This window comes from Paenibacillus sp. TAB_01, assembly GCF_043945595.1.
Classification (GTDB): Bacteria; Bacillota; Bacilli; order Paenibacillales; family NBRC-103111; genus Paenibacillus_S.
The window spans coordinates 6,589,500-6,647,170 of the sequence record NZ_JBIFNP010000001.1; the positions used below are offsets into that span (position 1 = coordinate 6,589,500).

45 protein-coding genes and 6 pseudogenes (2 of these 51 cut by a window edge) are annotated in these 57,671 nt (G+C 55.4%); 16 read left to right on the top strand and 35 right to left on the bottom strand.

The genetic code is table 11. The features are described from left to right. The 6 genes and pseudogenes from ACHHV8_RS32165 to thiM all read right to left on the bottom strand — a co-directional run. Nucleotides 1–478, bottom strand: partial view of a mandelate racemase/muconate lactonizing enzyme family protein gene (locus tag ACHHV8_RS32165; protein ID WP_395163256.1) — the 5' portion only. 692 nt of this gene lie to the left of the window's left edge; 478 of the gene's 1,170 nt are visible here — the first part of the coding sequence; the start codon lies at nucleotides 476–478; the stop codon falls past the left edge of the window. A gap of 61 nt (nucleotides 479–539) precedes the next feature. Then, entirely contained in the window at nucleotides 540–1,340 is an 801-nt protein-coding gene (locus ACHHV8_RS32170) for a dihydrodipicolinate synthase family protein (RefSeq protein WP_395163257.1), read from the bottom strand. 231 nt (nucleotides 1,341–1,571) lie between these two features. Next, nucleotides 1,572–3,030 (bottom strand): annotated as a pseudogene (gene gucD / locus ACHHV8_RS32175) (alpha-ketoglutaric semialdehyde dehydrogenase GucD). A gap of 334 nt (nucleotides 3,031–3,364) precedes the next feature. Further along, nucleotides 3,365–4,027, bottom strand: coding sequence for a GntR family transcriptional regulator (locus ACHHV8_RS32180; RefSeq protein ID WP_395163258.1), 663 nt, complete (start codon nucleotides 4,025–4,027; stop codon nucleotides 3,365–3,367). 291 nt (nucleotides 4,028–4,318) lie between these two features. Next, nucleotides 4,319–4,978, bottom strand: coding sequence for a hypothetical protein (locus ACHHV8_RS32185; protein WP_395163259.1), 660 nt, complete (start codon nucleotides 4,976–4,978; stop codon nucleotides 4,319–4,321). Nucleotides 4,979–5,503: 525 nt separating this feature from the next. Further along, nucleotides 5,504–6,325, bottom strand: coding sequence for a hydroxyethylthiazole kinase (gene thiM / locus ACHHV8_RS32190; protein WP_395163260.1), 822 nt, complete (start codon nucleotides 6,323–6,325; stop codon nucleotides 5,504–5,506). A gap of 201 nt (nucleotides 6,326–6,526) precedes the next feature. Between thiM and ACHHV8_RS32195 the strand changes: the two are divergent. After that, nucleotides 6,527–7,017, top strand: a pseudogene (locus ACHHV8_RS32195) (hypothetical protein). 123 nt (nucleotides 7,018–7,140) lie between these two features. On the opposite strand, the gene cls reads toward ACHHV8_RS32195, so the two are convergent. Together cls and uxaC are read right to left on the bottom strand one after the other, a co-directional pair. Further along, nucleotides 7,141–8,589, bottom strand: coding sequence for a cardiolipin synthase (gene cls / locus ACHHV8_RS32200; RefSeq protein ID WP_395163686.1), 1,449 nt, complete (start codon nucleotides 8,587–8,589; stop codon nucleotides 7,141–7,143). 261 nt (nucleotides 8,590–8,850) lie between these two features. Next, nucleotides 8,851–10,257 carry a glucuronate isomerase gene (gene uxaC / locus ACHHV8_RS32205; RefSeq protein WP_395163261.1) on the bottom strand — a complete coding sequence of 469 codons (1,407 nt, stop codon included), beginning with the start codon at nucleotides 10,255–10,257 and terminating at the stop codon, nucleotides 8,851–8,853. Between the two features lie 663 nt (nucleotides 10,258–10,920). Here uxaC and nirB point away from each other — a divergent pair. The 4 genes from nirB (at nucleotide 10,921) to ACHHV8_RS32225 (ending at nucleotide 15,840) form a co-directional block, all read left to right on the top strand. Beyond that, nucleotides 10,921–13,356: a nitrite reductase large subunit NirB gene (nirB, locus tag ACHHV8_RS32210; protein WP_395163262.1), complete on the top strand. Its 2,436-nt coding sequence runs from the start codon at nucleotides 10,921–10,923 to the stop codon at nucleotides 13,354–13,356. A gap of 59 nt (nucleotides 13,357–13,415) precedes the next feature. After that, the gene (gene nirD, locus ACHHV8_RS32215) at nucleotides 13,416–13,748 is read left to right on the top strand and encodes a nitrite reductase small subunit NirD (RefSeq protein WP_395163263.1); all 333 of its coding nucleotides are present in this window, start codon (nucleotides 13,416–13,418) and stop codon (nucleotides 13,746–13,748) included. Nucleotides 13,749–13,837: 89 nt separating this feature from the next. Beyond that, nucleotides 13,838–14,692 carry a formate/nitrite transporter family protein gene (locus tag ACHHV8_RS32220; protein WP_395163264.1) on the top strand — a complete coding sequence of 285 codons (855 nt, stop codon included), beginning with the start codon at nucleotides 13,838–13,840 and terminating at the stop codon, nucleotides 14,690–14,692. Between the two features lie 338 nt (nucleotides 14,693–15,030). Next, on the top strand, nucleotides 15,031–15,840 hold the full coding sequence (locus ACHHV8_RS32225) for a methyltransferase domain-containing protein (RefSeq protein ID WP_395163265.1): 810 nt from the start codon (nucleotides 15,031–15,033) through the stop codon (nucleotides 15,838–15,840). 106 nt (nucleotides 15,841–15,946) lie between these two features. Here ACHHV8_RS32225 and ACHHV8_RS32230 read toward each other — a convergent pair whose 3' ends face one another. From ACHHV8_RS32230 to ACHHV8_RS32285, 12 genes and pseudogenes are all read right to left on the bottom strand, one after another. Next, nucleotides 15,947–16,819, bottom strand: coding sequence for a YitT family protein (locus tag ACHHV8_RS32230; RefSeq protein ID WP_395163266.1), 873 nt, complete (start codon nucleotides 16,817–16,819; stop codon nucleotides 15,947–15,949). A gap of 16 nt (nucleotides 16,820–16,835) precedes the next feature. After that, nucleotides 16,836–18,650, bottom strand: a complete 1,815-nt coding sequence (locus tag ACHHV8_RS32235; RefSeq protein WP_395163267.1) for an ABC transporter ATP-binding protein — start codon at nucleotides 18,648–18,650, stop codon at nucleotides 16,836–16,838. A gap of 56 nt (nucleotides 18,651–18,706) precedes the next feature. Next, a complete protein-coding gene (locus tag ACHHV8_RS32240; RefSeq protein ID WP_395163268.1) occupies nucleotides 18,707–20,491 on the bottom strand; it encodes an ABC transporter ATP-binding protein in 1,785 nt (594 codons plus the stop codon). After that, on the bottom strand, nucleotides 20,488–20,985 hold the full coding sequence (locus ACHHV8_RS32245; RefSeq protein WP_395163269.1) for a MarR family winged helix-turn-helix transcriptional regulator: 498 nt from the start codon (nucleotides 20,983–20,985) through the stop codon (nucleotides 20,488–20,490). The genes ACHHV8_RS32240 and ACHHV8_RS32245 overlap by 4 nt, the downstream gene beginning before the upstream one ends. A gap of 672 nt (nucleotides 20,986–21,657) precedes the next feature. Further along, nucleotides 21,658–23,364 (bottom strand): adenine deaminase C-terminal domain-containing protein, encoded by a 1,707-nt coding sequence (locus tag ACHHV8_RS32250; protein WP_395163270.1) that lies wholly within the window; start codon nucleotides 23,362–23,364, stop codon nucleotides 21,658–21,660. A gap of 111 nt (nucleotides 23,365–23,475) precedes the next feature. Further along, nucleotides 23,476–24,538 (bottom strand): annotated as a pseudogene (locus tag ACHHV8_RS32255) (ABC transporter ATP-binding protein). A gap of 21 nt (nucleotides 24,539–24,559) precedes the next feature. Beyond that, nucleotides 24,560–25,348 (bottom strand): ABC transporter permease, encoded by a 789-nt coding sequence (locus tag ACHHV8_RS32260; protein WP_395163271.1) that lies wholly within the window; start codon nucleotides 25,346–25,348, stop codon nucleotides 24,560–24,562. A gap of 6 nt (nucleotides 25,349–25,354) precedes the next feature. Further along, the gene (locus ACHHV8_RS32265) at nucleotides 25,355–26,176 is read right to left on the bottom strand and encodes an ABC transporter permease (protein WP_395163272.1); all 822 of its coding nucleotides are present in this window, start codon (nucleotides 26,174–26,176) and stop codon (nucleotides 25,355–25,357) included. Between the two features lie 34 nt (nucleotides 26,177–26,210). Further along, nucleotides 26,211–27,145: pseudogene (locus ACHHV8_RS32270) on the bottom strand (nucleoside hydrolase). 117 nt (nucleotides 27,146–27,262) lie between these two features. Then, the gene (locus tag ACHHV8_RS32275) at nucleotides 27,263–28,351 is read right to left on the bottom strand and encodes an ABC transporter substrate-binding protein (RefSeq protein ID WP_395163273.1); all 1,089 of its coding nucleotides are present in this window, start codon (nucleotides 28,349–28,351) and stop codon (nucleotides 27,263–27,265) included. Between the two features lie 316 nt (nucleotides 28,352–28,667). Continuing rightward, on the bottom strand, nucleotides 28,668–29,024 hold the full coding sequence (locus ACHHV8_RS32280) for a DUF2294 domain-containing protein (protein ID WP_395163274.1): 357 nt from the start codon (nucleotides 29,022–29,024) through the stop codon (nucleotides 28,668–28,670). A gap of 191 nt (nucleotides 29,025–29,215) precedes the next feature. Beyond that, a complete protein-coding gene (locus ACHHV8_RS32285) occupies nucleotides 29,216–30,154 on the bottom strand; it encodes a bile acid:sodium symporter family protein (RefSeq protein ID WP_395163275.1) in 939 nt (312 codons plus the stop codon). 167 nt (nucleotides 30,155–30,321) lie between these two features. Between ACHHV8_RS32285 and sleB the strand changes: the two genes are divergently transcribed. Next, the gene (gene sleB, locus ACHHV8_RS32290; RefSeq protein WP_395163276.1) at nucleotides 30,322–30,966 is read left to right on the top strand and encodes a spore cortex-lytic enzyme; all 645 of its coding nucleotides are present in this window, start codon (nucleotides 30,322–30,324) and stop codon (nucleotides 30,964–30,966) included. A gap of 135 nt (nucleotides 30,967–31,101) precedes the next feature. Here the strand turns inward: sleB and add are convergent, their stop codons facing one another. From add to ACHHV8_RS32310, 4 genes are all read right to left on the bottom strand, one after another. Next, nucleotides 31,102–32,151, bottom strand: a complete 1,050-nt coding sequence (add, locus tag ACHHV8_RS32295) for an adenosine deaminase (RefSeq protein ID WP_395163277.1) — start codon at nucleotides 32,149–32,151, stop codon at nucleotides 31,102–31,104. A gap of 380 nt (nucleotides 32,152–32,531) precedes the next feature. Beyond that, complete coding sequence (locus ACHHV8_RS32300; RefSeq protein ID WP_395163278.1) at nucleotides 32,532–33,944, bottom strand: YfcC family protein; 1,413 nt, start codon at nucleotides 33,942–33,944, stop codon at nucleotides 32,532–32,534. After that, nucleotides 33,937–35,145 (bottom strand): M20 family metallopeptidase, encoded by a 1,209-nt coding sequence (locus ACHHV8_RS32305; protein ID WP_395163279.1) that lies wholly within the window; start codon nucleotides 35,143–35,145, stop codon nucleotides 33,937–33,939. Before ACHHV8_RS32305 ends, ACHHV8_RS32300 begins: the two co-directional genes overlap by 8 nt. A gap of 567 nt (nucleotides 35,146–35,712) precedes the next feature. Continuing rightward, on the bottom strand, nucleotides 35,713–36,600 hold the full coding sequence (locus ACHHV8_RS32310) for a LysR family transcriptional regulator (RefSeq protein WP_395163280.1): 888 nt from the start codon (nucleotides 36,598–36,600) through the stop codon (nucleotides 35,713–35,715). Nucleotides 36,601–36,992: 392 nt separating this feature from the next. Here ACHHV8_RS32310 and ACHHV8_RS32315 point away from each other — a divergent pair, with 392 nt between their 5' ends. After that, nucleotides 36,993–37,601: a DedA family protein gene (locus ACHHV8_RS32315; protein ID WP_395163281.1), complete on the top strand. Its 609-nt coding sequence runs from the start codon at nucleotides 36,993–36,995 to the stop codon at nucleotides 37,599–37,601. Between the two features lie 23 nt (nucleotides 37,602–37,624). Here the strand turns inward: ACHHV8_RS32315 and ACHHV8_RS32320 are convergent, their stop codons facing one another. Next, nucleotides 37,625–39,019, bottom strand: a complete 1,395-nt coding sequence (locus ACHHV8_RS32320; protein WP_395163282.1) for an MATE family efflux transporter — start codon at nucleotides 39,017–39,019, stop codon at nucleotides 37,625–37,627. A gap of 150 nt (nucleotides 39,020–39,169) precedes the next feature. Between ACHHV8_RS32320 and ACHHV8_RS32325 the strand changes: the two genes are divergently transcribed. After that, nucleotides 39,170–40,057: a serine/threonine protein kinase gene (locus tag ACHHV8_RS32325; protein WP_395163283.1), complete on the top strand. Its 888-nt coding sequence runs from the start codon at nucleotides 39,170–39,172 to the stop codon at nucleotides 40,055–40,057. Nucleotides 40,058–40,069: 12 nt separating this feature from the next. Here the strand turns inward: ACHHV8_RS32325 and ACHHV8_RS32330 are convergent, their stop codons facing one another. Then, nucleotides 40,070–40,261, bottom strand: a complete 192-nt coding sequence (locus tag ACHHV8_RS32330) for a hypothetical protein (protein WP_395163284.1) — start codon at nucleotides 40,259–40,261, stop codon at nucleotides 40,070–40,072. 310 nt (nucleotides 40,262–40,571) lie between these two features. On the opposite strand from ACHHV8_RS32330, the gene ACHHV8_RS32335 reads away from it, so the two are divergent. From ACHHV8_RS32335 to ACHHV8_RS32345, 3 genes are all read left to right on the top strand, one after another. Beyond that, a complete protein-coding gene (locus ACHHV8_RS32335) occupies nucleotides 40,572–41,291 on the top strand; it encodes a 3-ketoacyl-ACP reductase (protein ID WP_395163285.1) in 720 nt (239 codons plus the stop codon). A 278-nt stretch (nucleotides 41,292–41,569) separates the two neighbouring features. Continuing rightward, the gene (locus tag ACHHV8_RS32340) at nucleotides 41,570–42,172 is read left to right on the top strand and encodes a TetR/AcrR family transcriptional regulator (RefSeq protein WP_395163286.1); all 603 of its coding nucleotides are present in this window, start codon (nucleotides 41,570–41,572) and stop codon (nucleotides 42,170–42,172) included. 74 nt (nucleotides 42,173–42,246) lie between these two features. Beyond that, on the top strand, nucleotides 42,247–42,990 hold the full coding sequence (locus tag ACHHV8_RS32345) for an SDR family oxidoreductase (protein ID WP_395163287.1): 744 nt from the start codon (nucleotides 42,247–42,249) through the stop codon (nucleotides 42,988–42,990). A 338-nt stretch (nucleotides 42,991–43,328) separates the two neighbouring features. On the opposite strand, the gene ACHHV8_RS32350 is transcribed toward ACHHV8_RS32345, so the two are convergent. Beyond that, a complete protein-coding gene (locus ACHHV8_RS32350; protein ID WP_395163288.1) occupies nucleotides 43,329–45,641 on the bottom strand; it encodes an ATP-dependent DNA helicase in 2,313 nt (770 codons plus the stop codon). A gap of 335 nt (nucleotides 45,642–45,976) precedes the next feature. On the opposite strand from ACHHV8_RS32350, the gene chrA reads away from it, so the two are divergent. From chrA to ACHHV8_RS32375, 5 genes are all read left to right on the top strand, one after another. Further along, nucleotides 45,977–47,164: a chromate efflux transporter gene (chrA, locus tag ACHHV8_RS32355; RefSeq protein WP_395163289.1), complete on the top strand. Its 1,188-nt coding sequence runs from the start codon at nucleotides 45,977–45,979 to the stop codon at nucleotides 47,162–47,164. A 434-nt stretch (nucleotides 47,165–47,598) separates the two neighbouring features. Then, on the top strand, nucleotides 47,599–48,300 hold the full coding sequence (locus tag ACHHV8_RS32360; RefSeq protein WP_395163290.1) for a response regulator transcription factor: 702 nt from the start codon (nucleotides 47,599–47,601) through the stop codon (nucleotides 48,298–48,300). Beyond that, nucleotides 48,297–49,292 (top strand): sensor histidine kinase, encoded by a 996-nt coding sequence (locus ACHHV8_RS32365; protein ID WP_395163291.1) that lies wholly within the window; start codon nucleotides 48,297–48,299, stop codon nucleotides 49,290–49,292. Before ACHHV8_RS32360 ends, ACHHV8_RS32365 begins: the two co-directional genes overlap by 4 nt. A 137-nt stretch (nucleotides 49,293–49,429) precedes the next feature. Continuing rightward, a complete protein-coding gene (locus ACHHV8_RS32370) occupies nucleotides 49,430–50,200 on the top strand; it encodes an ABC transporter ATP-binding protein (RefSeq protein ID WP_395163292.1) in 771 nt (256 codons plus the stop codon). Then, the gene (locus tag ACHHV8_RS32375) at nucleotides 50,175–52,127 is read left to right on the top strand and encodes an FtsX-like permease family protein (RefSeq protein ID WP_395163293.1); all 1,953 of its coding nucleotides are present in this window, start codon (nucleotides 50,175–50,177) and stop codon (nucleotides 52,125–52,127) included. Before ACHHV8_RS32370 ends, ACHHV8_RS32375 begins: the two co-directional genes overlap by 26 nt. Nucleotides 52,128–52,316: 189 nt before the next feature. Here ACHHV8_RS32375 and ACHHV8_RS32380 read toward each other — a convergent pair whose 3' ends face one another. The 8 genes and pseudogenes from ACHHV8_RS32380 to ACHHV8_RS32415 form a co-directional block, all read right to left on the bottom strand. Beyond that, complete coding sequence (locus tag ACHHV8_RS32380; RefSeq protein ID WP_395163711.1) at nucleotides 52,317–52,598, bottom strand: hypothetical protein; 282 nt, start codon at nucleotides 52,596–52,598, stop codon at nucleotides 52,317–52,319. A gap of 153 nt (nucleotides 52,599–52,751) precedes the next feature. Then, nucleotides 52,752–52,916, bottom strand: a pseudogene (locus tag ACHHV8_RS32385) (hypothetical protein); the annotation flags it as partial. Nucleotides 52,917–52,932: 16 nt separating this feature from the next. After that, nucleotides 52,933–53,982, bottom strand: a pseudogene (locus ACHHV8_RS32390) (AAA family ATPase); the annotation flags it as partial. Beyond that, the gene (locus ACHHV8_RS32395) at nucleotides 53,882–54,322 is read right to left on the bottom strand and encodes a hypothetical protein (protein WP_395163294.1); all 441 of its coding nucleotides are present in this window, start codon (nucleotides 54,320–54,322) and stop codon (nucleotides 53,882–53,884) included. The pseudogene ACHHV8_RS32390 and the gene ACHHV8_RS32395, both read right to left, overlap by 101 nt. A 102-nt stretch (nucleotides 54,323–54,424) precedes the next feature. Further along, nucleotides 54,425–54,622, bottom strand: a complete 198-nt coding sequence (locus ACHHV8_RS32400) for a hypothetical protein (protein WP_395163295.1) — start codon at nucleotides 54,620–54,622, stop codon at nucleotides 54,425–54,427. A 101-nt stretch (nucleotides 54,623–54,723) separates the two neighbouring features. Then, nucleotides 54,724–56,364 (bottom strand): hypothetical protein, encoded by a 1,641-nt coding sequence (locus ACHHV8_RS32405; protein ID WP_395163296.1) that lies wholly within the window; start codon nucleotides 56,362–56,364, stop codon nucleotides 54,724–54,726. After that, complete coding sequence (locus ACHHV8_RS32410; RefSeq protein WP_395163297.1) at nucleotides 56,354–56,845, bottom strand: hypothetical protein; 492 nt, start codon at nucleotides 56,843–56,845, stop codon at nucleotides 56,354–56,356. The genes ACHHV8_RS32405 and ACHHV8_RS32410 overlap by 11 nt, the downstream gene beginning before the upstream one ends. 194 nt (nucleotides 56,846–57,039) lie before the next feature. Then, nucleotides 57,040–57,671, bottom strand: the 3' portion of a protein-coding gene (locus tag ACHHV8_RS32415; protein WP_395163298.1) for an NAD(P)/FAD-dependent oxidoreductase. Its footprint extends 547 nt past the window's final position; 632 of the gene's 1,179 nt are visible here — the last part of the coding sequence; its start codon lies off the right edge, out of view — the gene reads right to left on this strand; it ends in the stop codon at nucleotides 57,040–57,042.

Genomic DNA, 57,671 nt, shown 5'->3' on the forward strand with positions numbered 1-57,671 from the left:
CGTCAAAGCCTTGGCGGTACCGCTGACGGACAATCTCCACATTCTCCTCCACTTCTTCCATGAAGCGGTGCCGGAATATCGGATAGCATACCTTGATTTTCTCCTGCAGACGGCCTCCGATCAGGTCGGCTACGGAAATGTTCAGCGACTTGGCGCACAGATCGTGCAAAGCGGCATCGATGCCGTTGCGGATAAAGTTGCCTTTTTCATAGTAGAACATGGATTCGGGAAAGTTGCTGAGCAGCTCTTTATTAATCAGAGACAGATCGTACGGATTTTTGCCGATCAGGATGTTTTTCAATACAGCTGTCAAATCGGCTACATCCAAAGAGTAATGCGGTAAATGGGAGAAATCGGACATTTCCCCGATTCCGGTTACGCCCTCATCTGTCATGATTTCAACGATAACGTGCTTACTGACAAAGCCTGTATGCCGCGGAATACCGACAACCGTCAACTGCAAATTCGATATTTTCATCCTCGATCTCTCCTCCATCAAGCTCATATTCGGTTCAAGCTTACCCCTGCCGCCCTTCAGCTCAGGACTGCGCTCCCCACGACCGCAAAATACGTCCCACCAGCTCCCGCTCCTCTTCCGTCAGCAGAGCGATAGGCGGTCTGACCGCATTCGTTGCGATCAAGCCAAGCTGAAACATCGCTTCCTTCACGACACTAACATTGTTGCCGTTATTATACTTGGCGCGCAGCTCCTCAAACGGTACCACTTCGCCCCAAATCGCCATCGCCCGCGGATAATCCCCCGCCTGCAGCGCTCTCAGCAGCTCAAACGGACGCTGCGTTTCCACATTAACCATCCCCGAGGTAAAGCCCTCGGCTCCGGCAGCGAAGAAATAGGGCGCCCACAGCTCCGCCGTGCCGCAAATCCAGACCAGATCGTCCTCCACCGACTGAACAGCCCTGCTAAAGGACGGCAGATGGTTCACCGCATACTTCACGCCGACCACGTTCGGCAGCTTGGCCGTCTCGCGGATGACCTCCAGCGTCACCTGCTCGCTGCGGATATATAACAGCACCGGCAGCGAGGTCGCTTCGGCGATTTGCCGATAATACGAAATCAGCCCGTCCGGCAGCAGATACGGATGGATCGGCTGATGCACCATGATACCGTCCGCTCCGCAGGACTCCGCATGACGCGCCAGGTCGCAGGCCGTTTGCGCATCATATCCGACGCCCGCAATAACGAGGCTGCGTTTGGCAGCCACACCGGTGACAAAGGTCGTCACCTGCTTCGCCTCTTCCACCGTCAGCGCATAAAATTCACCTGTATTGCCGCAGGGGTAAACCGCTTGAATGCCGCGGTCCGAACAAAAAATTGACATTGGCCTCCAGAGAAGGCCAATCGATGCCAAGCCGATCGTCAAAGGGGGTTACGTTAATCGCGTTAATCCCTTTGAGCTTCGCTTTGATCTGTTCGAACATGCCGCAGCCGCCTTTCATAACTATGCTGAGTTGCTTAATCTTTGTTTCCGTTTTGCAAAAATGAATATCAGATGATGAGTGCAAGCCTGCTATAGGAGACAGGATCACCGGCCCGCGGTGTCCTCCTGATCTTAAGGCTTTACAAATACCGTTTTAATCGATGTGAAAAATTCAATCGCAGCCTGGCCCTGCTCGCGGGAGTGGGAGCTCGACTGCTTCATCCCGCCGAACGGCGCCTGCAGCTCCACGCCTGCGCTCTCCGCATTGATGCGCACCAGCCCGGCCTCCATTTCGTTTATAAAGGCGAGCGTACTGCCGATGCTCTTCGTAAAAATGGATGCGCTGAGGCCGAATTCCGTATCGTTAGCCATGGCCAGAGCCTCCTCCAAGGTATCGACCTTCATCAGCGCAAGCACCGGTCCAAAGATCTCTTCTCTGGCTATCGTCATCTCAGGCCGGACGTTCTCGAATACCGTCGGCTCTACATAGAAGCCTCCATCCAATCCTTGCGGCCTGCCGCCGCCGTGCAGCAGCACTGCGCCCTCCTTCAATCCTTGGCCGATGTAGGAAAGCACCGTCTCCAGCTGGCCCTCGCTGGCGCACGGCCCCATCCATGTGCCGGCCTCCATGCCGTCGCCCACCTTCAGCGACGAAAGCCGCTCCAGCAGCCGCTGCTTGAACGCGTCATAAATACCGCTCTGCACAATGACGCGGCTGGTCGCCGTGCACTTTTGCCCGGTCGAGCGGAGACCGCCGCTGATTGTCGCTTCAACCGCCTGCTCCAGATCGGCGTCGTCCGCTACGATGACCGGATTTTTGCCGCCCATCTCCAGCTGATACTTCGCTCCGCGGGCGATCGCTCCCTGGGCAACCCGTTTGCCGACCGTGTTCGAGCCGGTAAAAGTAATCGCCTGGATCTGGGGATGGTCAATGATGCCTTGGCCGATCACGCTGCCCGGCCCTGTTACCATATTGACGACGCCCGCCGGAAACCCGGCATCATGGAAGCAGGCGATTACCTTCGCCGCCGTCACCGCCGCTTCGCCGGCCGGCTTCAGGATGACCGCATTCCCGTAAATGAGCGCCGGCGCCATTTTCCAGACCGGAATGGCCACCGGGAAATTCCACGGGGTAATGACTCCGACCACGCCGAGCGGAACGCGCGTCGTGAACATCAGCGCTTCGCTATCGGTCGACGGGATCACGTCGCCGGTCTTGCGCATGCCCTCGCCTGCATAATAGCGCAGAATCGCAACGCCGCGCGCCGTCTCGCCTTTCGCTTCCGGGAAGGTTTTGCCCATCTCCCGGGTCATCGTCTCGGCAATGTCGTCCAGCCGCTGCTCCAGCAGCTCGGCGGCCTTGTACAAGTACTCCCCGCGGGCCTGGACCGGACAGCTTCCGCCAAGCCTTCTGCGCCTGTGCAGCCGCAGCCGCCGCTGCGTCCAGCTCCTGACGGCCGGAGCGCTGCACCCAGCCGACAACCTCGGACGGATGAGCCGGGTTGATGCTGGCATCCGGCTCGGATGAAGAGGCTGCCGTCCATTCGCCGTTAATATAGTTGTAGATCGTTTCCCCTGGCTGAAAGCCCATTCCAATTCACATCCTTATCCCTTATCATTTGCCAAAAAATTTGTCGCCGCCGATAGTAATATTTAATATCTGATATATCAGATATTGGCATAAATTGCCCAAGACGTCAACCCAAAATATGGGCTGCGCCATGTTGCATAATTACAACCGTTGTTACCATGTTGTCCTTTCCAACCCACTCCTTACCAAATCTGGTGAATCAGGCTTCATATGTATCCGCTTGCAATACATCCGTTTAAACACCAGTATAGATTTACAAAAATGCAGCCTCTTTAAAAAACTATACAATATGACATATCAAAATATAGAAAAAAGAAGAAGGCACCCTGCCTTCTTACAGCTTGCTTTGAGTAACGTAGGATGCCGTTCTGCGGATATGGCTGCGCATCGCTTCCTCAGCGCCATCCGGATCTTTTGACGTAATTTTATCGCAAATCAGCTTGTGCTCTTGATAAGCCCGCTCGAATTCCTGATGGTTGGACAGCGCCTGCTTTCTCACCGCACGGTCAAAGGCTCTTACCGCTCCGATCTGCTGCACGATATAATCATTGCTCGCAATCTCAAGGATCATCTGGTGAAACGCTTCGTTCAGCTGATAGATCACTTCCCCGTTATTGTCCAGGGTCGCCTCACGAATCTTCTCCATATGCGCCTGCAGCGTCTCGCATTCCCGATCCGTAATCTTGATCGCCGCCAATCTCGCCGCGACCCCCTCCAAGGCGAGCCGTGCCCAGCTGATCTCCTCGATGGAGCTCATAATCCGGTTCGATACGTACGTACCGACGCGCGGCTTGGTGATGACCAGTCCTTCTTGATCAAGCCGCCTCAAAGCTTCCTTCACAGGCGTTGTGCTTACGCCGAAATTTTCCGCGATATCCCGTTCTTTCAGGTGAGCTCCCTGCTCAATCTGCCCGGTCAAGATCGCTTCTTTCAGCGTGTCGTACACCATATCGCGGATGGAGAGCACTTGTGAGCTGATATCAACGCGCAATTCCATATTTGTTCGCCTCCCGCTCCTAGCCCGAGCTGCTGCCGGACTGCATCCGATTGATCTGATATATCAGATATCTCATGTTGATCATAACAATGCTCCGACATTCTGTCAATGCGGGAGGATGAGTTTCCGATTGTCTGCTTTGAGGCGTCTCCTATCCAGTCTGACAAGCTCCCCTGCCTCTACCCTACGGCGGGCTTATCGGCAGCTGGGTCTCGGCGCTTTTCGCTATCTTCCTTTCAGAAGCACTTTACGAGACCGAGGACGGCACAAGCGAGGGAGCCGTTTCCCCCCTTATTCCACCACCATTTTCAGCGCCGACACTTGAACGGGATACGACTGGAGCACCATGCCGGTCGTCCATACCTCAACCTCGTGCCCGACAAGCGAAACATCCAGTCCTCCCGTCTGCTGCTGGCCGCCTGTTACCAGAATTCCGTCAGAAGCCAGCTGAACCCATGCGGCGTCAGGGCTGCCGCCGTCTGTCTTATGCTGTACGTTTACGACTAGGACCCGCCCCTGCTCCTTATCGAAGGCGGTGATTCTCCCCGTAATTCCGGGTTCCCGGGTGCAGCAGGACTGTACCGTAATACGGACGGGAAACGGCCTCCCCGCCCAAGCAAACAACGCCGCTTTCAGCCTTTCCATCTCCTCCTCTGCAAGCTTCTCCTCCACTTCCCCGGAACGCCTCACTGCGAGCAGGATGTGCCCCTGCCCGATGCCTGCCGTTACTACCTTGATCCGGTAACGCTCCTCCAACTCGGCGGCATGTCTCATAATGCTCTCCTTGATCTCGTACAGCGCCTCCTGCTCCATCGAATCCTTCGGTCCGGTTGCGGCCGCATACATTAACGCTCCCCTTGCCTGAAGATCAGGCGCTTCCGTGCCCGCAGGGTGGCAGCCTGACAGCATCAAGAAAACAGCTGCCGCCACCCTCAACAACCAATTCTTCATTCCAGTAATCCCCCGTCCAGTATTTACCTATCAGACGTAAACGGCCCTATAATGTTGCAGGCAGGTGTACTGGAGAGCGTGACGGTTTCGAAAAACGCCGTGACGGCCTTCCGGGAGCTTCAAAGCGGAAGCTGCTTGGCGGAGATGCAGACGTCGATCCCGCATATGTCAGCTTGTCGAGCAGCCATCAAATCAGAACAGCCGTTCAACGTTCTGAAGCCTGAAGACTCGTTCATTTCCTTTCCCTTTATGCAAAAAAAAGAGCCTGACCGCATTACACGGCGCAAGCCCCTTCCTGTAGTTCCACGCTGCTTATAAATTGCAAGTCGCAGCCTATAACGCTGCCCGTCCTAGGCTGATGAAGTCTATCCGCCTCGGTCGGCATGGCTCCGCTCATTTATCTGCGATCTCGGCTGCAGCCAATTTAAGTTTCGACCGAAGCTCTTGCCTATACGTCAAATGACAGCCGCTCAGGCCACCTTTCTCGGTCATAGCCTGGCCCCGGCGCACGGCAGCGGGTTAGATTCAGACCCGCCGTACCCGGGCGGCGCGCTCGATCTCTTCCCCGCTCAGCTCCGCGAGCTCGTCGAGAAAGCGCACGGCGAAGCTGCCGGGCGCCGGATGCTCGCCTGCGGCCCGCTCGGCGGCCACGCTGTAGCCGGCAAGCGCGGCAACCGCGCCCTCCAGCAGCGGGCGCGAAGCTCCGGCTGCCGCCGCGGCGAATGCGCCGATGACGCTGGTGAGCAGGCAGCCAGTACCGGTCACCCGTGTCAAAATCGGGTGGCCGCCTGACACCACATACGTCGAGGCGCCGTCGGTCGCCACGTCCTCTTCGCCGGTGACGACGACGATGCAGCCCAGCTGCTGCGCTGCGCGCTGCGCCAGTGCAACGGCATCGCCGCCGTCGCTTCCCGCGTCCACGCCCTTGATGGTCCGGCTCTCGCCGACCACATTGGCGATTTCGGCGGCGTTGCCCCGCAGCACGGAGACCTTCACCTCGCGCAGCAGCCGCCGCGACGTTTCAGTCCGGTAGGCGGTCGCCCCGGCGCCGACCGGATCGAAAATCACCGGAACGCCATGCTCGTTCGCCGATTTGCCGGCAATGATCATCGCCTCGACTTCCTCGGCGGACAGCGTCCCGATGTTCAGCACCAGCGCTCCGGCGATGGCGGCCATATCCGCCACTTCTTCCTTGGCATAAGCCATGACCGGCGAAGCGCCTAGAGCCAGCAGCCCGTTCGCAGTGAAATTGGTGACCACTACATTCGTAATATTATGTACCAGCGGCTTTACCGCTTTGACCTGCCGCCACAATGCGGCGATATCTTTATTCTCCACTGTATTCATCCACCCTTCATCATCCCATATAAGATCTATGTGCTTATCATAAACCAACCGGGGAAGCTTGCCAAACGCCGTCCCGCCGGATGCTCCCCTTCCTCGCGTCCTTCGCCCGGAACGGCCTGCCGGATTCATTGGTCTTCGTACGATCCTGTGCTATAATCAACGAAACATCTCTCTATTTATGTATCCCGGAGGAAAACACATATGCTCACATTTGAACAAAAGCTGGCGGTTATCGAATCGTTCCCGGAGCTGCAGCGCAAGGACGTCTCCTTGGGCCGGGTGAACTTTCAATATGAGGAAAGCGGCTTTGACCGCAAAAACGTCGTCTACCATCTGCACAAAAACGGCAACGGCTTCGTCTATGCCGGGCACCTGAAGGGTTATTCGACCGACGAGAAGGGACTCGTCAATATCCGCGACTTGACCGAGGAGGAGCTGCGCAGCCTGCTTGCGGCCTCCATCCGCTCACTCGCGCCCGATGCGGCGCCGGGCGTGAAGCCTTCTTCGCCAGCGTCCGAGCCGGACGGCGAGGAGCTGTGGACCAGTTCCAGGATCATCATACGCTGCGGCTTTTTTACGAAGATGAGCTGTGGTATGTCTACGATAGACAAAACCTGGAGTCGGCCTTCGAAACCTACGAGGAAGCCGAAGAGTACCTTCGGGAGGAAGGGTTTACCCGCAGCGGCGCTTAAAGCGGCCGCTGCTTTTTTTATAAGGCTCTCAAGCCTGCAGGCTCATCTTCCGGCAGTTGCAGCAGAGCCAGCAGCGCCTCGCAGCAGTCAGTACAGCTGCAGTCCCGCGGCAGACTGCGTCAGTTACAGTAAAGGCGACAGCAGCCTCGCCACCGACTCTTTTACCTGACTAAAATAAGATCTCCGTCTGTAAGAGTCGACCGTCAGTTCAAGAGAATGGCGAAGATCGGCCGCAAACAGCTCCTCGAGCTTCCCCGCCGTCTTCGTATCGTAAATAAACGCGTTAATTTCAAAGTTCAGCTTAAAGCTGCGGATATCGATATTGGCCGTGCCTACCGAGGCGACCTTGCCGTCAATCACCAGCGTCTTGGCGTGGAGGAAGCCCTTCTCGTACAAAAAGCAGCGCACCCCGTTATCCAGCAGCTCGCCCAGGTAGGAACGCGATGCCCAGAAGACGAAGAAATGGTCCGGACGGTCCGGAATCATGACTTTGACGTCAATACCGGACAATGCGGCCATTTTTAGCGCATTCAGCAGACTTTCGTCGGGTACAAAGTACGGCGACTGAATATAGACGCTGCGCTTGGCGGAATGGATCATTTTGATATAGGCGTTCTTGATCTGCTGCCGGTTCGAATGCGGACCGCTGGACACGATCTGCATCCCGACGCCCTGCGGGTATACGTCCTCGGAGAAATATTTGGCCTCATAGCTGATCGAAGGTGCGGAGGTCCGGTTCCAGTCCATCATAAAGTGGGCCTGCAGCACTTTGACCGCGCTGCCCTCCAGTCTCAAATGAGTATCCCGCCAGAGGCCCAGCTTCGGATCGAGCCCCAAATATTCGTCTCCTACGTTGAAGCCTCCGATATAACCCCGCTTCCCGTCGATCACGCATACTTTGCGGTGGTTGCGGTAATTGAGCCTCAGATTCAAATAACGAATCCGCGACGGAAAGAAGGCCCCCGCCTCTCCGCCTGCATCCAGCAGCGGCTGAAGCAGTTTTTTTTGCAGACCGTAGCTCCCGACATCGTCGTACAGCAGCCTGACCTCCACGCCCTCCCTCGCCTTTTGCGTCAGCAGCCGGATTAGTTCCTGGCCGAGCGCATCCGCTCGTATAATGTAATATTGCAAATGAATGTACAGCTTCGCTTCACGAATGTCTGCAAACAGAGACGTGAACTTGCTTCGGCCGTCCGTAAATATTTCAACCTGATTATCCTGCGTCAGAACGGAATAGCGGCTGCTCATCAGATTCATGTGCATCATGTCATGGTAAGCTTCCATCGCCGGATCGACATAGTGCATGACCCCAAGCTCGATCTGCTCGGTCTGCTGGCGCGACACCGCGTTGAATTCCTCCCTCGTCTCATCCTTCATCGCCTTCATCCGGCGGCCGTTGAGCGTTTTGCCAACGAGCAGGTAGATGATAAAACCAACACCCGGGAGAAAGAGCAGAACCATCAGCCAGGCCCAAGTCGCCACGACATTGCGGCGCTCCAAGAAAATGATCGCTACGGCAAAAAGATAGTTGAGCAGCGTCAGCATATTATAAACATCTTGAAATTCGAACAGCGCACTCACCTCCTGCAAGCCTTCCGGCAATCCGTTCCTTAAGCATAACTTCTTCTGGAATGTTTATCCACCTCGGCTTTAGAATTTCCTTACCCGAATAGACGTATGCATGAAGCCGGATGGCGTTCAGTCCTCGACAAAAATAAAACACCCCTAAAACAAGACCGCCATAGACCTTCATGGGTCCGGTGGCTGCCCGTTTTAAGAGGTGTAAAAAAGCTCGCGGGAGAGGCTCTCCCGCCAAGCCGGATCAAGCTGTGATTAGAAGCCGAAATATTCCTGCGCGTTGTTGTAGGAAATATTTTGAACCATACTGCCCAGCAGCTCCATATCGTCCGGCGCTTCGCCGTTCTCAACCCATTCGCCGATCAGGTTGCACAAAATTCTTCTGAAATACTCGTGGCGCGTATAGGACAAGAAGCTTCTGGAGTCCGTCAGCATGCCGACAAAACGGCTCAGCAGACCGAGGTTAGCCAGCGCTCTCATTTGCTCCAGCATGCCGTCTTTCGTATCGAGGAACCACCAAGCGGAGCCGAGCTGGACTTTGCCTGGAACGCCGCCGCCTTGGAAGCTGCCGATAATCGTGCCGATTACATAATGGTCCTTCGGATTCAGCGAGTACAGAATCGTCTTAGGCAGCTTGTCTTCTCCGTCCAGCGCATCCATGATGCGTACGAGCGGTCCTGCGATCGCATTGTCATTGATCGAGTCGAAGCCCGTATCCGGACCGAGCGTGCGGAACATGCGCACATTGTTATTGCGGTGTGCGTTAATATGGAACTGCATCGCCCAGCCGTGCTCAGCATACTGCTTGCCGAGGAACACGAGCGTGTACGTTTTATATTTCTTCTCTTCTTCAAGCGTTACGCTGCCGCCTTGCAAAGCTTTGGCGAAAATAGCTGCCGCTTCTTCCTTCGTCGTTTCGGCATAGGCCACATAATCCAACGCATGGTCGGACACACGGCCGCCTACGGAGTTGAAGAATTTCACGCGGGATTCCAGCGCGGCCAGGAACTGATCGTAGTTTTCGATCGTTTGGTTCGCGGCTTGAGCCAGCTTTTGTACCCATTGCGCGAAGCCTTCGCGGTTAATTTCAAGACCCTTGTCCGGACGGAAGGAAGGCAGCACCTGTACGTCGAAATCCGGAAGCTCTTTAATCTTCACATGATATTCCAGCGAGTCGGCAGGATCGTCGGTTGTGCAAATGACGCGTACGTTCGATTTTTTGATCAGATCGCGCGCGCCGAAGCCTTCGCCGTTCAGCTGGGCATTGACTTTCTCCCAGATAGCGGGAGCGCTTTCTTCATTCAGCAGGTCGGAAATGCCGAAGAAACGCTGCAGCTCCAGGTGAGACCAATGATACAGCGGATTGCCGATCGTTTGCGGCACGGTTTTGGCCCAGGCCAGGAAGCGGTCGTAGTCGCTCGTATTCTCGCCGCCGGTTACGAATCTTTCTTCCACGCCGTTTGCGCGCATCGCTTTCCATTTATAGTGATCCCCGTAGAGCCAAGCTTCGGTAATATTTTTGAACGCTTTGTTCTCGTATATTTCTTGCGGGCTCAAATGGCAGTGATAGTCGATGATTGGCATTTCTTTTGCATAATTGTGGTATAGATTGATAGCGGTTGCGTTAGATAACAGGAAATTTTCATCCAGAAACTTTTTCATACTTCGCCCATTCCACCTTTATCCCTGTATTCATTGTTCACGTGAACAATGGTCGTAATACAGTCTATCGTACTCTACTTGCCGCGAAAATACAAATAGCATTTTGCCTTCCACCTGACCGATTTTGCCCTGTTTGTCAAACTCCCCTCGCTTTGACCAACCGACATGCCAAACCCGATGCGCACGAAGGTATAGGTACCCAATCTTCTATCTGCAAACGCTTGCAGATAGAAGATCCCCATTATTTTATGAAAAAGACCGATTTCCGAATAACGCAGGCTGCAAATCCTGTCCAACATTCGTGAATTCCTCAGATCCCTATATGTTATATATACTCACATTTTAAAATGCAACCTCGGAATGAAGTTAATTTCCTATTTGTTGTAAAAAATGCACCGAAACTTACGGCATCCCCAGAAATCACGAACAATATTTTATTAAAATCAATTAATATTCGTATATATAAAAACCCACATTTATTTTTTGCTTATTTTTTTCGAAAAAACGGTTGAATTATTCGTCACCGTACGTTATTGTATCGATATAAAGTATGTAAGGTTATATAACATAAAAGAAAATAAACACCTCGTTTCACTTAACTTTTTTTGATAAAAGCTCAAATTATTGTAACACAACCTGACATTATGGTGAGGAGTGGTATAGATGAAAAAGAAATTAGTTCTTATCGGTAACGGCATGGCAGGGGTCAACGCAATTGAACAGCTGCTGAAACTGGCGCCTAATCAATACGAAATTACCATTTTCGGCAGCGAGCCTCACCCGAACTATAACCGTATCCTGCTGTCCTCCGTCCTTGCCGGCGATGCCGACGTGAAGGATATCGTCATTAACGACTGGAGCTGGTACGAGGATAACGGCATTACATTATATGCCGGCGAGACGGTAACTAAGATCGATACCGCCCGCAAAATCGTATCGACCGCAAGCGGCCTGAAAGCAAGCTATGATGCGCTGATTCTGGCTACCGGCTCTCTTCCGTTCATGCTCCCGCTGCCGGGCGCGGACAAAGAAGGCGTCATCGCCTTCCGCGACATCAAGGATTGCGAGATGATGATCGAGGCCGCGCGAAACTATAAGAAGGCCGTCGTAATCGGCGGCGGGCTGCTCGGGCTCGAAGCGGCACGCGGATTATTGAATCTGAACATGGAAGTATCCGTCGTCCATATTAATAAGTATTTAATGGAACGCCAGCTGGACGAAACCGCAGCCTTGATGCTTCAGAAGGAGCTGGAAGCCCAAGGCATGAAATTCCTGCTGGATAAAAATACGGAGCTGCTGTTCGGCAGAAAACGCGTAACCGGTGTCCGCTTCAAGGACGGCAGCGAGACGGATGCCGATCTGGTCGTCATGGCGGTCGGTATCCGCCCGAACGTGCAGCTGGCGAAGGACACCGGCATTGAAGTGAACCGCGGTATCGTCGTCAACGATTACATGGAAACGAATATTCCTGACGTGTACGCTCTCGGCGAATGCGCAGAACATCGCGGTGTCGCCTACGGGCTGGTCGCCCCGCTCTATGAACAGGGCAGCGAGCTGGCCAAACGGCTGGCCGGCACAGCTTCCGAAGGCTATCACGGCTCGGTCGTCTCGACCAAGCTGAAAATTTCCGGCGTCAACGTCTTCTCCGCCGGACAGTTCCGCGACGAGCCCGGCACCCGTTCCGTGCGGATGCAGGACGATTTTGACGGCGTCTACAAGAAAGCCGTCATTCGCGACGGCAAGCTGATCGGGGCCGTCCTGTTCGGAGATACAAGCGACGGCTCTCGGCTGTTCTCCATGATCCGCAGCGGCGAAGACGTCTCCGGACGAGAGAAGCAGGTGCTGCTTGGCGAAGCGGCCGGCGGGGCTAAAGCCTCCGGGCTCGATTTCGTAGCCGCGATGGCGGACAGCGAAATCGTGTGCGGGTGCAACGGAGTATCCAAAGGCGCCATCGTGCAGGCTATTCAAGAGAAGGGCTGCGCAAGCGTCAACGATATTAAAGCCTGCACCAAAGCTTCCGGCTCGTGCGGCGGCTGCAAACCGCTGGTGGCGGATCTGCTTACCTATACGCTCGGAGCGGACGGCGTCGTGACGGCGAAGGAAGGCATCTGCGGCTGTACCGAACTGAGCCGCGACGAGATTGTCGAAGCGATTCGCGGCATGCACCTCACCACTTCGAAGGAAGTGATGAATGTCCTCTCCTGGAAGACAGAGGAAGGCTGCTCCAAATGCCGTCCGGCTCTGAATTACTACTTGGGCATGGCGTGGCCGGAGGAGCATGCGGAGGAAAGAGAGTCCCGCTTCGTTAACGAACGCAACCATGCGAATATTCAGAAGGACGGCACTTATTCGGTCGTTCCGCGGATTTACGGAGGCGTCACTTCTCCCGCGCAGCTGAAACGGATCGCCGAGGTCGCGGAAAAGTACGACGTGCCGATGGTCAAATTCACCGGAGGACAGCGGCTCGACCTGCTCGGCGTGAAGAAAGAGGATCTGCCGAGCATGTGGTCCGATCTCGATATGCCGTCAGGCTACGCTTACGGCAAAGCGCTCCGCACGGTCAAAACGTGCGTCGGCTCCACCTTCTGCCGCTTCGGCACGCAGGATTCCATCCAAATGGGAATCGATTTGGAGAAGCGGTTTGAACGGCTGAATACGCCGGCCAAAGTAAAGCTGGCCGTCTCCGGATGTCCGCGGAACTGTGCGGAATCGACGATCAAGGACTTCGGCATCGTAGCGATCGACGGCGGCTGGGAGCTGCATATCGGCGGCAACGGCGGCGTCAAGGTGCGGGCTACCGATCTGCTGTGCAAGGTCAAGACCGCCGAGGAAGTGATGGAATGGGCCGGCGCCTTCCTGCAGTATTACCGCGAGGAAGCGAAGTGGAACGAGCGGACGAGCGAATGGGTGCAGCGTGTAGGCGCAGACAGCATTAGAGCCGCGCTGGAGAAGCAGGAGGACCGGATTGCGCTGAACGAGCGAATCGATAAAACCCTCGGTCTGATGACAGATCCATGGAAGGAAATTATCGAGAACGATTCCCTCCGCGCGAGCTTCGAGGAGCTTCGGCCATCGGCCGCCGAAACCATCGGCGGCTAAGCGAAACCGCTGCGATATGAATCAGCATTCCCAACTTGGAGAACGGAAGGAGCATTCCTATGAAATCATATATCATTGGCCACCAATCCGATTTTACCGAAAGAAGATCGCGGGTCGTTCACATCGAAGGGATGGAAATTGCCGTCTTTCAGCTGACCGGCGGCGAATTTCAAGCTATTGAAAACCTGTGCCCGCACAAGAAGGGCAAGCTGTCGGAAGGCATCGTCTGCGACCACCACGTCTATTGCCCGCTGCACGACTGGAAAATCGACCTTCACGACGGTCTCGTGCAAGCGCCCGACGAGGGCTGTGTCCAGCACTTCGATGTCCGCGCAGACGAACACGGCAATGTCGTGCTGCTCATGCCTCAAGCCGGCAGCATCGCTTCCTAGCCGATGCGGAGGGCCGCTTCGGCCCTCTCTGAAATAAACCCTGGCGAACCTGCAAGGACGACGGGCAAAACTGAAAGGAGATAACAGACATGGATTATATGAAACCGGAGCAAGTGGTCGAGCAGATGGTGCAGGCCGGTGAAAATAAAGCGAATCTGTCGGTGAAGGACATGCTGATCCGCGGATTTCTCGGAGGCGCGATTCTCGCTTTCGCCACGACATTGGCCTTCACAGCCACCTCGCAAACGAATATCGGGCTGGCAGGCGCCCTTGTCTTCCCTGTCGGCTTCGTCATAATTATCCTCCTTGGACTCGAGCTCGTGACCGGAAGCTTTGCGCTTATTCCGCTGGCGGTGCTCCGCAGACGCACGACTGTCAGCCGGATGCTCCGCCAGTTCGCCTGGGTGATCCTGGGGCATTTAATCGGCTCCATTGCTTATGCCGCGTTGTTTTATGCCGCGGTCACCAACTTCGGGCACGCCAGCAACGCGATCGTTCAGACGATCATCAAGACGGCCGAGACCAAAACGAACGGCTACGCCGCTCTCGGCACCGACGGCCTGCTCGCCGTCTTCATCAAAGCCATCCTGTGTAACTGGATGGTCACCCTGGGCGCGGTCATGGCGATGACCTCCCAGTCCACTGCAGGCAAAATCATCGCCATGTGGCTGCCGATCCTGACTTTCTTCGCGCAGGGCTTCGAGCATGCCGTCGTGAACATGTTCGTCATCCCGGCAGGCATGCTCTATGGCGCCAACGTATCCTTCAGCGGCTGGTGGCTGTGGAACCAAATTCCCGTACTGCTCGGCAACTTTGTGGGAGGGGTCCTGTTCACGGGCATGATGCTGTACTTCACTCACAGCAAAAGCAAGAGCAGCGCGAAGGAAACGGCCGTTCAACCGGAGCAGATCGCTTTTGACGGCAAGGTGCTGAAGCACAACTAACCTGCGCAGCAGTGAAAAGAACGCCGCCCAAGGCCGCTTTTGACCCGGCATTTCCCGTCTCGAGTTGAAATATTCCTGCATAAAAGACGCTTCCATTCCGACTACAGTGCGGTTTTGGAAGCGTCTTTGCGTCCGATTGGCAGGAGACTCAATTGCAGCGGTTCTTCCCGCTTCCTAGACTGGCGTCTGCCCACCTTATAACAATTACCTATAAGTATAATTTTATTTATATATTGGAGCTATAGGAAAGAGCGGCGTATGATAGACATACAGCCGCTTGCGGCTTCAATGAAGCTGAACTGCTGGCAGACTCATTCATTCAAGGAGGTACTCCCCTTATGGACCCACTTACGGCGCAGCATAGAGCCGAATTATCCGGAAAGCTCACCGGCGTATTGGACGCGCGGACCTTGCATGCCTCGCACCGAAGGCTGACCGCCATACTGGCCGAAGGCATGCACGTGCTGGATATCGGCTGCGGAACGGGAGCGATTACGCGGGGGATCGCGGAGGCGGTCGGCCCGCAGGGCCGCGTTGTCGGGATAGACAACAACCCCAAGCTGATCGAGCGGGCCCGGGCGGCCCACGGAGATGTGCCCGGATTAAGCTTCGAATGCGGAGATGTGTACCGGCTCGCCTATGAGAAGCAGTTCGACGTGGTCACCTGTGCCCGGGTGCTCGTCTGGCTTGACCGGCCCGCGCAGGCATTGGAGCAGATGAAGACTTGCGCCAAAATAGGAGGCCGCGTGCTGGTCGCAGACTACAACCACGAGAAAATCGTCTGGGCGCCGGAGCCGCCCCCAACCATGCGTTCCTTCTATTCCGCTTACCTCCAGTGGCGTGAGGACGCCGGAATGGACAACCAAATCGCAGACCAGCTGCCCGAACTGTTCGCTCAAGCCGGCCTGGAAGACATCATCGTAACTCCCCAGCACGAAACTATGCAGCGCGGCGAGCCCGATTTCGCCTCCCGGATCTCCCTGTGGGCCGACACCGCTTCCAGCAGAGGCCCTCAGATGGAACGGGACGGCTGCATCACCGCGCAGGCATACACTGCAGCCGAGCAGGATTACCGGGCCTGGTGCCGCGAAGAAGCCCAGTCGATGAGCATGTATATGCTGGCTGTGGAAGGCTTGCGCAACGCGTAGCCAAGCAGTCGAACAGCCAAGGCGGCGTATTCTTCATAAAGCAAAGAAAAGCCGTTCCCTTGAGCGGGCCGCATGCCCGGGAACGGCTTGTTTTTTGTCCTGTCCGCTAGTGAATGTTGGCCTTATCGAAATTGCCGCCCATCACATCGGACACATGCTCGATGGCGATAAATGCCCTGCGGTCGATTTCCTGAACGATACTGCGCAGCTTCGCCACCTCCAGACGGGTAACGACACAGTAGATCATCTGAATATCCTCTTTCATATAACCGCCCTTGGCGTAAATAAACGTCGTATTCCGCCCCAGACGGTCCATAATCGCTCCCGATATTTCCTCGTAATCGTTGGAAATGATCGTGACCGATTTGGACTCGTTTAAACCCTCGACGACGATATCAATCAGCTTAAACGCAATGTAATACGTAAAGATGGAGTACATCGCGGAATCCCAGCCGAACACGAACCCGGCCACGATGAAGATAAACACGTTGATGAACATAATAATTTGACCGACGGAGATTTTCGATTTCTTAGAAATGAGAATGGCGACAATTTCCGTTCCGTCCAGCGAGCCGCCGAACCGCATGACCAGCCCGACGCCCGCTCCCAGAATGACGCCTCCGAACAACACCGCCAGCAGCTTCTCGCTGGTAAATGCTTCGGCGTGGTGCAGCCACGAGGTCGTTACGGACATAACGGCAATGCCATACAGCGTAGAGTAAGCGAATGTTTTGCCGATCTGCTTATAGCCCAGCAGCAGGAAAGGCACGTTGAGAATGAAAATGAACAGGCCCAGAGGCAGCCCCGTAATCTCCGAAACGATAATCGAGATACCGGCTATGCCACCGTCAATCACTTGATTGGGTACCAGAAACACTTCCAGCGCCAGCCCCATCATAAATGCTCCAATGGTTATGAAAACCAGCCTCTGCAAAAAATGTACCGCCGTCATCCTTTTATGCGCCTTTTCCGCTCCCATAGCTCCTCCTCATTAATTAACCGACGTCTTTGTGAGTAGTCTTCCCCATGAATTGACTATTATATAAGTCGGCATAGAAGCCGCCCTGCTCCAGCAGCTCTTCATGGGTCCCTTTCTCGATAACCGCGCCTTTATTCATGACTAGAATAAGGTCGGCATCCCGGATCGTCGAAAGCCTGTGCGCGATGACAAAGCTCGTTCTTCCTTTCATCAGCTCGTTCATTGCCTTCTGAATATACACCTCCGTCCGGGTGTCGACGCTGCTCGTCGCTTCATCCAGAATAAGGATCGACGGATCGGCAAGGATTGCGCGGGCAATGGTCAGCAGCTGCTTTTGCCCTTGAGATATATTCGACGCTTCTTCATTCAGAACCGTATCGTAGCCCTCCGGCAGGGTGCGGATAAAATGATCCGCATGCGCCGCTTGCGCCGCGCGGACGACATCCTCCTCGGTCGCCCCGGCGCGTCCGTAGGCGATGTTGTCCCGGATCGTCCCGTTGAAGAGCCAGGTGTCCTGCAGCACCATGCCGAACATGCTGCGCAGCCCCCCGCGGCTCATCTCTGTAATATCCGTGCCGTCTATCGTAATTTTACCGCCATTCAGCTCGTAGAAGCGCATCAGCAGATTAATCAGCGTCGTCTTGCCCGCGCCTGTCGGCCCTACGATGGCTATCGTTTGCCCTGATGAGACGTTAATATTCATATCCTCGATCAGCGGGGCATCCTCTTTGTAGCCGAACCGAACGTGCTCGAACCGCACTTCTCCCCGCGGCTTCGCAATCGCCTGCGGGCGGGGCGCTTCCGGCACCTCTTCCTGCTCGTCAAGCAGCTCGAAAACCCGCTCGGCCGAGGCAATGGTCGATTGAATGATGTTGGCGATATTAGCCAGCTGCGTAATCGGCATGGAGAACTGCCTTGTATATTGGATGAACGCTTGAATATCCCCGATCTCGATCGACCGTTTGGTAACCAGAATACCGCCGACTACACTGACAAGCACATACCCTATATTGCTTACAAAGCTCATCATCGGCATAATGATTCCCGAAATAAATTGCGCTTTCCAGCCGGATTCGTACAGCCGGTCATTGATCTCATCGAACGTTTCGACCGATTTGGCTTCGCGGCCGAACGCCTTAACGATCCGATGCCCCGTGTACATTTCCTCCACATGGCCGTTCAGCTCGCCAAGCGACTTCTGCTGGCCCATGAAATGCTTCTGCGACCGGGAGGCAACCCCCTTGGTCACGATCAGGCTGAGCGGAAGCGTCAGTACCACGATCAAGGTCAAGATCGGGCTGATCGTCAGCATCATGATAATGACGCCCACGACCGTCACCAGAGAAGTAATCAGCTGGGTCAAGCTTTGCTGCAGCGTGCTGCTGATGTTGTCGACATCATTGACCACCCGGCTCAAAATTTCCCCGTTCGTCTTGGAATCGAAGAACTTGAGCGGCAGCCGCGACAGCTTACCGTTCAATTCATTGCGCAGGTCCGACACCGTCTTCTGGGCAATGCCCGCCATAATATACTGCTGGATATAGCTGAAGATAGAGCTCACAATGTAGAGCACAATCAGCAGCAGCAGAATATTCCCGATATAACCGAAATCCACCTCGGCGCCCGGAACGTTGTGAGCCTTCATCATGATGCCCTCGAACAGCTTCGTGGTCGCCTTCCCCAATATTTTGGGACTGACCGTACTGAACACCGCGCTTAATATGGCCGCCGCCAGCACGGTCAGCAGCGCCATGCGGTGCGGCTTCAAATAACCTGCCAGCCGGCGCAGCGTGCCCTTGAAGTTTTTGGCCTTCTGCACGGGCATGCCCATCCGCGGGCCGCCGCCCGGACCGCCTCCGAAGCCGCCGGGTTACTTTTTCTGTTCGCTCATGGGGTTTCCTCCTTCCCGGAATCTCCCGCCGCAGCCGTCTCTGCGGCTTCCTGCAGCGCGCTCTCGGACAGCTGCGAGGCGACGATCTCACGATAGACGCCGCAGCCGCTCATCAGCTCCCGGTGCGTTCCGATGCCTGCGATTTCTCCATCCTCCAGTACAATAATCCGGTCGGCGTCCATCACGGTCGTGACCCGCTGCGCTACGATCAGCACAGTAGCATCGCCGGTTTCTCCCTTCAACGCCGCTCGCAGCAGCGCGTCGGTTTTAAAATCCAGCGCGGAGAAGCTGTCGTCGAATACATAGATCTCCGGCCTCCGGACCAAGGCACGCGCGATCGACAGCCGCTGCTTCTGCCCGCCGGATACGTTCGTGCCCCCTTGGGCAATGACAGAATTGAATCCTTCCGGCATCCCTGCGATAAAATCGCTTGCCTGAGCAATGCTTGCGGCATGCTGAATTTCTTCGTCAGTGGCCTCCTCTTTGCCGTACCGGATATTGTCCGCGATCGTTCCGGAGAACAATACAGCCTTCTGCGGCACAAAACCGATCTTGGCGCGGAGAACGGCCTGCGGCATCTCCCGCACATCGACACCGTCCACCAGAATGCGGCCTTCGCCCACATCATAAAAGCGGGGAATCAGACTGATCAGCGTCGATTTGCCCGAGCCGGTTCCGCCGATGATTGCAGTCGTCTCACCCGGCTCCGCATGGAAAGAGATACCGGACAGCGCCGGTTTTTCTGCGCCGGGGTAGTTGAAGCCGACATTTTGAAACTCGACATAGCCTTTTTTCAAACGAGCCTGTTCGGCGTGAGCCGCATCCCCGTCCTTCATATCCGGCCTCATGTCCAGCACTTCGTTAATCCGTCCTGCAGAAACCGATGCGCGAGGAATCATCACGAACATCATCGAAACCATAATTAACGAGAACATGATCTGCATCGCATACTGGAGAAAAGCCATCAGGTCCCCGACCTGCATATGCCCCTCGCTGATCCGGATCCCGCCGAACCAGACGATCGCAATCGAACAAAAATTCATAATCAGCATCATCACCGGCATCATTGCCGCCATAATCCGGTTTACCTTGGTAGCCGTGTCCGTCAAATCGCGGTTGGCTGCCCGAAAGCGGACTTCCTCATGTTCAATCCGGTTAAAGGAGCGGATGACGCGGATGCCGGTCAAGCCTTCACGCAGCACCAAATTCAAATGATCCAGCTTTTTCTGCAGCGCTTTGAACAGCGGCATCCCCCGGCTCGCAATAAGGAAAATGGCCCCTGCCAGCACCGGAACGACCACAACGATGACAAGCGACAGCTTGGCGTCCTTCGATACCGCCATGATGATCCCACCGATACACATCATGGGCGCGCTGATCATCATGCGCATCATCATGGTCAGCACCTGCTGCACTTGCGTAATATCGTTGGTCGTGCGCGTGATAAGCGACGCCGTGCCGATTTTGTCAAACTCCTGAAGCGAGAAGTTTTCTACGTGCGTAAACACTTTGCCCCGCAAAATTTTGCCGAAGCCCGCCGCCACCTTGGACGAGTAATAGCTTGCCGCTATGGAGCACAGCCCGCCTAACGCAGCGACCAGCAGCATAAAGCCGCCGATTTTGAAGATATAAGGGGTGTCCCCTTGTACGATCCCATGATCGACGATATCGGACATTAAAGTCGGGAGGTACAGATCAGAGAGAGACTGAAGAAAAATCAAGACCAACACGAAAGTAACCGGCAGCCGGTACGGCTTCAGAAATGCGAACAGCTTCTTCACAGTTTCTCCCCCTCTTCTCTCGTATTCTTCTCCGCAGCCGCAGCCGCCGACCTCTCGCTGAAGTATGCACAGGATTTGTTGAGCAGGCCGGCCAGCTGCCGGCTTTCCTCTTCGCCCAAATGAGCAACCAGTCCGTTAAACAGCGCGGAGATCGTCACCGCTCTTTTGCCGGCCGCTTCTTCCCCTTTCGCCGTAAGCCTGACCCTGACTGCCCTCCGATCGGATGGGTCCATCGTTCGCTCCACCAGTCCCTGCTCCTCTAAGCTGTTGATCAGCTGAGTGACGGTCGGCGAGGTAACCTGAAGCAAGCCGCTGATCTCCGACACCTTCATTCCCATGCTGCCGGGCTGCGTATGCTTCCTTATACAGAATAAGGTCATAATTTCGCTGGATTTGCCGCCTTCCATTGCCCTGTGCTGCTGCCAGGAAGCGCGGCCGAAATGCCTGAAAGCCAGCATAAGCTCCTGAGCGACGGGGTCCATATTCATCTCCATTCGAGTCACCTCAACTTTAGATAGGTATACTAATATATAGGTATACTAATAATTTAATGATGAAATTATACGACGTAAAGTATCTATATGTCAATTCTGCAGGTTATTCAAAAAAAAAGGAGATACATCTCCTCCCGCAAGCATCAGCCAGCCTGCAACCGTTATCAGTTTCAGCTTGTCCTATTTTTTCAAAAGGCGGGCCGATTTATGCGATATAAGTCAGATCCGGATCCATACTCCCGGTATACCTTGGCACTAAACACCATTACCGGTTTCCATTTTATAGAACACTTATGACCACAAATGCTCTAACCTCATATATCCCGTTATTAACCCTCAAATTAACAGGTAAACCGAATGGAGTGTTTATATCGGCTTTATCTTTGGTACTGTGGGCAAGCACTCCGCCGCCGAGCGGCGGTCGGTCAAACCTGCCAGGCCCTCTCTCTGTCCTCTGCACAAACAAACCTTATAAGCAGATTGCTCTGCGGCGGCACAGGCTCCACTTAAACCAAAAAAAGGCTGCCCGTCGGCCGGAACCTCAGGTTCCAGCTGCAGGGCAGCCCTTGCGTTTATTTCATTTCATTATCCGATATGCTTGAAAGCTTGTACTGCTCCATCCCATCTTCCCGCAAGAGAGAGAAGCGGTCAGGCCATGGCATGGCTACGGCATTAAACCAGCAATGTCACGACCTTGCCTTCATTTACGTTAATCAGCCCATGATCGGTAATCTTCAGCGCCGGGCTGACCGGCAGCGAATGCGTGCTGATCGACATGATCGGGTTGTAATGCTTGTAGCCGAGCGAGAACATCGCTTTGCACAGCTGGTCGACCGCCGCAGCCGTCTCCGTGAGCGGCGCCTCGGTCAGAATACCGCCGACCGGCAGATGAAGGAAGGCCAGTACTTGACCGTCCTCCACGACGCAGAAGCCGCCTTGATGCCGGATCACTTCATTGGCCGCGAGCTGCATATCCACGGCATTGTGCCCCACAACGAGCAGGTTGTGGTTGTCGTGCGAGTAGGTCGTCGCCACCGCGCCGCGGCGGATCGTATCGCCGCCAATCAGCCCGTGTGCGCGGCCGCCGCCCTTGCCGTACCGCTCGAACGTGGCGATCAGGCCATAGCCGCTGTCCTGCCAGTTCAGCAGGCCGTCCTTGACTTCCACCTCGGCATGATGCTCCTCCGTGAAGGTCGAGCCGTCCTTTACCAGCATCACGCGGCACGCATGGTGCCCGTCCGCCGCGTCTACGGCGACCGCGAAATCCGCCTCGCCGAGCGGAGACAGCTTCACGCTCTCGTAGTAATGCGCCGGGAAGGCTCCGGCGGACGTTGTCGGCGCGTACGGCTCGCCGGCGTCGTACACCTTGCGGCCGTTTTTGTACACCTGCTCAATCGCAAGCTCCTCCAGCCGGGAAATCAGCACGAAGTCGGCGATTTTCCCCGGAGCCACCGCTCCGCGGTCGTACATCCGCATCCGGCGGGCTGGCGTATACGTAGCCGCATAAATCGCCTGCTCCGGCGTCATGCCCATCCCAATCGCCTTACGGACGATATGGTTGAGATGCCCCCGGCGCTCGAAGGAATCCGCCATCACGTCGTCGGTCACAAAGCAGAAATGCTCCGATACGTCATTCTCGATCAAATAATTCATGACCTCGGCGGTCATCGATTTCTCCTGAATCTCGATGAACATGCCCGCGGCGATCCGCGCTTCCATCCCTTCAATCGATTGATGGGTATGGTCGGAATTAACGCCGCTGTAGATGATACGGTGCAAATCCAGATCCAGCAGCTTAGGCACATGCCCCTCGATAATAAGATGCGGATAATACTCCTGAATATGCCGCAAAATTTGATTCGTCTTGCAGCCCGGTTCCGTAATCACGTCCACGTAGTTCATAATTTCGCCGAGGCATTGAATCCGTTCCGTACGCAGCAGCTCGTCCAAATCGGCGATTTCGATCGAGCCTCCGGTCGTTTCCATCGAGGTGGCTGGAACCGAGCTTGGAATGGCATAGAACATATCAGCCACGCAGTCCCGGCTCGCCTGAATCATCTGCTTCACGCCGTCCAAGCCGAATACATTCGCCATTTCGTGCGGTTCCGGCACAATCGTCGTCACACCGTTCTGTATGAGCCCGTGCGAGAACGTCGCCGGGGTAACCATCGTGCTCTCAATATGAAGGTGAATATCGACGAGGCCGGGTATCAAATAGTTCCCTTGTCCGTCCAATACGTCCGCCGCTTCGAAGCTCTCGCTCCCGCGGGGCCCGATATACAGAAACCTGCCGTCCAGCACGGCGGCATTGCCCTCGATAAATCGTTTAAAGTAACTGTTATAAATCCGAACATTGTTAATCAATAAGTCTACACGCATGATGTCTGCACCTCCCAAGTACGCTGGCGCCAAGGCAGCCTGCGTTATGCAGGCGGACCCGCCTTCGATCAAGGCATGTCCGTCCCGCCGTCTGCCGCCCGGCGCTTCACTCTATTCCACCAGCACAAGCTTCTCCGCAGGAAACAGCAGGCGAACCTCTGCCCCGCCGGCATATGGCATTTCCATTTCTTTGTTGACGGTGAAATGCCCCAGCCCGGTTTCCACAACGTACTGGTAGCTTCTGCCGAGGAACGTGCTGACTTTGACGCGGCCTGTCAGCTGATTCGGCCCCGCCTCCAGCTCCTCCGGCGTGCCGATAACAAGATCGTCCGGCCGCAGTGCGCCTTTCATTCCGCGCTGCTCCGCTTTGCCCAAGTGCTTCGCGGCAAAGAAAGTGGAGCCGCCTGCTTTCAATTCGATGCGATCCGCGCTTTCCTGTCTCTGCTCGAACGTAATGAAGTTGTTGAAGCCGATAAACCGCGCAACAAACTCCGTCTTCGGATATTTGAAAATTGCCGACGGACGGTCCGAATTGCTCGATTATCCCCTTGTTCATAATCGCCACCTGATCGGAGATCGAAAAGCATTCCTCCTGATCGTGCGAAACATAGACGGTCGTAATGCCCAGCTCCTGCTGGATGCGGCGGATTTCCGTTCGCATATTGACGCGCAGATTCGCGTCCAGATTGCTGAGCGGCTCATCGAACAGCAGCAAATCCGGCTCGATGACCAGCGCCCGGGCAATCGCCACACGCTGCCGCTGTCCGCCGGACAGCTCTTTCGGGTACCTTTTCTCGAAGCCGCTGAGGCTTACGGTTTCCAGTATTTTACCAACGCGCTGAGCGATTTCCTTATCGTTTACCTTGCGCAGCCGCAGGCCGAACGCCACATTGTCGTATACCGACAAATGCGGAAACAGCGCGTAGCTTTGGAAGACGAAGCCGAAGTTGCGCTTGTTCACCGGCACGCGGGTGTAGTCCTTGCCGTTCAGCGCGAAGCGGCCGTCCTTGGCTTCGAGGAAGCCTGCGATCAGGCGCAGCGTCGTCGTTTTGCCGCAGCCGCTAGGTCCGAGCAGCGAGATCAGGTGCCCTTTTTCCACATTCAGGTTGAAGTCTTTCAATATATAATTCTGGTCATAAGCAACCGAAATATTTTCCAATGTGAGCAGTGCCATGTCGACAGCCCTCCGTTCTCATTATCGTTTCGTAAAGTAAGACAAGCCCATCAGCCGTTCAATAATGAACATGAAGATACCCGTGAAGATCATCAGCAGCACCGAAATGCCGGCAATCGTCGGATCAAAATGATTTTCGACATACGTCAGCATTTGAATCGGCAGCGTGCTTACCCCCGGACCGGTCATGAAGACGGAGATGTCCACATTGTTAAAGGATTCGAGGAAGGCGATCAGCACCGCAGCGATAATGCCCGATTTGATGTTCGGCAGCACAACCTTGAAGAACGTTTCCAGCTGACCCGCACCCAGGCTGAGCGCCGCTTCCTCAACGGCAAAATCAAAGTTTGCCAGACTTGAGGCAATGACGCGTATAATGAACGGCAGCATGATGACCGTATGCCCGATCAGCAGCGCCGCATAAATCGGCAGGTGGTATGCCACGATAAGATACCGGAGCATCGTAAAGCCCAGCACGATACCGGGAATTAACACCGGCGAAATAAAAATCGCATTCAGCGCATCCTTGCCCTTGAATTGAAACCGGCTGAGCGCATAGGCCGCCGGCACGCCGATCAAGAGAGCCAGCAGGTTGCCGATCAGCGAGACGACGATGGAGGTTTTGAAGGTCGTCAGGAACATCGTGACATCCAATATATTGTGATACCATTTGAGCGAAAAGCCTGTCGGCGGAAACTTCAATACGCTGCTCGGCTCAAACGACGCCACGGCAATAATGAGCAGCGGTCCGAGCAGGAACAGATAGACCAGAAGCGTAAACAGGCTCAGGACCCGGTGTTTCTCCCGCATGATGTTCTACCCTCCCGGATTCAACTTGGCGGCCAGCTTGTTCATCAGCGCAATAACGACGAAGGTGATCACAATCATGATCGTCGCAATAACCGAAGCCAGATACCAGTCATTCAATGTAATGGCGTTCTGATACAAGAACGTGGAGATAACGCGCTGCTTCCCGCCCAGCAAAGCCGGCGTCGTATAGGCCGTCAAGCTGCCGACGAACACGAGAATGCTCCCGATAATCAGACCCGGCACGCTGAGCGGCACGATAATTTTGCAGAACGCGCTGAATTTGCTTGCTCCGAGGCTTTCCGCCGCTTTGATCAAGTCCGGATCGATATTCTCCATCACCCCGACCAGTGTAATGATAATCAGCGGCAGGAACAGATGGATCAGACCGATCATCATTGCCGTCGGCGTATATAAAATGTCCATCGGCTCATGAATCAGACCGATTGCAAGCAGAGTGTTGTTCAACAGCCCTTTTTTGCCGAGGATAATCATCCAGCTGAACGAACGCACTACCGAGCTGGTCAGCAGCGGAAAAATCGCCAGTGCCAGCAGAATCCCTTTGCGCCGCGGGCCCTGCCTCGAAATGTAATAAGCCGCAGGGAAGCCGATCGCGATACACAAAACGGTCGTGACCACGCTCACCCGCAGTGTCGTCAGCAGGATGAGCAGGAAGTAAGGATCCTTGAAGAAATGCATATACCCGTCAAAGGTCAGCCGCCCCTCCTGAAAGAAGGTAGACCCTATCGTCAACAGGATCGGAATAATCATGAACGCAGCCAGGAACAGCAGGCCCGGCAGCAGCAGTAAGGCGATATACTTCTTTTTCATGTAAACGGTTCTCCTGTTCCTTTATCAAAATGACTTATGCGCGAAGCTTCTCGACAAACAGCCGGAGAAACGCTTCCGCATCCACATCCATGCACACATGGACATTCGGCTCGCGCGACAGCCGGTTCTGGAAATCGCAGACCGTCTGGCCGTCGCACAGGTCGCTTCTCGTCTCCACGTCGACATAGTAATGTCGCGTAGTGACCAGCTCCTTGCGCAGCGCTACGCCCACCGCCAACGGATCGTGCAGCGCGCAGGCCCGCACGCCGTTGCGCTCCATATAGCGCTTCATGTAGTCCTGCGTGCTCTCGGCCACATAGCGGCCAATCGGCGTATCGCCCAGCGCCCGAATATGCTCGTCGGCCATCAAGGCTCTGCGCGTCACATCGAGCCCTACCATCGTCAGCTGAGGGAAGCCGGCATGAAACACGAGTTTGGCAGCCTCCGGGTCCACGTAGATGTTATACTCGGCGACAGGCGTCACATTGCCGAAGCCCGAGGCCACGCCTCCCATCAGGATCACTTCCTTGACCTCGTTCACCAGCTCGGGATAGGCCGTTACAGCTATCGCCAGGTTGGTCAGCGGCCCCGTCATGACCAGCGTAATCTCTCCCGGCGCGCGCCGAACCTGATCAATGATGAAGTCGACGGCATGTCCCTCGGTCTGCTCCCCCCGACCGCCATATCCTTCAACGCACCGCCCAGACCGTCCTGTCCATGCACCCGGTGCTCGAAGAACGACGTGCGCATCAGCGGCTTCACCGCCCCTGGAACAACGGGAATCTGTCCCTCCACGCCGAGCAGCTGCAGTATTTTACAGGTATTGACCGTCGCCTGCTTCATCGAAACATTGCCATTGACCGTCGTAATGCCGCAGATGTCCATTTCCCCGCTTTTGACGGCGAGCAGAATGCCTAATGCATCATCCACCCCCGTATCCACATCCAGAATAACCTTCTTTGTCGTCACCGCGAGCTTCTCCCCTTTCCGCTAATACGCTTTCTTCTCCGCTCAAAAAGAAAACAAGGGCACATGCCTGCAGAGCGTGCGATATACCCTTGTCCGGTTTCATTCATCCTTCGAATCTTACTGTGCGACTTCTTTATTCCAACGGTCGATCCAGGCTTTCAAGTTCTGGTTGACGAATTTCATATCAAGCTTACGAAGCTTACCGACGACATCTTTGCCGTAAGTAATGCCCTGCGTGTCATCTCCGGACAATTGCAGCGTTGTATTAACCGGCGAATCCACTTTCGCCTTGGCCGATTTCTCCTGTACCTCTTTGCTCAGGTGCCAGTTGATGAAATCTTCCGCCAGCTGCTTGTTTTTGCTGCCTTTCACGATGTTGACCGTGTTCATGATCGCATAGCCGCCTTCCGTCGGGGAAACGAATTTCGCATCCGGCACTGCAGCTTTGACATCCTTCATGTACATTTCCATAATCGGTCCGGCGGCGATTTCGCCTTGGGCGAACATATTTACGAATTCGGAGGTTTGACCGTAATATTTCACAACGCTTTTATTCAGCTCTTTCATCTTGCCGAACGCTTTATCCGCATCAAAGGAAGTGCTGCCCGCCGCCAAAGAGGCCATATCCAGCATCATCGGTCCGCTCGTGGAGGTAATGTTCGGAATCGTCAGCTTCTTGGCAAGCTCCGGACTCCACAGGTCGCTCCAGGACTTGATGTCCTTTCCTGCCGCTTTCGGGCTGTAGGCAATCCCCAGCTGGCCGATCGTGTAGGCCGGACCGTAGTCTTCGCCGAGCGGCGCCTTGGCTACATCATAAATATCTTTCAGGTTCGGAATGCGGCTGCGGTCGATTTTTTCGAAGATGCCCGCTTCAATGCCCTGTTGTGCATAATAATCCGACAGGTAGATCAGATCGACGCTCGAGCTGCCTTGACGCACTTTGTTCAGACGCTCGGCGTTATTGCCGATTTCCAGTACGATCTTGACGTTATGCTCCTTCTCGAAAGGTGCGTACACTTCTTTCTTGAAGAAGTCGTCGGAGAAGCCCCACGTGGAAATAACAAGCTGCGTCGGCTCTCCCTTCGCAGGAGCTGGAGCTGCCGCATTCGAATCTCCCTGCTCCTTTGCCGGAGCCGCTCCACAGCCGCTTAATGCCATTCCTACCAGAGACAGGGACAGCAGGCCGCCCATCATCTTTTTCTTCATCTTCATCTTCCTCCTAATTGAATGATAAGTATGATTGTGATGCATTGTGATGCATGAACCCCTTTTGCGAAAATGATTACCCATAGGTTACCCATGTCCCGTTTGAAGCTATTCCGGCACAGCCTCCGCCGCCTCAAGCCGATCCGCCGAAACCCCATTCTGAAAGCCGACCCCGCAAAAAAAGAAAAGTGCCCCTTGGTAGAATGAAATCTTCTAACAAGAGCACTTTTCATTGTAAACAATGATCAGCGACATCCGTTGTACATCTGTGGTTTTCTCTTAAGATAGATCAAAAGAGAAACGCCGGCTACGCTATTCAAGTTGATTTGGTCGTATCTTTCAGAATGACGTTCGTGATCGCCCACTGCGTGGCAGGATCGTAGTCTCTGAGCACCGCTTCGATCGACAGCCCGAATTCCTGTTCGAGTCTCTCACGCATCCGCTTCTTGTAAATGGAGGACATATAGAAGTCCACCTCATGCTTCAAGGTTGGGGCTTCCCCCTCCAGAGCGGTAGAACGCGGAGACCGGCGGTGCCGGGCAAGAAACGTCACGATGTTCTGGTCAATCGATGCCTTCAGCAGTGTCGTACCGAACCCGAACAGCTCCTTGGAGACCTCATTGTACAGATGACACAGCTTCTTCTTGTACTCATTCGAGTCTACGAGGGACACGGGATCACCTTCTAGCACAAAATTGACCCATATTGGCTGCTAAACTATTTTAATAATACATAAGATTTCAGATGAAATCAAGAGAATCGTTCGGTTTTATTCTCTGATATCCTGGCGTTTTCGGCCAAAATATGTAAATTATTTTTATAATCCGAATAACTTTATTGCATTAGAGCTTGGAAGCCCGGGCATCAGCGCTTCAGGCTGTCCTCCCGCTTGGAGAACCAGGTAGCCAGCACCGAGCCGGAAATGTTGTGCCATACGCTGAAAATAGCACTCGGCACCGCGGCAATCGGATTGAAATGCGCGGCAGCCAGCGCAGCGCCCAGACCGGAGTTCTGCATGCCTGTCTCCAGAGTAACCGCTTTACGCTTGGCCAAATTCATGCCGAACAGCTTGGCAAAGCCGTAGCCCAATACGTAGCCAAGGCAATTATGCAGAATCACGACGGCAAAAATAATCGGGCCGGTTTCAAGGATTTTGCCCTTGTTCACCCCAACCACGATAGCTACGATCATAACGATGGCAATCGTCGAGACCAGAGGCAGTGCCTTCACGCTGGCTTCAGCCGGCTTTCTGAACAGCGCCTTCACAATTACGCCGAGCAGAATCGGAACGATAACTACCTGAATGATATCCATGAATAACGATTTCGTATTGATGTCCATCCAATGGCCGGCCAGAAGAGAAATGATCGCCGGCGTAGCCAGCGGCGCAATTAATGTAGAAACCGATGCGATCGATACGCCCAGCGCCACATCGCCCTTCGCGAGGAAGGTCATGACGTTGGAAGCCGTTCCGCTTGGGCAGCAGCCTACCAGAATAACGCCTACGGCAATATCCGGCGGAAGCTTCAAAACAACAGCCAGCGCATAAGCCAGCAGCGGCATAATCAGGTAATGGCCGACCACCCCGATGGCCACATCGCCCGGGCGCCGGAAGACTTCACGAAAATCCGCCGAGGACAGCGTCAACCCCATGCCGAACATAACGATCCCGAGCAGCAGCGAGATATCGCCCTTAAGCCCGACAAAGGCCTGCGGGAACGCAAAGCCGAGGACAGCGAACAAAATCACCCAAATGGAAAAGGTGCCTCCGACAAACTTACTGATTTTCTCTACAGTATTCATGGTGTCTTCTCTCCTATATATGTAGTATCTCGAAAATAATAAACATCATTCTACCACAATCTAAAGCCGCGGTCAGCCTGGATTTTCGGCCTGCTTCCAATATGTGCGTGTTGAACCCTCAGTTCACCTCCCCCTATAATGTTAATCCGAAGGGAGTGGTTCATATCATGAAACATTGGAAAGTGCTTGTTATCGCACTCGTACTGTGCATTATGAATATAGCCGGACCTAACGAAAGCGCCAAAGCGGCCGCATTGCTCAAGCCGGGAAGCTCCGGGGGAGACGTCTGGGATTTACAATTCCGGCTGAAAGTGATGGGTTACTACACCCAGCCGCTGGACGGAAAGTTCGGAATCAATACTGCTCAGGCAGTCAGTCAATTTCAAAAAAATTACGGCATCAAAGCCGATGGCTATGCCGGTGACGATACATGGGCGCTGCTCAAAAAATACTCGCTGAACCGCAGCGAGCTCGATATGTTAGCCAAAATCATCTACAGCGAGGCCCGCGGCGAGCCTTATGAGGGACAAGTTGCCGTTGGGGCGGTCGTCATGAACCGCATTCAGTCCGGGCAGTTCCCGAATACGATTGAGGGCGTCATTTTTCAGAAGGGAGCCTTCACCGCCGTCGACGACGGACAATATTGGCTCACGCCGGACAGCACGGCCTATAAGGCCGCGGAGGATGCCGTCAGAGGCTGGGACCCTACAAGCAACTCGCTATATTACTTTAATCCGGATACGGCGACCAGCTCATGGATCTGGTCGAGACCGCAGACCGTACAGATCGGACGTCATATTTTTGCAAAATAAGAACTCTTACCCCGCTTCATTTGAAGCGGGGTTTTTCTTTGTATTCGAGCAGTAGCCGCGGGACGAAAAAAGCAGCCGCCCTCGTTTTATCAAGGGGACTGCTCCGTTGATCGAGCCTGTAGATTCAACCTCTCTTCAACCGCAAGCTATACCCAGCTCTTGAAGCTCCCGCTCCACATCACGCTTCAGGATGCTTTTCTCGCTGTCCTCAAGAAAGGCCGCCTCCACCCCGTTCATCACGAGCTTCGCCAGCTCGCTCATAGTAAAATTGAATTTTTCGGCCAATATTTCGTATTCCTTCGTAATATTCGTACCCGATACGATCGGATTATCGGTATTGATTGTAATGAGGAGCCCCCGATCGAAATAGTCCCGGATCGGATACACATGCCAATCCGCTACTGCCTTGGTCTGGATGTTGCTGACAGGGCACATCTCCAGCGGCACCCGGCGCTCCCTTACCAGCTCCAGCACGGCCGCATCCTCCCTCAGCCGGACGCCGTGGCCGATCCGCGACGCCCCGAGCCGGGTCACGGCCTCGTAAACATTGCCGGCGCCCCCCGCTTCGCCCGCGTGAATCGTGACCGGGATGCCCAATTCCCGGCAGAGGGAGAACACATCGCGGAACCGGTCCGGCGGGAAGGAGGCTTCGTCTCCGGCCAAGTCCACCGCCGCGAGTCCGCGGCCCGCATACAGAGCCGCCGCTTGCACGACGTCCGCATTCTCCTCGTAGCCGTGATGCCGCATGCAGATGGCTATGGCACGGGATTTGACGCCATAATCCCGTTCTCCCCGCTGCAGTCCGGCGAGGACATAGCGGATCGTTTCCTCGGCGGTTAAACCTCCGCTGCGGTGAAGCTGAGGCGCAAACCGAACCTCTACATAGCGGCAGTTATGTTCAGCCGCTTGTTCGGCGATCTCGCAGGCTACCCGCTCCAGCGCCTCTCCCGTTTGCAGAAACGGAAGCACGAAATCAAATTTACTCAAATACTCCTTCAGACTGCCGCAGCTCTCGTCCACCTGCATAAAGGGGAGGAGTGTCTTCCTGCATCCCGCAGGCAGCTCGGCACCCTGCCTCCGCGCCAGCTCCAGCAGCGTCTCGGGCTTGACGCTTCCGTCCAGATGCACATGCAGATCCACCTTGGGCAGTTGATAAAGCAGCTCCTTCATCCCGCGCTTCTCCATCTCGATCACTCCTCCTTCAAATGTTGGACCGGCTTATAACGGCGGCAAAAATAGTTTTTATTACTTTAACTCCGCGAAATGTTTATGTCAACATATTTAACACAAATATCTTGATTCCATTTTATGGGTAATGTTATATAACGTGAACACAAAAAAAGCTCTCCATCGAACGAGAGACCGCTGAAAAGTTATCGCTACGAGTACGGAACGTTCTGACGATCACTGTTGTCCCTGGATTCCTTTGATTCTCTTCCGCTTGCAGCGGTTGAAGTCCAGGGACAAAGGCGAACGCTTTCGCTTCTACAGAACGATTCCGTACTCTCCGTTAGTTTTTCAGCGGCCTCTTCCGAAATAGAGAGGCGGCTATAGCCGAGCCATATTTAGCTGTATTTTATCATATCCGCAACAATAATGAATACGGCGCCGATCACAAGCCACATAGCCATCAGCGGCCAGAAAAACCGGACCCATTTCTGATAGGTGATTCCCGATACGGCCAGACTTCCCATCAATGCCGAGGAGGTCGGCAGAATCATGTTGGTGAAGCCGTCGCCCATCTGGAAGGCGAACACGGCCGTCTGCCGGGTCACGCCCAGCAGGTCGGACAGCGGAACCATAATCGGCATCGTCGTTACTGCCATTCCCGTACCGGAGGTGATGAACACATTCATCAGATTTTGGAAGACGTACATACCAAGCACCTGGATGGAGCGCGGCAGCTCGCCGACGACAATGGACAAGCTGTTGACGATCGTGTCAATGACATTGCCGTGATCGAGCACGACCATAATCGCTCTCGCGATACCGATAATAAATGCGCCGTACGTAATCGCGCTGGCGCCCTTTACGAACTCACGGGCGATCTGGCTTGGACCGAAGCCGCTGCAGAAGCCGGACACCACACCCATCGTGAGGAACAGCGCAGCCAGCTCCTCCATCCACCAGCCCTTCTTCGACACGCCCCAGATCAGGAAGCCGAAGCCGAGAATAACGGTAATAATCGTCAAATAGTGCTTAAGCTGCATCGTTGGCAGGTTTGAGAAATCTACCTTGTGCTGGCCGTCGGCCTGCTGCTCCAAGTCATAGACCAAGCCCTGCTGCGGATTGCTTTTCACCTTGCCGGCATAGCGCATTAAATAAATACTGGTCACAGTAATCAGACAGACCAGCAAAATAATGCGCAGCCAGATGCCGGAGAAGATCGGAACCTGCGCAATCGCCTGCGCCAAGCCGACGTTAAACGGATTGAGCAGACCCGCCGTAAATCCGCAGGAGGCTCCAAGCGAAATCATCGCCGTCCCCGTCAGCGCGTCGTATCCGAGCGCCCGGGCTATCGCAATACCGATAGGCACGAACACCATAACCTCGGTCGACATCCCCATCGTGAAGCCCCCGACCGAGAAGAGCGTCAGGAAGACCGGTATGACCCACTTTCCTCGAGAAGCGAACGTCCGGGCCACCCTGCCGGTGACCGCCTCAATGGTTCCCGTAGAAGAAATAATTTGAAATGCGCCACCGATAATAAAAATGAAGAAGACGACGTCCGCCGAATCCACCAGCCCGTGAACGACCGACTTCGGAATGTCGACCAGGCTGATCGGACTGGCATCGACTTGATGATACGATCCGGTGACAAGCAGCGATTTCCCCGTCGCTTTATCCTTCACCCGGTCGAATTTCCCGGCAGGAATCGCATAGGTCAATGCCGCCGCGACAAAAACCAGAATCATCAAGATGACAAACGTATGCGGCATTTTGAACCATTTGCGTGAGCTTGCCTGCGTGCTATCCATGAATTGCTCCCCCGTTTCTTTCCTGCTTCCACTGTTCAAATTCTTGACGTACCTGCGTGAACGCCTCCGCGTCCGTACATAGATCATAAGCGGTCATCGCCATCGCCTTGGCGGCCTGATTCAGCTCGATCATCCCTTCCTCCGCCCCGGCCAGCCTGCAAAACTCAGGTGTATGCGTCGTGGCGTCGCCCAGCCGGATATAAGGATGAATCGTCGCCGTCACCTGACCGACGTTACCGATATCCGAGGAGCCGATGCCTCCCTTGGCCGGCGGCTCGACAACCTCGATGCCCAGCTGCTCAAGGTTATCCCGGAACATGCCGGCAAGCGCCCTATTGTTATTCCGCTCGGCATAGATCAAGCCTTCGGTAATATCCACCGCAGCCTCCACGCCTTCGGCTGCATGGCGCACCGCACGGTAAACCTTCTCCCGTACCGTCTTCAGCTCTTCTACGTTAGCCGCCCGCAGAATAAAGACCGCCTCGCAGAGCTCCGGTACCACATTCGGGGCATCTCCGCCCTTCGTGATGATGCCGTGCACGCGCACGTCCTCCTTCATAAACTGCCGGAGCGAATTGATCGCGACAAAAGCATTAATCATCGCATCGAGTGCGCTGATGCCTTTCTCCGGCGCAGAAGACGCATGCGCCTGCCGCCCGTGGAACGTGAACGTCGCGTCCACACAGGCAAGCGCTCCGCGCAGCACCATCGTCTTGTTCTGCGGATGCACCATCATCACCGCATCGATGGCATCGAAGACGCCCTCGTTGCACATGATGATTTTGCCGCCGCCCTCTTCCTCAGCCGGTGTGCCCAGCACGATAATTTTGCCCGGCAGCTCCGGACAGGCTTCCTTCAAAGCCAAGGCCGCGCCTACGGCCGCCGTGCCGATCAGGTTGTGCCCGCATGCATGGCCGATCGCCGGGAGCGCGTCATATTCCGCAAGCAGCGCGACCGTCGGTTCGCTCCCGCTCCCTTCCCACGTAGCCCGGAAGGATGTCGGCAGTCCGGCTATGCCTTTCTCCACCTGAAAGCCCGCCTCTTCCAGCGGCTCCGTTAACCATCCTTGGGCCTGATGCTCGTGAAAGCTCAGCTCCGGGTTCGCATGAATCCGCTGCGCGATGGCCCGCAGCTGCCCGTCCAGCGCATCGACCGTCTGCCGAATCGCTTCTTTTTGTTGCTTTGCCTGTTCCTTAGCCATACCGCTTCCGCCTCTCGCCTTTGTATGCATCATCACCTGCTCGTCCAAGCGCAGCAGCGAATATTTATGCATCTTTATTGAATTATTGTAAAACCGGCCTTGAAATAAGTAAAATTAATAGTTTTTAGCATTCAACCTAAAATTTTTTTATGGAAATACAGAAATCAGCTTTGTTTTCCCGTATTTTAACAGCTAACATACTACGGAATGGAGGATAGACCCTATCCAGTTCTTCCACGCTTGGTGTTCCCTTTCTTGCCCATTCCCATTTCCCCACCAGGGGCCGGGGTATATTTATGCACTCTTCGCCGCATAAAGCGGTGGCTGGATGCGGAAACTCTTTCACAAGCCTCCAGCAAAAAAAGGCGCCCCTCTCTCCCCAAAGGAGATGCGCGCCTTTCCGTTTCTAACTTTATTTTACAATCGGCTCTTAGGCATGGATACGCCTCAATGCGCAGCTTTAACTGCGTGCCTCTGCGCTCCTTCAATTTTTCAACGTACCCGATGAATCCCAGATATCATCTGCGAATGCTGTGTGGCGGTCAACCGGACCCGCTCCCCAGGCGCCTACGCATGCTGTTCTTTCATAAAGCCGACAAATCGGTCAGCTACAGCCAGATGCAGCAGCGACTCCTTATACAGCATCCACGTATTGCGCTTCATCAGCTCTCCGTTCGACTGTATCAGCTCCAGTGAATATAATCCGTCGCTCGGCGTGACGAAAATGCCGGGAATGATGGAGTACCCAAGACCGTGCTTGACCATTTCCTTGCACGTCTCGTAGCTGTCCACCTGCATTGTAATGTTGGGCGGCCTGTTGTACCTCTCCCGCCACCAGGCATAGATCGCATCGCCGAAAGGCACCGCAACCGATCCGGGCGAATGGGTGATTGGCTGCTTATAGTGAATCTGCGGGAGGTCGGGAAGCTTATCGAGTTCAATCGGTTCCCGCGAGATGATGCAGATCGGCTCGTCGTGCAGCAGAAATTTGGAGTAGAGCCACGGGTACTCCCCCCGGATGACTCCGACATGGATCTCCTCCTGCGTCAGCAGCTCGACGATCTCCGAGCTTAATGCGCAGGTAACGATGGGCTGCACCTCCGGATACAGCACGCTGAATTTTTTCAGCAGGGGCGGCAGCTTGTACAGCCCGAAATAGCTGGATACGCCGATGCGGAGATTTCCCTTCACCTCATTGCGCATGTTAGCAATATATTCTTTCATCTTATGCAGCTCATCAAGTGTCTTTTTCGCGTAAGCGGCCAAATATTCGCCCTCCGGGGTAAATTTGGTCCCTTTGGCGTTTTTGATTATGATCGGTACGCCGAACTCCCGCTCCATCTGCTGAAGCCGATAGGTTAAAGCCGGCTGTGTAATAAACAGACGCTCTGCGGCCTTCGTCAGACTTTGCTCTTCGGCGAGATATCGAAGCATCAAGCAATCTTTCTCGTTCATAACGGATTCCCCGCTTTCTGTTTCTACTATAGGCTTCCTCCTCCCGGGATTCAAGCCTATTTCGATCGCTATCTTTTATTTGACCAAAGGTTAATAAAAGTGTGCTTCCCACTCTTCCCTCCGCCTCTCTGCCATCCCCGACCTGAGTCCAGCCTCCACCCCATCCCCGGACAGTTGAATCGGACTTCCTTAATCTGTATGCTATAAGGAAAGCTCCCGTTCGGAGCCTGTGGTGCCGAAATCAGTAAACAACCCCACAAAGTGGGGCTCATGTTTCGAAGCGGACGAAGGTACTTTGCGGGGACCCCGAGAACATATCAATAAATTCTATCATGTAAAAAACGGACCGCTCCTTCAGAGCGGCCATCTTCCCATAGAGGAGCGAATAAATCATGAGCTACGATGCACTGCTCGACATGATCGGGCAGTATGGATATGCCGCGCTGTTTTTCCTGCTGTGGCTGGGCATTGTCGGCATGCCGGTGCCTGACGAGGTCATTGTCATGACCGGGGGCGCGGCTACGTCAAGCGGCCTGCTGCACTGGCTGCCCGCCTTCCTGCTGACCTATCTCGGCGTTATTTCCGGGCTCTCGCTCGGCTATGGACTCGGCCGGTTCATCGGCACGCCGATCTTGAATAAGCTGCGAAAGAAAAAGAACATGGACAAATATTTGCGTACCTCGGAACGGCTGATCGACAAATACGGCAGCTTCGCGCTGGTCATCAGCTATTTTTTTCCCGTGGTCAGGCATGTCGTCCCGTACATCGTCGGCTTCAATCAGATGACTTTCCGGCGCTACGCCCTGATTTCGTATACAACCGGTCTTATCTGGACGCTGCTCTTCTTTACCGTCGGGCAGTTTGCCGGAGGCCATGTGGACGAAGCGATGACTATGGTGCACCATTACGGACTCCGGCTGTTATGGGTCCCCTGCGTCGCATTGGCCGCATTCGCGGCAGCCAAATTTGCGCTGAAGCTAAAAAGGAGAGGCTCCGCTTGAGCCTCTCCTTCCTTTTTATACGGTCATACGGAGACCGACTGTTCTTTGAACTCGTGCTGGATAAGCCCGTGCTTCTCCCATGCCCGGCTCTTCCACCGGAAATACATGATGACCGCGCGCATCCATTCGTCGGCAGCAATGGCCAACCAGATGCCGGCCAGCCCCAGATCAAGCTTGAATACGAACAAATAGCCCAAAGACAAGCTCATCGCTACCATCGTAAACATGCCCACCCACAGCGGATACTTCGCATCCCCCGCCGCCCGCAGCGAATTGATGAGCACGATATTGATCGTCCTGCCGGTCTCCAGCACAATGCTGAGCAGCAGCACATTGGCGCCGAGACGGACGATTTCCGGATCGGCCGTAAACATCCCCATCAGCGGCTTGCGGAGCACAATGACCGCAGCGACCATCAAGAGCGTAGCTGCGCTTGCCCAGCGCGCGCTCTTCCAGACGCGGAAGTAAGCTTCATCCTTCCGGTTCCCGCCGACCAGGCGGCCGACAATGATCGCGGTTCCCATGCCTATGGCGATCGCGAACAAATAAATAAACATCGATATATTCGATGCATACTGCTTCGCCGCCAGCGCTTCCGCTCCCAGAAACGTAGTATAATAGACGAAAACGGTCTGACACGTCTGATACATCACCTGCTCGAAGGCGGAAGGAATGCCGATCTTCAAAATTTTGCCGATATATTCCTTCGACAGCGAGAAGTAATAGCGAAGCTCCACCCGAACCGCCATAATGCGGTAAAGCAGCCACACAAAAACAAGCAGAGCCAGCCCGCGGCTCAGCACCGTTGAAATAGCCGCCCCCTGCACACCCAGCTCAGGAGCGCCGAAATGACCGAAAATCAAAGTGTAATTTCCGGCAATATGGATTACATTCATTCCGAGCGACACGAACATCGCTTCCTTCGTAAAGCCATGAACCCGAATAATCGCGGAGAGCGAGTTGATAATCGCCTGCAGGAAGATGCCGCCCCCTACAATGTAGAGATAGTTGCGGGCGAACTCCAATATTTGGCCGGTCAGGTTCAGCGTCTCCAGCAGCGTGCTGCATAAAGTTACGAATGCCGCGCTGATCAGCAGGCCGACAAGCAGATTCATCGTCACCGCAAGCGCGGATATTTTGGCCGCTTCAATCAGCTTGCGCGAACCGATGTATTGCGCTACGACAATCGAGGCGCCGTTGCCGATGACCTCAAGGATCAATATGGCAATATGAAGATACTGATTGGCTGCTCCGACCCCTGCGACGGCGTTATCGGATATAGCGCTTAACATAAATGTGTCTGCAATGCCCATAAGCATAAACAGGAAGATTTCAAGAAAAATCGGCCAGGTCAGAAAAAACAGGTTCATTTTCTCCGGCTTGGCTCCAAGCTCCTGGTTTCCGTGGACGGAAGTCATGATGTCACCTTCTTCAAATGGTTAACCGTGCTTTAAACTAAGGCGTATCGTAGCACAGTTCCCATTCAATTGCACGAACAAATTACCAGTTTGCAAAAGTTTCAAAAATGACGGCGCTTTCGTGCGTCCGCGGACAGGAGGTGTAACGATATGAAGACGAAGCTACCAGCCAGGAAACCCTGGAATCAGCGTCTCGGCAAGACATTTCATGAGGGGCTGCGCCTCTGGCAGGACCTGCTGCAGTTTCGTCCGGACGCCGTCATTGCCAAGCGTTACCGTATTGTACGCAAGCTGGGAACAGGCAGCTACGGCAGCGCCTATTTGTGCCGCGATATCCGTTCGGGGCGCCGCTGTGTCTTAAAGCGCGTCTGCCCGCTCCGCGGCGGGAGGGCGCGGGCGGAGTTCATTTACGGCCAAGAAACCGCTATACTGCGCCGTCTGGCGCATCCGGGCCTGCCGGGCCTGTATGAGCAGTTTCGTTATGGAGAGCACTTATGCTTTACCATGGAATATATGGAGGGAGTCAGCCTGGACCGGCTGCTGTTCGAGCAGGAGCGCGTTTTTACGGAGAAGGAGGCGCTGCAGCTTGTGCTGAAGCTGTTGTCCATCGTAGGCTACATGCATTCCGTCGGCATTGTCCATCGGGATATCAGTATTGCCAACGTTCTGCTTCATGGAAAATCGGTGCAGCTTATCGATGTGGGACTTTCGCGGGAGCTTGCGGGCAGCCAGCCGGAGGATTACGATCCGTATGAGGTCGATGCAGACGACCCTTCAGAGAAGAGACATCGCCGCAGAATTCATGTTACGAGCGACTTTTACGCAATCGGCCATCTGCTCCTGTTCCTGCTCTACAGCGCGTACCCGGAGGAGGAGCAGATAAAGGAGAAAGGCCGCGAGCCAGGCTGGGAGCAGGAGCTGACGCTTCAGCCTGGCACAAAAAAGCTGCTCCGCCGCTTGCTTCTGACGGAACAGCCTTATCGAAATGCAGGCGAGCTGCGCCGGGCTATCCAGCGCCTGCTGCCCGATCTCGATTAGAAGGATAACGGCTCAGCTGCTGTACGAGCTGGAGGAGCCTTTCTTTTTATAATGATGGCGGCCGTATTGATCGTGCCGCGGCCCCGGCGGCCTGTGTCCGTGTCCGTATTTCCCGTAATCGTCGCTGCTGCGGTAAGGGCGGTAGCTGGAACCGCCGCGATGTTTGTCGAGGCCCAGCAGCTTGCTTAACAATCTCTTTAACATTGGGCTTCCCTCCCGGAAAAGTTTTCCCGTCAAGCCTGCGGCATCCTTCTGCAAGCTTGCCGGTTCAAAGACGGTCTTCCCTTAACCTTCCATTCGGATTGCTTTACTGCCAAACCGCCTGTCATGTTCTACGTACGGAATTTCGCTGCGTTTCAATCTCCGTCCAATCTCCGACGCTGCCCCGTTCCCGCTGCCATTTGTATTCATCTGGCGCTTTTCCTATAATCAGAACTGTGAGTGCATTATTCCGATCTGCATAACGCGCAGAAACAGCTATTAAAACCGGTATACGGAGAAGGAGTCCCGAACTATGTCACTTCAAAACAAAACCGCCATCCTGACCGGCGCCGGCAAAGGCATCGGCAAAGCCGCCGCCATCGCGCTGGCCAAGGAAGGCGTTCATCTCGGATTGATCGCAAGAAACAGCGCGGATCTGGAGTCGCTCCACCAGCAGCTGCAGTCCGAACACGGCGTCCGTGTATTCTTCGCTGCGGCGGATGTCGCCGATAAAGCCCAGGTGGATGCGGCAGTCTCGGCATTGACCGAGCAGCTCGGCTCCGTCGATATTTTAATCAATAACGCCGGCACCGCAACGTTCGGCACCGTGGTTGACATGGACCCTGCCGAGTGGGAGCGGATCATTCAGGTCAACCTGATGGGAACGTATTATGTGAGCCGCGCCGTGCTGCCGACCATGCTGAAGCAGAATGAAGGAAGCATTATCAATATCGCTTCGACCGCCGGTGAGCGCGGCTTTGCTACCGGCTCGGCCTACTGCGCTTCCAAATTCGCCGTTCTCGGCTTCACCGAAGCACTCCTGCAGGAAGTCCGCAAATCGAACATCCGGGTGACGGCCCTGACGCCGAGCACGGTGAATACCGAGCTTGCGGCGAATGCCGGACTGAGCATCGGAGACGAGGACCGCATGATGCAGCCTGAGGATGTAGCCGAGCTGATCACTGCAGCACTGAAGCTGCCGCACCGCGTGTTTGTGAAAACCGCAGGTATCTGGACGACCAACCCGCAGTAATACCTTGCCGGACAGGCCCGGCCGTTTTCCGGTAAGACAAGCAAGAGGCTATTCCTCTTTATGTGCAAAGACGCTTCCAAAACCGCTATGTCAGTGGGATGGAAGCGTCTTTTGTTTGCTGTACATCCAGGTCTAGGCTGGATTTAAACCAAGTTCGGGAGGGAGTTGCTATCATGAGCAGCTTCCCGTTTTATATCAAATGACATATATGTAATTTTGTCAGTTGATATTTGTTATCACGCAGGCTATAATGGGATCAACAAAGAAAGGAGGCCAATATGAACGAACTGCCGTTAACACGAGAAGCGATTCTCGACGCTGCCGAGCAGACGCTTCGCCGGTTCGGTCCGGACAAAGCCTCGGTCGTCGACGTGGCGCGGGCGCTTCAGGTCAGCCATGGTACGCTGTACCGCCATTTTCCCAGCAAGGCCTCCTTGCGCGAGGCGGTCACGGAACGCTGGCTGGGCCGAATCTCGGCTCCGCTGGCGGACATCGCCGGGCAGTCCTTTGACAGCTCGGAGGAGCATCTGCGCACATGGCTGCTGGCTTTAATCGCAAGCAAGAGAAACTCTGCGGCCGACGATCCCGAAATGTTCGCGATGTATACCGCCGTTACGCTCGATGCCGTCGATATGATCACCGAGCATGTGAACCACCTTATAGCACAGCTTGAACGCATCCTGCAGGAAGGGATGCGGCTGCAGCAGTTCGAGCAAGGATCTGCCGATGCCTTGGCGAAAGCTGTTTTCATGGCTACCGCCCGCTTCCACCATCCCGCTCATGCTTATGAATGGTCGGCCGAGACGCTGCAGGAGGAATTCGATACGGTGTGGGAGCTGCTGCGAAGAGGACTTGGAAAGTCTATCCCTCCCCGGCCTTAACTATACCTGCATTATGGTTTGTTTGAAGCTTGTACCTAAACTTTACGCTACTCTAATCTAGGAGGGATTCATTTATGGTTATCGATTTGAAAGGGAAAACAGCTATCGTCACCGGGGCTTCCAGAGGCATCGGCCGCACCCTTGCGGAGGATTTGGCCCGCAGCGGCGCGAAGGTGATCGTCAACTACTCCAGCAGCCCGGTACCTGCCGAAGAGGTGGTTGAAAGCATCCGCCGCCAAGGAGGCGATGCGTTGGCCATTCAGGCCGATGTAGGACGGATTGCGGACATCGAGCGGCTTTTTCAGCAGAGCATCGAGGCCTTCGGCCGCGTTGACATTCTTGTCAACAATGCAGGCTTGATGGTAACCAAGCCGCTCGCGAATGTGACGGAGGAAGACTTCGACAAGCTGTTTACGGTAAATGTCAAAGGCACCTATTTCACCTGCCAACAGGCCATGCGGTACATGGAGAACAACGGCCGCATTATTAACTTCTCCACCTCCGTGCTTGGGGTTATGTTCCCTGCATACAGCCTGTATGCAGGCTCCAAAGGAGCCGTCGAGCAGTTTACCCGCCAGCTGGCCAAGGAATTCGGCCCGAAGGGAATTACCATCAATGCCGTTGCTCCAGGACCCGTTAACACCGAGCTGTTTAACAATGGAAAGACGGAGGAGCAAATCGAGGGCATCCGCAGAATGAACTCGTTCGGCCGTCTGGGCGAGACGGAAGACATTTCCGGCGTCGTCACCTTCCTGGCGAGCGATGCCGCCCAATGGATTACCGGTCAGACGATCCGCGTCAACGGCGGATTCGCTTAAGCAGCGGTTCCCGATTTACCCGATCCGAACGATGCAAAGCCTGGCGGCGGGAGAGCGGAAGCGTCGCAGGCTTCAACTCAACGATGTGCGGCAATTTGCCCCTCCCCGCACAACACAGCACCGCACCATTCTCAGCGCTATAGTTTATTACACAATGCGCTGAGAACGATGCGGTGCTGCTTTTTTTATACCATCAGATACCGCAGCAGCTGCCTGAGGAGCTATAGGATCACTCACAGCACCTGGTTGCTGAATCCAGCCGCGGACCTGTAGCTTCCGCCGCAGATGAAGCACACCATATAGCGAACAACGGCATATCCCCCTCCCTCATCAACAGCCTATAGCGGGATCACACCCGTTCCTGCCCGCGGCAGAACCTCATAATCCCGCCATGCCTCGGGAAGAAGCCGCTGAATCCGCGGCTGCAAATACCGGTCGTCAATCAGCAGCAGACGGCCCCGGTCAGTTTCGGAACGGATCAGCCGCCCTCCAGCCTGGAGCACTTTGTTCAAGCCGGGAAATACATAGGCGTAATCGAAGCCGTTCTTCCCCATCCGGTCCATATACTCCTTAATCAGATTGCGCTCCAGGCCTACCTGGGGCAGTCCAAGCCCCACCACTACCACCCCATTGAGCCGGTCTCCAACCAGATCGATCCCTTCCGAGAAAATACCGCCCATGACCGCAAAACCGATCAATGCCCGTTCCTTGCCTGCATCAAACGATGCCAGGAAGGCATCCCGCTCCTCCTCGGACATGGTCTGCTGCTGAATCCGCAGCTCCGCCTCTATGCCTAGCTCCTCGAACCTTTCCACCACGCTGTTCATGTACTCATACGATGGAAAAAAGACAAGCGAGTTCCCCTTCCCCTGTGCGGCAAACCGCCCTATGGCTTCCGCAATCGGCAACCTGCTTCGTTCCCTGTCGGCATAACGGGTGGATACCGGCAGAACGGCTACTTCCAGCTGCTCCCTGGAAAAAGGCGACGGTACCGACACCGTGTACGATTCCTCGTCGCCTCCCAGCATGTCCATATAGTACGACAAGGGGGACAAGGTGGCGGAGAACAGCACCTGGGACCGAAAGCCTTTGCCCATCTGCCGCAGCAGATGAGACGGGTCCAGGCACGACAGGCGCAGCCTCACTTCGCTGCGAAACGACTCTACGCAGGTCACGTACCGCTCGTCGTACAGCTTTGCCGTGCGCAGGAAGCCGTGGACGGCAAAGTAAGCCTCCAGCAGCAGCGGGGACACAGCCCGAGAGGCGGACAGCTCGCGCTCCGCGGTCAGCGCAAACGTCTCGAGCAGCGGAAGCAGCGCCTCCGGCAGCGTGAAGCCGACTTGATGCTTCTGCTCTCCAAGCTCCTTACGCGCCGCTATAAAATAAGCGTTAACCGCCTTGGCCGCCTCATGGATTCCGGCGTGAACGCCTTTAAACTCCCTCTGCAGATTCAAGAAATCGGACTTGTTCAACACGCTGGAGTACATTTCCCGTGCGCGGTCGACCAAGTTGTGCGCCTCATCGACGAGCAGGACGGTCTGCCGCTTCTGATCGTCGATCTGTCTTTTCAGGCTCACCCGCGGATCGAAAATATAATTATAATCGCATATGACCGCATCGGCCGCGTACGCCGCATCCAGCGAGAATTCAAACGGGCACACCCGATGCTTGCGCGCATAGCGTTCGATAACCTCGCGGGTGATCAGCGTTTCTTCACGCTGCAGATCGAGCATAGCCTCATTGATCCGGTCATAGTAGCCGTCCGCAAATTCGCAGTGCTCCTTCGTGCAGCGCGCCTCCTCTTGAAAGCACACCTTCTCCTTTGCGGTAATGGTTACCGCATGCAGCTGCAGGCCGTGAGCCTGCATTCTGGCGCAGGCCTCTTCCGCCGCCGTGCGGGTCGTCGTCTTTGCGGTCAAATAATAGATCCGCCGCACAAGCCCCTCCCCCATCGCCTTCACCGCGGGGAACAGCGTCGATATGGTCTTGCCGATCCCCGTCGGCGCCTGGGCGAACAGCCTCTGGCCTTCGGCTATCGATTTATAAACCGCTCCGGCTACCTTGCGCTGCCCGTCCCGGTAGGATTCGAACGGGAAAGCAAGCGCTTGGATGCTGGCGTCCCGTGCCCGTTCGTGCTCCGCGCGCATCTGCGCGTACGGAAGGTAAAGCCGTACCGTATCCAGAACGAACTGTTCCAACTCCTCGAAGGAGGCTTCCGCCTGGAACCGTTTCTGCACATCCGAGCCGACCTCTACATAAGTAAGCTGAATTCCCATCCGATTCAGACCGTGGGACTTGGCATACATATAAGCGTAGCATTTCGCCTGAGCCCAATGAACCGGATAAGTGTCCTCCGCAATACGGCCGGCATCTCCCGAGGTGGACTTGATCTCGTCAATCGTCAGGAGCCCTTCCTGCACCAGCAGGCCGTCACACCGGCCCTCAATGACAAAAACAAGGGGCCCCATCGTCACCTCGGCCGATAAGTACACTTCCTTCTGATCGAGCTCCCCGTACTGCCGCTGTATCTTCTGATGCGCCTTCGTCCCCTCCGTCAGTGCTGTGCTTGTCCGGAAGCCGGAATCGATACTCCCGCTCCGATAGGCATACTCCACCAGCGCTCTTACGGATAGGCTGACCGTATCGGACATGCGTGCGCCCCCTTTATACTAAAATATTTATGTCTCGTCCCACAGAACATTTGTTCCTTAATTGTACCATGATTGGAACCCTTTGCGCATCCTTCCCCGAGCAGCGGATCAGTCTCCCCATTCACATGTCCGGCGTTCAGCCCCCAGCTCTCGTCTTCGGATTCAGATTCGGCTTTGGCTTTCGACATTCGGCGTACAGCTCTCACTTTCGGATTCGGCTTTCGGCTTCGGATTCGGCTTTCAACTTTCAAATTTTCATTGTAGCGCCTGCAAATCCAAAGGTATAATGCGGAGAGAATACACGAAAACTCTGGAAAAATGGGGCGAATCCTTTCATGAACACCTCTTCCAAAGGGGACATATTAAAAGCCGCAACAAAGCTCGGGCTTACCTCCTTCGGGGGACCTGTCGCGCACCTCGGCTATTTCCGTCAGGAATACGTGCAGAAGCGCGGCTGGCTGGATGAACGGAGCTACGCTGACCTGGTCGCTTTGTGCCAATTTCTTCCTGGTTCAGCCAGCAGCCAGGTTGGCATCGGCATCGGCCTTCTTCGCGGCGGCCTGCCGGGGGCGCTGCTCGCATGGCTCGGCTTTACGCTCCCTTCCGCAGCTGCGCTCACGGTCTTCGCCTACCTGCTCCAGAGCTGGAGCCTGCAGGGCGCCTGGCTCCACGGCTTGAAGCTCGCCGCCGTCGCCATTGTCGCTCAGGCAGTGCTGGGCATGGGGCGAAGCCTTGCCCCCGACCGCACCCGAGCCTCCATCGCCCTGATGACGGCTACGCTAATGCTGCTCTGGAGCTCCGCCTGGGCGCAGCTTCTTCTTATCGCCGCTGCGGGAGCAGCCGGGCTGATCCTGTACAGGCGAGCCGAAGCCCCGGAGCTGAAGATGGAGGAATCGCAGCCGCCTTTGAGCCGGAAGCTCGGAGCGGTCTTTCTCGCCGTCTTCTTCATTCTGCTTCTGCTGCTTCCGCTGCTCCGGTCACAGTTCCCTGCATCCTGGAGCCTCGCCCTGTTCGACGGCTTCTATCGCTCCGGCGCGCTTGTGTTCGGCGGCGGACACGTCGTGCTTCCCCTGCTCCAGCAGGAGGTAGTCCCGTCCGGGGCCGTGAGCCCGGACCAATTCCTTGCAGGGTACGGCGCGGCTCAAGCCGTCCCCGGTCCTTTATTCACGTTCGCCGCCTATCTCGGCGCCGTGATCCACGGGTGGGCGGGCGCCGCCGTCGCCACAGCGGCCATCTTTGCTCCCGCCTTTTTGTTAACCTTAGGCGCGCTTCCCTTCTGGCATACGCTGCGGCATCAGCCCAAGGTACAGCGCGCTCTGCGGGGCATTAACGCAGCCGTTGTCGGCATCTTGCTGGCGGCGCTTTATGATCCGGTATGGACCAGCGCCGTACGGACGCCTGCCGACTTCGGCCTGGCCCTGCTGCTGTTCGGATCGCTCGTCTTCTGGAAGCTGCCGCCTTGGCTTGTCGTAATCGCAGCCGCGCTCTGCGGCACGGCGGAAAGCTTCCTCGGCCTGTCCTGAATCAGTGTCAATTCGAATCTACATAACGAAATTCTGCAGCCGGACGCTCAAGAAGCGCCCGGTTTTTTTGACATATCAGAATCTAATGTTTTCGGGGTCCCCGCAAATTGCCTGAGTCCGCTTCGAAGCATAAGCCCCACGTTGTGGGGTTATTTTACCGTCTCCGGGAATCGTTTTGCCAGAAAGAAGAAATGACTAAAAGAAAAACCATCGCCGATGTAAGGGTTTAAGCCCTTTGTACCGTCTATATAGAGAGGGAGCTTCCCGCCAGAGCCCCCGTGTCAGAGAGCCTGGATAGATACAGCTTGCTCGACCGAGCCGCCGGAGACTCCCTCTCCCCGCGTCCCGCACAGAACTTCAGCGAAGCTCAAGCGCGGTTGTGCCATTGAAATTTGAACTTACAGACCCTCTCGGGTAAGAAAGCGGTGAGCTGCATGCACTCTATACTTATTGTCGAGGACGATGCCAAAATTGCCGGCATCCTTCAAGCCCAGCTGAACAAATACGGCTTCACGGCTCATCGGGCGGAAGATTTCGACCGGGTGCTGGAGGCCTTTCTTGCGCTGCGCGCCGATCTGGTGCTGCTGGACGTCAACCTGCCGAAATATGACGGCTTCTACTGGTGCCGCCAAATCCGCGCCCACTCGAACTGTCCGATCCTGTTCATCTCCGCCCGCGACAGCGAGATGGATCAGGTCATGGCGCTCGAGAACGGAGCCGACGACTATATCACCAAGCCGTTTCATTACGAAGTCGTTATGGCCAAAATCCGCAGCCACCTGCGCCGGGCTTACGGCAGCTACTCCGCGCGCCAGGAGGAGCGGACGATTGAAGCGGCCGGACTGACCCTGTTCCCGGAGCGCTTCGTCATCAAGCTGGGCGGGCTGTCCGCCGAGCTGACGCAGAAGGAAGCCGTACTGCTTCAAGCGCTGATGCAAAAGCCCGGGCGCGTCGTCAGCCGGGAAAGGCTGCTCGACCAGCTGTGGGAGGATCATCATTTTATCGATGATAACACGCTGAACGTGTACGTCACCCGTATCCGTAAAAAGCTGAAGGAGCTGGGAGCGCCGGAGGCGGTCGAGACCGTCCGGGGGGCCGGATACCGGTTTAACCTCGGCCAGGAGCCTGTCCTATGAGGCTCTTCTGGAAGGGCCAGCTCCCGCTGCTGCTGTTTTACAGTCTCCAGATGGCGCTGGTGCCCCTGCTCTATTGGCTTACGGGAGAAGGCCGGCCGTTCGCCATCGTCGCTTACGGTCTGCTGTTAAGCACAGTAATATTATCGGGCTATCTGTTATATCGTTACGCGGTATATCGTGAGCTGTACCGGCGGCTAAGCGGTTCTGCAGCCGAGCTGAACGAGCTGATCCAGCCGCTGGGAGATGCTCCGCTGCCGGAAGCGGCGCACGAGCTCCTTCAGTCGTATTACCGGCAGGTCCAGGAGATGCTGAACCGCCACCACAGCCGCCAGGAGCAGCATATTACTTTCATTAACCGCTGGGTGCATCAGATGAAAACTCCCTTGTCGGTCATCCAGCTGACCGTCCAGGAGCTTGACGAACCGGCGGCGGACAGTATATTGGAGGAGCTGGACCGGCTGCAAAAAGGGCTGGAAATGGTGCTGTACACCTCACGGCTCGATAATTTCGAGCACGATTTCACGCTCGCTCCCGTCTCCCTGCTCGGCGTAGTGCGCGATGCCGTTGCCGACAACCGCAAGCTGTTCATCCGCAAGCGCGTGTTCCCGGACATCCGGGTCGACGAAGACAGCTCCGTCTATACGGATAAAAAGTGGCTCCGTTTTATGCTCGGCCAGCTGATTACGAATGCCGTCAATTATTCCGCCGGTGTAGGCCGTACAGTTACCTTCTCTTCGCTGGCACGCGAGGAAGCCGTCCTGCTGGAAATCCGCGATGAGGGCATCGGAATCAACAAGGAAGACCTGCGGCGCGTATTCCAGCCCTATTACACGGGCTTCCGCGGCCGTCAATACAAGGAATCGACGGGGATGGGGCTGTATCTGGTAAAGGAGGTGGCGGACCGGCTCGGCCATCAGGTGGAGCTGGAATCGCAGCCGGGACAAGGAACGACCGTCCGGCTCGTCTTCCCCCGGGCGCATGCGCCGTCTTAACCTTACAAAACTGTAAGGCTCGGGTAAGGTAAATCGATAGCAGCCGAAGCTTTCAGCTTGTAAAGTAGGGGTAGCTTAGCCGCAAGCGCTGCCGCAAAAGGCGGTGCTTCGCAGAATGAAAGCAAGGAGTGAACCGAATGGACATGCTGAAGGTAAAAGGGGTTAACAAGGTATACGCCGGCAAAGTCGTCACGAATGCTTTGACGGATATTCATTTGAACATACAGCAGGGGGAATTCGTCGGCATTATGGGCCCCTCCGGCAGCGGCAAAACGACCCTGCTCAACATGGTATCGACCATCGACGCCCCCAGCTCGGGCGAGGTGATCATCAACGGGCAGAACCCGTATGCGCTGAAAAAGCAGGAGCTGGCCGTCTTCCGGCGGCGTCAGCTCGGCTTCGTATTCCAGGATTTTAACCTGCTCGATACGCTGACGGTCGCGGAAAATATCGTGCTGCCGCTGACGCTCGACAAGAAGCCGCTGCGGGACATGGAAGCAAAGCTAAAGCAGGTCTCAGACCGGCTCGGCATTGCGGAAATTTTGGATAAACGGGTGTATGAAATTTCAGGAGGACAGCGCCAGCGCACGGCGATCGGGCGCGCCATCATCACCTCCCCCGCCATCCTGCTGGCCGATGAGCCTACCGGCGCGCTCGACTCGAACGCCTCCCGCGTCGTGATGGAGACGCTTGAGGATATCAACGGCCGCGACGGCACGACGATTATGCTGGTGACGCACGACCCGCTCTCGGCAAGCTACTGCAACCGGGTCGTCTTTATTAAGGACGGCAAGCTCGCAAGTGAAATTTACCGCGGGGAGAGCCGCCAGGCTTTTTTCCAGAAAATTATCGACATGCTGTCCTATTGGGGAGGGAATGCGCATGAACTTTCCTCAATTCGCGTTTAACAATGTGCGGCGCAACGGCCGCTCGTATTTTGCCTATTTTGTAAGCAGCGCTTTTATGGTGATGATCTTTTTTACGTACGCGGTATTTATTTATCATCCGGAAATTACGCAGACGCCGATGGGCAAGATGACCCGCACCGGCATGCAGTTCGCGGAATATGTCATCTTCATCTTTTCTTTCCTGTTCGTCTTTTACTCGATCAGCGTCTTCCTGAAAGCCCGCAACCGGGAGCTCGGCATTCTGACAATGCTCGGGGCCACGAACGGACAGGTTAACCGGCTCATTATTGCGGAAAATATGCTGATCGGCACCGCCTCCATCGTCGTCGGCATATTCAGCGGACTGGTGCTGTCCAAGCTGTTCCTGCTCTTAAGCACCAAAATTGTCGGGATTGAGGACCTCCAATTCTATTGGCCCCTCTTTCCGGCTTTGCTGACCGCAGGCGCGTTCCTGCTGCTCTTTATCCTCATTTCCTTATGTACCCTGCTCTTCATCCGCAGCCACCGCGTAATCGAGCTGCTCAAGGGCAGCAGCAAAGCAAAGCCGGAGCCGAAGGCATCCATCGGCATTTCGCTAATCTGTGTCGCTCTGCTGACTACCGGGCTGCTTTCGCTCCAATGGGGCGCGCTGTCTCCCCTTGTTCTACTGATCGCCGCTGTAACGGGGATTACAGGAACGTATTTTTTCTATACCCAGCTTTCCGTGCTGGCTATCCGCTTGTTGAAGCGCGGCCGGAGGATGACATGGCGGAAAACGCGGCTGATCTGGATTGCCGAGATGGCCTACAAAATCAAGGATAACGCCCGGATGCTGTTCATGGTCACGGTCGTGACCTCCGTGGCATGCATGAGCGTCGGCTTCGTGCTGTCGCTGGATGTTCAGAACACCCGGGTATTCAGCTCCAACCCGTTTGCCTTCAAATATTACAGCTACAATGAACAATATAACGACCGCGACCTACAGGAGATCGACAACGAACTGCGTGCGGCAGGCGTTGCGTTTACCAAGCTGCAGACCGAGTCGCTGGCAGGCCAGATCGAGGGGATCGAGAGCTTTTACCCCGAGACGCTGTCCAGAAGCAGCTATGAACAGATGGCTGCGCTGTTGAATCTGCCCAAGCCGGATGCTCTCGGCTCCGGCACCGATACCGCGCTGCTGGTCAACCCTTCGGAGCCTATCCGCGGCAGCTTGTCCGAGGGCACCCGCTTCACCTTCAAGCAAACGGGCACAAGCCTGAAGGTTGCCGGCATCCTTCAGACCGATAAGCTGCCGTATGCCAACGGGCTCAACACGCTGCTGATCGTGTCGGACGACACGTTCCGGGCGATGAAGGGGGCGCTGGCAAGCAAGCAGGATAACCGCCGGATGACGACCAAAATCATGTATGTCGTTCCGGAGTGGCCGGCGGACCGGACGCTCACTAAGGATGACCCCGAGCTTCGCATCGGCGCCAAGCTGGCCCAGTGGAACCGGGACAGCGAGAAACAAAAGCAGACGGAAAATTACTTGTCCTCCCGGGCGCAGGACTATTTGAACCTAAAGCAGGCGACCTCGCTGTTCAGCTTTATCGGCGTCTTTATTGCCGCCATCTTCTCGATCTCATCGGCCAGCTTCCTGTATTTCAAGCTGCATACGGATTTGAACCAGGACAGCACGATGTATCACATGCTTTCCAAAACCGGCATGAGCATCCGCGAAATGAAGCATGCGGCTACGGTCCAGATCGCGCTGCTGTTCTTTATCCCGACGATCGTGTCGACGATTCAGACCGTCGTAGTGCTTCGGCCCATTCTGCAAGGCATGGGCCTGACGCCCGAATATGCGCCGGTGCTGACGGCCTCCGCCTTCTTCGCTGCCGCGCAAATCGTCTACTTCCTGCTCGTCCGCTCGCGGTATATTCTTCATTTGAAGAAAGTTATGGTATAGCGGCGACCCGCTATATTCCGCGAAATAATTAACCTATGGTTAATTATTTGCATCTACAACCCTGTGCTTGCGCATGGGAAGAACATGAATTTGCCGGATGCCGGCCGTGTCTTGAAAATCGGTTAACAAAATAGGTGGTTAAGCAGCTCGTTATCGCTGCCCAACCACCTTTTTGTTGTTTGTCCTGCGTTATACCAGCACGTTTCTAAAGCCCTTCTTCCGCTGGAAGCCTTCTTCCTCGGCTGCCTGCTCCTCAAAGGCCTTCCCGGCAGGAACGGCCCGCTCCCGGCCCCAGTTGCGGATCTGGTCGATCTGCTCCGGGCTCGTCTGCGAGAGAGGAACGACATTTTCGAAGAAGCGGAGGAAGGTCTCGTCGGTGATCGACTCGTCTCCCTTGACGACGGCCTGCTTGACGACGTCGCGGACGGCCGCTTCAAGATCCGCTCCCGCGAAGCCTTCGGATAGCCGCACCAGCCGCTCCATCAGCGGCGAGCCCAGCTCCCGCTTCAATCCCTTCTTCACATAGATGCGGATAATATCTTCCCGCTCCTTCGGCGTCGGCAGATCGACGAAGAACAATTCGTCGAAGCGCCCGCGGCGGAGCAGCTCCGGCGGAAGCTTGGAGACGTCGTTCGCCGTAGCGACGACAAACACCCGGGCCATGCTCTCCTGAAGCCAGAACAGGAATTGGCCGACCATCCGGGTCGAGGTGCCCTCCGTCTCCGCTGCCCAGGGCGCCTGCGAGGCCCTTCTCGATCTCGTCAATCCAGAGCACGCACGGAGCCACATGATCGGCTGTAGATAAGGCTTCCTTCAGCCGCGCTTCGCTCTGCCCCAGGTACTGCCCCTGAATGGTCGACAGATCGAGCCGGTACAGCGGCAAATTCCATGCGGCAGCGATTGCTTTGGCCGACAGCGACTTCCCGCAGCCCGGAACGCCCACCAGCAGGATGCCGCGCGGCGGACGAATTCCGCGGTCTCTCAGGTCGGCCGTAAGCAGCTTCTCGTTGGCGCCCAGCCACATTTTCAACCCTTCCAGGCCGCCGATTTGGTAGTCCTCCCGCACCTGCACGCGCTCGATGCCGGAAATGTCGGCGAATATCCGGTCCTTGGCATACATCAGCTCCTTCAAATCTTCATTGCGGATCGAGCCGTTCGCGAGCAAGGTCGCGATCACGTTCTCTCCCTCAATTTGACTGATGCCGGCCAGAATCGCGGCTGCCTTCTTTTCCTCCTCAGGTCCCCACTCAATGGGGATATCGCTTCGGTACGGATTCAGCTGATTCTGAATGATTTGCAGCATCTCGTCCTCGCTGGGCGGCGCCAGTGTGACGGACATGCCGTGCCTTTGCAGCGGGCCCCATACCGGCTTGTTCGTAATGGCGATGACGCTGCCGCCCGTCTCCGTAGCCAGCATCACGACATCCTGAAACTGCCTTGCCGTCGGCGTATCGTCCTCGATGTCCTGAACCTCCGTGAAGATGAAGGACAGATTTTGCTGCTGCCCGATTTTCTGGCTCGCAAAATCCAGGCCCCCCATGACGGATCGGTCATCGTTCGTCAGACGGTTGGAGGTAATGTCCCGCGTCCCCTGCGATATCGTATGATAAAAGATAGGGATATTCAGCTTATGGGCAATCTGTCCAAGCGCTTCCAGCGCCCGCGCGCGCTCCGAGGTGCGGATCGAAATAAACGGAATACGCGCTTTTAAGTAACGTTCCAATGTCTCCAAGCAGCTCTTGAAATCGCTCATATTACAATATAACCCTTCTTCTTCTCGAATTTGTGCCTGCAGGGGCAGGGCTCGAAATAAATGCCGGCGGAGCCGGTTCAACAATCGTCTCGACCTGCTCATACCCCATCAGCGAATTGTTCTTGATCAGCATGCGCAGGTGGCCGGTCCGGTCGTGCTTGGCACTCTCCTCCAGTGCGGCCTGCGTGTCTTTGACGTAAGCGTGCAGCACCTCGGACATCGTCCGCCGCACCTGCTCCGGGAAGGCGGGGATCGATACGAACCGTTTCATCAACGCGTATCTTCTCCGCGCATTCATCAGCGCTCTTACGACATCGCTGTCCGGAGACTTCGCCCGGGTAAACTCCGTATTCATCTGCTGCGAAGCTTGCTTCAACCGGAACTCCAGCACATCGGATATGCGCTGGGGCAGCTTCTCCGCTACCCCGGCGGTCGCATTCAACAGATCCCTGCTCCATGCTTCGCAGCATCTCGTCGTCCTGCCCTCCGGCTTTCAACGCTTCCAAGCACTGCACCCAATCTGCATAAGCGGCCGGAGCGCGCATCATAGCTTGGTGCTCCTTCTGCGGATAAGCTGTACCGGGGGCTTCAGGTCCCATTCGGGGAACTGGCTGGCCAGCGCCTCGTTCTTATTCACCTGCTGCAGCAGCTCCAGGCCATGCTCTCCTTCGGTACGTTTGGATGCTTCGACCGCTTTGCCCCGCTGAAGAATCATCGGAGCGGCTTGTTGTTCATTAGCCATATGCCAAAATCGCCTCCTAAGATTGAATTACACTTCTCGCCGTATCAAAGCTGGAGAACGTATACTGCTCGGAAGCCACGCTCTCCAGAAACTCCGTCACGCTAGCTGCTTTCCCGTCCTCCGCGGCGTATTCCTGGCGCCAATCCACAACATCGGACAGCACCGCACGCAAAATATCCTTGCAGCTTTGCAGCAGCTTCTCGTAATCGTCGATCATTTTCAGGCGGAGCTTGGCCAGCCGGCTTTTGGAATAAAAGAAATAAAAGATGCCTGCGGCTGTAAAAAGGAATAACACCGGTGCGCCAAATCCGAAAACCGCCAAAAGAAGTCCGCCGATCAGTGCGCTCCAATGCTTCAGCGACAGCTTGACCCAAGCGAGGTTCGTCATCCCGGCGCCGGTAAATATGCTGGGTTAACGATTCAACGAGCTCCTGCTCATTCGCCCCCTGCTCCGTCGTCCCCTTCCAGCCGTCGATCTGAAGCTCGATCTGCTGCGGCACCTTTGCCCGATTGTCTACCGTCATATCGTCATGGGCTTGTCGGATCCAGTCTTTGGATAGGGCGATCGAAAACTTTTGCGTAACCAGCGAGGCATGGGAGGTTTCCGGATGCATGGCAAAGTTGGTTAACAGCTGCGTGAAGCTGACCTTCTCCTCCAGCGTCTTCTCTACGCCAAACCGGCTCTGCGCCGCATTGCGGTCCCCGTTCTCCTCAATAATTAACGATTGCAGCCGTTCTTCTCTGCGCAGCGGAAGCTCTTCATCGTCGAATTTGGATACGAGCGTATCCAGCAGCGCATCGACGGCGACAGCGATCCCTTTGGCCGGTACCACTTCCTTGCTGAATATATCTTGAAAATAATCATGGATGATAGCATGGAGCTTGGCTCCTTCCAGCGACTGCTGCAGCTGTGTCCATGTGCTGCTGTACTTTCTCAAATAAGGGTACGCCTCGCCGCTCAGCCGCTGCAGCTTACCCTCCAGCGCATCCTTCCACTGCTTGTGCTGCTCCTCGACAAAGCCGACCTTTTGCGACAGCTCCTCGATCCAGGCCTCGATATGCCTGCCGCACTTCGCGCGGGCTTCGGTCCGAAAAATACCGTTGGTAAACCCGTCAATCAGGATGATGATTTCCCTCTCCAGCTCGTGCGGATCCTGCAGGGCGAAATAACGGTCCAGCCATTCCCTGCTCGCTTTATAGCGGGAGCCTCTCCGGGTCACGAGGGCAAAAAACAGCGACGTCTTCTCATCGTCCCGCCGCAGCGCCTCCATCATCGCCCGGTCCGCGAGCTCCTTATTGTCGTTCAGCCAGGCGGCTAACGCGATCAAGCATGGCGCCAGCCAATAGCGGGGTGCTGCAAGCATATGCTCTTCCGTCGAATTCTCAATCGTCTCTTTCTTGACCAGCCGTACGTCAACAGCCTGCAAGATGCCCGTTACCCGCCGCCGTACTTCACCGTAATGACCGAACTTCGTTTCGATCTCCTGCCGAATCTTCACCACTCTCGTTTCGGCCAGCTGAAGATCCTTCGCCATCTGGTCCCGCTTGACAAATTCATGGAAATCCTGCGTCAATGCGTCGATTTTGGCTTGTGTATCCAATACTTTCTGACTCACTGACTGCACCTCATGGCCTACGGACTCGATCTGTCCCGAAACGAACTGGACTTCCCCCCGCAGCTGGCTCAGGCTGTTCTCAATAAAGTTCAGATTGGCCGTTGAAATGACTCGTTCATTGGACATAGCCAGACCCCCTTGTAAAAGCTGCGTACCCGGTCGCGGCAACGGCGCATATCGCATCGGAATAAACCTCGATAAACGCATAGCTCGGATGCATTGCCAGCGCCCTTGCTTTCTCCATACCGGAAGGCAGCGGCTGCCCTGCTTTATAATGCTCGACGATTTCCTGTCTCATATCCAAGGTATGGACCTCGTATGGAGCGCCCAAATAGCATTTCGAGACAAGACCGATCAGAAATTGATGCGGCTTCAGCTCCGCGAATTCGCCCTGAATCGAGCGGATCAGCTCCTGCACCTTGGTGTGATCGCAGACCGCCCCCATCGCATCCAGCTTCGTCATCGCCTCTACGTAAGCTGCGGACCGCTTCACCTTGAGGCGCTTCTCAAGAGCCAGCCCCGTCAATTCCACGCCCGTTCTTGTTACTGGCTCCGTTGACAGCCTTACATCCGTCTTACTGCCTGTCGTGATAATGGGTCTTCGCAAAAGAGTCCCTCCTCGAATCCACTCTATTTAAAGGAATCAACTAGTAATCTAGACCTAGGAATTTCAGGAAATATTCGACACCAGAAGACGAATCCCTGCTTTTTCCAACAAAAAAATCCCCTCCGTAAAGGAAAGGTCCCGCATTGCAGGAGCTTCCCTCTCAAGAGAGGATTTGTATAATTTAGCCGTTCGAATTAGTAAACAAGGGAGAACAAGCCGTTGATGTGAGTCAGGTAACGAACGTTACTTGCTTCTTTCATCAATGTAGCCGGAGTGCCTTTCAGCTTCAGCTGGCTGGCGCCGATCGTACCGATCGCATCTTTACGTCCCAAGCTTGCCAAAGTACCGGAGAACACAGGCGTGAACTCTTTCATTGGCAGCTCCTTGAAGTAAGCGAGCAGGTTGTAGCCGACCGTCTCGCCCATTTGCCATGCGATTTGCGCGCTTGGCGGATAAGGACGGCCTTCCGGTCCGAATACGACTGCGCTGTCGCCTGCAAGGAAGACGTCAGGGTGTGTCGTGGATTGCAGGGAAGGAAGCACGGTTGCACGGCCGCGGTTAACCTCGATGCCGGAGTTCGCTACAACAGGGTTGCCGGTTACGCCGCCTGTCCATACGAGCGTGTTGCTCTCAATCGAACTGCCGTCTTTCAGCATAACGTTGTTGCCTTTCACTTCCGTAACGGCAACGCCGATAATGATGTTAACGCCGCGTTTCTCCAAGCTGGTTTGCGCGCGTTCGATCATGTCAGGCGAGAAGCCTGTCAAAATGTTAGGACCTGCCTCTACACAGTGCAGGGAGATTTCATTGAAATCCACGCCTTTTT

Excerpts from the sequence above, each read along its gene's own strand:
- ACHHV8_RS32170 (WP_395163257.1), bottom strand. The coding sequence starts at position 1,340 with ATGTCAATTTTTTGTTCGGACCGCGGCATTCAAGCGGTTTACCCCTGC.
- ACHHV8_RS32180 (WP_395163258.1), bottom strand. The coding sequence starts at position 4,027 with ATGGAATTGCGCGTTGATATCAGCTCACAAGTGCTCTCCATCCGCGAT.
- ACHHV8_RS32185 (WP_395163259.1), bottom strand. The coding sequence starts at position 4,978 with ATGAAGAATTGGTTGTTGAGGGTGGCGGCAGCTGTTTTCTTGATGCTG.
- thiM (WP_395163260.1), bottom strand. The coding sequence starts at position 6,325 with ATGAATACAGTGGAGAATAAAGATATCGCCGCATTGTGGCGGCAGGTC.
- uxaC (WP_395163261.1), bottom strand. The coding sequence starts at position 10,257 with ATGAAAAAGTTTCTGGATGAAAATTTCCTGTTATCTAACGCAACCGCT.
- nirB (WP_395163262.1), top strand. The coding sequence starts at position 10,921 with ATGAAAAAGAAATTAGTTCTTATCGGTAACGGCATGGCAGGGGTCAAC.
- nirD (WP_395163263.1), top strand. The coding sequence starts at position 13,416 with ATGAAATCATATATCATTGGCCACCAATCCGATTTTACCGAAAGAAGA.
- ACHHV8_RS32220 (WP_395163264.1), top strand. The coding sequence starts at position 13,838 with ATGGATTATATGAAACCGGAGCAAGTGGTCGAGCAGATGGTGCAGGCC.
- ACHHV8_RS32225 (WP_395163265.1), top strand. The coding sequence starts at position 15,031 with ATGGACCCACTTACGGCGCAGCATAGAGCCGAATTATCCGGAAAGCTC.
- ACHHV8_RS32230 (WP_395163266.1), bottom strand. The coding sequence starts at position 16,819 with ATGGGAGCGGAAAAGGCGCATAAAAGGATGACGGCGGTACATTTTTTG.
- ACHHV8_RS32235 (WP_395163267.1), bottom strand. The coding sequence starts at position 18,650 with ATGGGCATGCCCGTGCAGAAGGCCAAAAACTTCAAGGGCACGCTGCGC.
- ACHHV8_RS32245 (WP_395163269.1), bottom strand. The coding sequence starts at position 20,985 with ATGGAGATGAATATGGACCCCGTCGCTCAGGAGCTTATGCTGGCTTTC.
- ACHHV8_RS32250 (WP_395163270.1), bottom strand. The coding sequence starts at position 23,364 with ATGCGTGTAGACTTATTGATTAACAATGTTCGGATTTATAACAGTTAC.
- ACHHV8_RS32260 (WP_395163271.1), bottom strand. The coding sequence starts at position 25,348 with ATGCGGGAGAAACACCGGGTCCTGAGCCTGTTTACGCTTCTGGTCTAT.
- ACHHV8_RS32265 (WP_395163272.1), bottom strand. The coding sequence starts at position 26,176 with ATGAAAAAGAAGTATATCGCCTTACTGCTGCTGCCGGGCCTGCTGTTC.
- ACHHV8_RS32275 (WP_395163273.1), bottom strand. The coding sequence starts at position 28,351 with ATGAAGAAAAAGATGATGGGCGGCCTGCTGTCCCTGTCTCTGGTAGGA.
- ACHHV8_RS32285 (WP_395163275.1), bottom strand. The coding sequence starts at position 30,154 with ATGAATACTGTAGAGAAAATCAGTAAGTTTGTCGGAGGCACCTTTTCC.
- sleB (WP_395163276.1), top strand. The coding sequence starts at position 30,322 with ATGAAACATTGGAAAGTGCTTGTTATCGCACTCGTACTGTGCATTATG.
- add (WP_395163277.1), bottom strand. The coding sequence starts at position 32,151 with ATGGAGAAGCGCGGGATGAAGGAGCTGCTTTATCAACTGCCCAAGGTG.
- ACHHV8_RS32300 (WP_395163278.1), bottom strand. The coding sequence starts at position 33,944 with ATGGATAGCACGCAGGCAAGCTCACGCAAATGGTTCAAAATGCCGCAT.
- ACHHV8_RS32305 (WP_395163279.1), bottom strand. The coding sequence starts at position 35,145 with ATGGCTAAGGAACAGGCAAAGCAACAAAAAGAAGCGATTCGGCAGACG.
- ACHHV8_RS32310 (WP_395163280.1), bottom strand. The coding sequence starts at position 36,600 with ATGAACGAGAAAGATTGCTTGATGCTTCGATATCTCGCCGAAGAGCAA.
- ACHHV8_RS32315 (WP_395163281.1), top strand. The coding sequence starts at position 36,993 with ATGAGCTACGATGCACTGCTCGACATGATCGGGCAGTATGGATATGCC.
- ACHHV8_RS32320 (WP_395163282.1), bottom strand. The coding sequence starts at position 39,019 with ATGACTTCCGTCCACGGAAACCAGGAGCTTGGAGCCAAGCCGGAGAAA.
- ACHHV8_RS32325 (WP_395163283.1), top strand. The coding sequence starts at position 39,170 with ATGAAGACGAAGCTACCAGCCAGGAAACCCTGGAATCAGCGTCTCGGC.
- ACHHV8_RS32330 (WP_395163284.1), bottom strand. The coding sequence starts at position 40,261 with ATGTTAAAGAGATTGTTAAGCAAGCTGCTGGGCCTCGACAAACATCGC.
- ACHHV8_RS32335 (WP_395163285.1), top strand. The coding sequence starts at position 40,572 with ATGTCACTTCAAAACAAAACCGCCATCCTGACCGGCGCCGGCAAAGGC.
- ACHHV8_RS32340 (WP_395163286.1), top strand. The coding sequence starts at position 41,570 with ATGAACGAACTGCCGTTAACACGAGAAGCGATTCTCGACGCTGCCGAG.
- ACHHV8_RS32345 (WP_395163287.1), top strand. The coding sequence starts at position 42,247 with ATGGTTATCGATTTGAAAGGGAAAACAGCTATCGTCACCGGGGCTTCC.
- ACHHV8_RS32350 (WP_395163288.1), bottom strand. The coding sequence starts at position 45,641 with ATGTCCGATACGGTCAGCCTATCCGTAAGAGCGCTGGTGGAGTATGCC.
- chrA (WP_395163289.1), top strand. The coding sequence starts at position 45,977 with ATGAACACCTCTTCCAAAGGGGACATATTAAAAGCCGCAACAAAGCTC.
- ACHHV8_RS32360 (WP_395163290.1), top strand. The coding sequence starts at position 47,599 with ATGCACTCTATACTTATTGTCGAGGACGATGCCAAAATTGCCGGCATC.
- ACHHV8_RS32365 (WP_395163291.1), top strand. The coding sequence starts at position 48,297 with ATGAGGCTCTTCTGGAAGGGCCAGCTCCCGCTGCTGCTGTTTTACAGT.
- ACHHV8_RS32370 (WP_395163292.1), top strand. The coding sequence starts at position 49,430 with ATGGACATGCTGAAGGTAAAAGGGGTTAACAAGGTATACGCCGGCAAA.
- ACHHV8_RS32375 (WP_395163293.1), top strand. The coding sequence starts at position 50,175 with ATGAACTTTCCTCAATTCGCGTTTAACAATGTGCGGCGCAACGGCCGC.
- ACHHV8_RS32400 (WP_395163295.1), bottom strand. The coding sequence starts at position 54,622 with ATGGCTAATGAACAACAAGCCGCTCCGATGATTCTTCAGCGGGGCAAA.
- ACHHV8_RS32405 (WP_395163296.1), bottom strand. The coding sequence starts at position 56,364 with ATGTCCAATGAACGAGTCATTTCAACGGCCAATCTGAACTTTATTGAG.